This window comes from Oerskovia sp. 140933, from assembly GCF_059651515.1.
The window spans coordinates 1-56,928 of record NZ_JAMXIO010000030.1 but is presented as its reverse complement, the minus strand read 5'-3'; the positions used below and the strand labels follow the sequence as shown (position 1 = coordinate 56,928).

General features: G+C 73.0%; 51 protein-coding genes, 1 pseudogene and 1 riboswitch (1 of these 53 only partly in view). Of the genes and pseudogenes, 25 read left to right on the top strand and 27 right to left on the bottom strand.

Annotated elements, in window-relative coordinates:
- From purM to NHG27_RS15010, 4 genes are all read right to left on the bottom strand, one after another.
- Positions 1-792, bottom strand: the 5' portion of a protein-coding gene (gene purM, locus NHG27_RS15025; RefSeq protein WP_497016833.1) for a phosphoribosylformylglycinamidine cyclo-ligase. 324 nt of this gene lie to the left of the window's left edge; 792 of the gene's 1,116 nt are visible here — the first part of the coding sequence; the start codon lies at positions 790-792; the stop codon falls past the left edge of the window.
- Positions 793-846: 54 nt separating this feature from the next.
- Positions 847-2,394, bottom strand: a complete 1,548-nt coding sequence (gene purF / locus NHG27_RS15020) for an amidophosphoribosyltransferase (protein ID WP_193720409.1) — start codon at positions 2,392-2,394, stop codon at positions 847-849.
- A gap of 126 nt (positions 2,395-2,520) precedes the next feature.
- A complete protein-coding gene (locus NHG27_RS15015; RefSeq protein WP_497016832.1) occupies positions 2,521-2,925 on the bottom strand; it encodes a hypothetical protein in 405 nt (134 codons plus the stop codon).
- Between the two features lie 188 nt (positions 2,926-3,113).
- Positions 3,114-7,817 carry an ExeM/NucH family extracellular endonuclease gene (locus NHG27_RS15010; RefSeq protein WP_497016831.1) on the bottom strand — a complete coding sequence of 1,568 codons (4,704 nt, stop codon included), beginning with the start codon at positions 7,815-7,817 and terminating at the stop codon, positions 3,114-3,116.
- Positions 7,818-8,529: 712 nt separating this feature from the next.
- Between NHG27_RS15010 and NHG27_RS15005 the strand changes: the two genes are divergently transcribed.
- From NHG27_RS15005 to NHG27_RS14975, 7 genes are all read left to right on the top strand, one after another.
- Positions 8,530-9,603, top strand: a complete 1,074-nt coding sequence (locus NHG27_RS15005) for an NrtA/SsuA/CpmA family ABC transporter substrate-binding protein (RefSeq protein ID WP_497016830.1) — start codon at positions 8,530-8,532, stop codon at positions 9,601-9,603.
- On the top strand, positions 9,600-10,544 hold the full coding sequence (locus NHG27_RS15000) for an ABC transporter permease (RefSeq protein ID WP_497016829.1): 945 nt from the start codon (positions 9,600-9,602) through the stop codon (positions 10,542-10,544). The genes NHG27_RS15005 and NHG27_RS15000 overlap by 4 nt, the downstream gene beginning before the upstream one ends.
- Entirely contained in the window at positions 10,541-11,374 is an 834-nt protein-coding gene (locus tag NHG27_RS14995) for an ABC transporter ATP-binding protein (RefSeq protein ID WP_497016828.1), read from the top strand. The genes NHG27_RS15000 and NHG27_RS14995 overlap by 4 nt, the downstream gene beginning before the upstream one ends.
- Positions 11,371-12,450 carry an ABC transporter substrate-binding protein gene (locus NHG27_RS14990; RefSeq protein WP_497016827.1) on the top strand — a complete coding sequence of 360 codons (1,080 nt, stop codon included), beginning with the start codon at positions 11,371-11,373 and terminating at the stop codon, positions 12,448-12,450. The genes NHG27_RS14995 and NHG27_RS14990 overlap by 4 nt, the downstream gene beginning before the upstream one ends.
- Positions 12,447-13,430 carry an LLM class flavin-dependent oxidoreductase gene (locus tag NHG27_RS14985; RefSeq protein ID WP_497016826.1) on the top strand — a complete coding sequence of 328 codons (984 nt, stop codon included), beginning with the start codon at positions 12,447-12,449 and terminating at the stop codon, positions 13,428-13,430. Before NHG27_RS14990 ends, NHG27_RS14985 begins: the two co-directional genes overlap by 4 nt.
- Complete coding sequence (locus NHG27_RS14980; RefSeq protein ID WP_497016825.1) at positions 13,423-14,637, top strand: LLM class flavin-dependent oxidoreductase; 1,215 nt, start codon at positions 13,423-13,425, stop codon at positions 14,635-14,637. Before NHG27_RS14985 ends, NHG27_RS14980 begins: the two co-directional genes overlap by 8 nt.
- Before the next feature lie 68 nt (positions 14,638-14,705).
- Positions 14,706-15,719, top strand: a complete 1,014-nt coding sequence (locus NHG27_RS14975) for an ABC transporter substrate-binding protein (RefSeq protein ID WP_497016824.1) — start codon at positions 14,706-14,708, stop codon at positions 15,717-15,719.
- A 77-nt stretch (positions 15,720-15,796) separates the two neighbouring features.
- Here the strand turns inward: NHG27_RS14975 and NHG27_RS14970 are convergent, their stop codons facing one another.
- The 9 genes from NHG27_RS14970 to gdhA form a co-directional block, all read right to left on the bottom strand.
- Positions 15,797-16,174: a sterol carrier family protein gene (locus NHG27_RS14970; protein ID WP_193720412.1), complete on the bottom strand. Its 378-nt coding sequence runs from the start codon at positions 16,172-16,174 to the stop codon at positions 15,797-15,799.
- A gap of 78 nt (positions 16,175-16,252) precedes the next feature.
- A complete protein-coding gene (locus tag NHG27_RS14965) occupies positions 16,253-17,827 on the bottom strand; it encodes an RNB domain-containing ribonuclease (RefSeq protein WP_497016823.1) in 1,575 nt (524 codons plus the stop codon).
- Between the two features lie 159 nt (positions 17,828-17,986).
- Complete coding sequence (locus tag NHG27_RS14960; protein WP_193720414.1) at positions 17,987-18,874, bottom strand: ABC transporter ATP-binding protein; 888 nt, start codon at positions 18,872-18,874, stop codon at positions 17,987-17,989.
- Entirely contained in the window at positions 18,874-19,791 is a 918-nt protein-coding gene (locus NHG27_RS14955; RefSeq protein ID WP_497016822.1) for an ABC transporter ATP-binding protein, read from the bottom strand. The genes NHG27_RS14960 and NHG27_RS14955 overlap by 1 nt, the downstream gene beginning before the upstream one ends.
- Positions 19,788-20,930 carry an ABC transporter permease gene (locus NHG27_RS14950; RefSeq protein WP_497016821.1) on the bottom strand — a complete coding sequence of 381 codons (1,143 nt, stop codon included), beginning with the start codon at positions 20,928-20,930 and terminating at the stop codon, positions 19,788-19,790. Before NHG27_RS14950 ends, NHG27_RS14955 begins: the two co-directional genes overlap by 4 nt.
- Entirely contained in the window at positions 20,923-21,918 is a 996-nt protein-coding gene (locus NHG27_RS14945; protein WP_193720417.1) for an ABC transporter permease, read from the bottom strand. Before NHG27_RS14945 ends, NHG27_RS14950 begins: the two co-directional genes overlap by 8 nt.
- 46 nt (positions 21,919-21,964) lie before the next feature.
- Entirely contained in the window at positions 21,965-23,635 is a 1,671-nt protein-coding gene (locus NHG27_RS14940; RefSeq protein WP_497016820.1) for an ABC transporter substrate-binding protein, read from the bottom strand.
- A gap of 386 nt (positions 23,636-24,021) precedes the next feature.
- Positions 24,022-24,774: a copper homeostasis protein CutC gene (locus NHG27_RS14935; protein WP_497016819.1), complete on the bottom strand. Its 753-nt coding sequence runs from the start codon at positions 24,772-24,774 to the stop codon at positions 24,022-24,024.
- Between the two features lie 303 nt (positions 24,775-25,077).
- A complete protein-coding gene (gene gdhA, locus NHG27_RS14930) occupies positions 25,078-26,415 on the bottom strand; it encodes an NADP-specific glutamate dehydrogenase (protein ID WP_497016818.1) in 1,338 nt (445 codons plus the stop codon).
- Between the two features lie 269 nt (positions 26,416-26,684).
- Positions 26,685-26,796, top strand: a riboswitch (SAM riboswitch).
- A gap of 20 nt (positions 26,797-26,816) precedes the next feature.
- Between gdhA and NHG27_RS14925 the strand changes: the two genes are divergently transcribed.
- Both NHG27_RS14925 and NHG27_RS14920 read left to right on the top strand, forming a co-directional pair.
- Positions 26,817-27,440 carry an NADPH-dependent FMN reductase gene (locus NHG27_RS14925; RefSeq protein WP_497016817.1) on the top strand — a complete coding sequence of 208 codons (624 nt, stop codon included), beginning with the start codon at positions 26,817-26,819 and terminating at the stop codon, positions 27,438-27,440.
- Positions 27,437-27,988: a flavin reductase family protein gene (locus tag NHG27_RS14920; protein WP_497016816.1), complete on the top strand. Its 552-nt coding sequence runs from the start codon at positions 27,437-27,439 to the stop codon at positions 27,986-27,988. The genes NHG27_RS14925 and NHG27_RS14920 overlap by 4 nt, the downstream gene beginning before the upstream one ends.
- A 73-nt stretch (positions 27,989-28,061) precedes the next feature.
- Here NHG27_RS14920 and NHG27_RS14915 read toward each other — a convergent pair whose 3' ends face one another.
- The 4 genes and pseudogenes from NHG27_RS14915 to NHG27_RS14900 form a co-directional block, all read right to left on the bottom strand.
- Complete coding sequence (locus NHG27_RS14915) at positions 28,062-28,487, bottom strand: hypothetical protein (protein WP_497016815.1); 426 nt, start codon at positions 28,485-28,487, stop codon at positions 28,062-28,064.
- 122 nt (positions 28,488-28,609) lie between these two features.
- Positions 28,610-28,834: a hypothetical protein gene (locus tag NHG27_RS14910; RefSeq protein ID WP_497016814.1), complete on the bottom strand. Its 225-nt coding sequence runs from the start codon at positions 28,832-28,834 to the stop codon at positions 28,610-28,612.
- Between the two features lie 3 nt (positions 28,835-28,837).
- Positions 28,838-28,996, bottom strand: a pseudogene (locus NHG27_RS14905) (LLM class flavin-dependent oxidoreductase); the annotation flags it as partial.
- Between the two features lie 444 nt (positions 28,997-29,440).
- Positions 29,441-30,217: a 3-hydroxyacyl-CoA dehydrogenase gene (locus NHG27_RS14900; protein ID WP_497016813.1), complete on the bottom strand. Its 777-nt coding sequence runs from the start codon at positions 30,215-30,217 to the stop codon at positions 29,441-29,443.
- A 108-nt stretch (positions 30,218-30,325) separates the two neighbouring features.
- Between NHG27_RS14900 and NHG27_RS14895 the strand changes: the two genes are divergently transcribed.
- A complete protein-coding gene (locus NHG27_RS14895) occupies positions 30,326-31,936 on the top strand; it encodes an ATP-dependent DNA ligase (RefSeq protein WP_497016812.1) in 1,611 nt (536 codons plus the stop codon).
- 42 nt (positions 31,937-31,978) lie between these two features.
- Here the strand turns inward: NHG27_RS14895 and NHG27_RS14890 are convergent, their stop codons facing one another.
- Together NHG27_RS14890 and NHG27_RS14885 are read right to left on the bottom strand one after the other, a co-directional pair.
- Positions 31,979-32,335, bottom strand: a complete 357-nt coding sequence (locus NHG27_RS14890) for a hypothetical protein (protein ID WP_497016811.1) — start codon at positions 32,333-32,335, stop codon at positions 31,979-31,981.
- Between the two features lie 9 nt (positions 32,336-32,344).
- Positions 32,345-32,803, bottom strand: a complete 459-nt coding sequence (locus tag NHG27_RS14885; RefSeq protein WP_497016810.1) for a hypothetical protein — start codon at positions 32,801-32,803, stop codon at positions 32,345-32,347.
- Between the two features lie 539 nt (positions 32,804-33,342).
- On the opposite strand from NHG27_RS14885, the gene NHG27_RS14880 reads away from it, so the two are divergent.
- The 3 genes from NHG27_RS14880 to NHG27_RS14870 all read left to right on the top strand — a co-directional run bounded on the left by NHG27_RS14880 (position 33,343) and on the right by NHG27_RS14870 (position 36,270).
- The gene (locus NHG27_RS14880) at positions 33,343-34,443 is read left to right on the top strand and encodes an ABC transporter substrate-binding protein (protein WP_497016809.1); all 1,101 of its coding nucleotides are present in this window, start codon (positions 33,343-33,345) and stop codon (positions 34,441-34,443) included.
- A 77-nt stretch (positions 34,444-34,520) separates the two neighbouring features.
- Positions 34,521-35,351, top strand: coding sequence for an ABC transporter ATP-binding protein (locus NHG27_RS14875; RefSeq protein WP_497016835.1), 831 nt, complete (start codon positions 34,521-34,523; stop codon positions 35,349-35,351).
- A gap of 40 nt (positions 35,352-35,391) precedes the next feature.
- The gene (locus NHG27_RS14870) at positions 35,392-36,270 is read left to right on the top strand and encodes an ABC transporter permease (RefSeq protein WP_497016808.1); all 879 of its coding nucleotides are present in this window, start codon (positions 35,392-35,394) and stop codon (positions 36,268-36,270) included.
- A gap of 201 nt (positions 36,271-36,471) precedes the next feature.
- Here the strand turns inward: NHG27_RS14870 and NHG27_RS14865 are convergent, their stop codons facing one another.
- Positions 36,472-36,873 carry an NUDIX domain-containing protein gene (locus NHG27_RS14865; protein WP_497016807.1) on the bottom strand — a complete coding sequence of 134 codons (402 nt, stop codon included), beginning with the start codon at positions 36,871-36,873 and terminating at the stop codon, positions 36,472-36,474.
- 255 nt (positions 36,874-37,128) lie between these two features.
- Here NHG27_RS14865 and NHG27_RS14860 point away from each other — a divergent pair, with 255 nt between their 5' ends.
- The 4 genes from NHG27_RS14860 (at position 37,129) to NHG27_RS14845 (ending at position 39,785) form a co-directional block, all read left to right on the top strand.
- A complete protein-coding gene (locus tag NHG27_RS14860; RefSeq protein WP_497016834.1) occupies positions 37,129-37,560 on the top strand; it encodes an LLM class flavin-dependent oxidoreductase in 432 nt (143 codons plus the stop codon).
- A gap of 238 nt (positions 37,561-37,798) precedes the next feature.
- Positions 37,799-38,248 carry a hypothetical protein gene (locus NHG27_RS14855; RefSeq protein ID WP_497016806.1) on the top strand — a complete coding sequence of 150 codons (450 nt, stop codon included), beginning with the start codon at positions 37,799-37,801 and terminating at the stop codon, positions 38,246-38,248.
- Entirely contained in the window at positions 38,245-39,519 is a 1,275-nt protein-coding gene (locus tag NHG27_RS14850) for an MFS transporter (protein WP_497016805.1), read from the top strand. The genes NHG27_RS14855 and NHG27_RS14850 overlap by 4 nt, the downstream gene beginning before the upstream one ends.
- 47 nt (positions 39,520-39,566) lie before the next feature.
- Positions 39,567-39,785, top strand: coding sequence for a helix-hairpin-helix domain-containing protein (locus NHG27_RS14845; protein ID WP_193720445.1), 219 nt, complete (start codon positions 39,567-39,569; stop codon positions 39,783-39,785).
- A gap of 12 nt (positions 39,786-39,797) precedes the next feature.
- Here NHG27_RS14845 and NHG27_RS14840 read toward each other — a convergent pair whose 3' ends face one another.
- Both NHG27_RS14840 and NHG27_RS14835 read right to left on the bottom strand, forming a co-directional pair.
- A complete protein-coding gene (locus NHG27_RS14840) occupies positions 39,798-40,157 on the bottom strand; it encodes a hypothetical protein (protein WP_497016804.1) in 360 nt (119 codons plus the stop codon).
- A 9-nt stretch (positions 40,158-40,166) separates the two neighbouring features.
- Positions 40,167-41,195 carry an endonuclease/exonuclease/phosphatase family protein gene (locus NHG27_RS14835; protein ID WP_497016803.1) on the bottom strand — a complete coding sequence of 343 codons (1,029 nt, stop codon included), beginning with the start codon at positions 41,193-41,195 and terminating at the stop codon, positions 40,167-40,169.
- A 269-nt stretch (positions 41,196-41,464) separates the two neighbouring features.
- Here NHG27_RS14835 and NHG27_RS14830 point away from each other — a divergent pair, with 269 nt between their 5' ends.
- Positions 41,465-42,010 (top strand): hypothetical protein, encoded by a 546-nt coding sequence (locus NHG27_RS14830; protein WP_497016802.1) that lies wholly within the window; start codon positions 41,465-41,467, stop codon positions 42,008-42,010.
- Between the two features lie 252 nt (positions 42,011-42,262).
- Here NHG27_RS14830 and purL read toward each other — a convergent pair whose 3' ends face one another.
- Positions 42,263-44,635 carry a phosphoribosylformylglycinamidine synthase subunit PurL gene (gene purL, locus NHG27_RS14825; RefSeq protein ID WP_497016801.1) on the bottom strand — a complete coding sequence of 791 codons (2,373 nt, stop codon included), beginning with the start codon at positions 44,633-44,635 and terminating at the stop codon, positions 42,263-42,265.
- A gap of 180 nt (positions 44,636-44,815) precedes the next feature.
- Between purL and NHG27_RS14820 the strand changes: the two genes are divergently transcribed.
- On the top strand, positions 44,816-45,772 hold the full coding sequence (locus NHG27_RS14820) for a DUF2599 domain-containing protein (RefSeq protein WP_321575433.1): 957 nt from the start codon (positions 44,816-44,818) through the stop codon (positions 45,770-45,772).
- A 34-nt stretch (positions 45,773-45,806) separates the two neighbouring features.
- The gene (locus NHG27_RS14815; protein ID WP_497016800.1) at positions 45,807-46,673 is read left to right on the top strand and encodes a phosphotransferase; all 867 of its coding nucleotides are present in this window, start codon (positions 45,807-45,809) and stop codon (positions 46,671-46,673) included.
- 80 nt (positions 46,674-46,753) lie between these two features.
- Here NHG27_RS14815 and NHG27_RS14810 read toward each other — a convergent pair whose 3' ends face one another.
- From NHG27_RS14810 to NHG27_RS14800, 3 genes are all read right to left on the bottom strand, one after another.
- Positions 46,754-47,479 carry a GNAT family N-acetyltransferase gene (locus tag NHG27_RS14810; protein ID WP_497016799.1) on the bottom strand — a complete coding sequence of 242 codons (726 nt, stop codon included), beginning with the start codon at positions 47,477-47,479 and terminating at the stop codon, positions 46,754-46,756.
- A gap of 223 nt (positions 47,480-47,702) precedes the next feature.
- Positions 47,703-49,871, bottom strand: coding sequence for an acyl-CoA dehydrogenase family protein (locus NHG27_RS14805; protein ID WP_497016798.1), 2,169 nt, complete (start codon positions 49,869-49,871; stop codon positions 47,703-47,705).
- Between the two features lie 38 nt (positions 49,872-49,909).
- A complete protein-coding gene (locus tag NHG27_RS14800; protein WP_497016797.1) occupies positions 49,910-50,743 on the bottom strand; it encodes a TetR/AcrR family transcriptional regulator in 834 nt (277 codons plus the stop codon).
- A gap of 235 nt (positions 50,744-50,978) precedes the next feature.
- Between NHG27_RS14800 and NHG27_RS14795 the strand changes: the two genes are divergently transcribed.
- From NHG27_RS14795 to NHG27_RS14785, 3 genes are read left to right on the top strand one after another with little or no spacing between them, the layout of a single operon-like run.
- Positions 50,979-52,457, top strand: coding sequence for an acetyl-CoA C-acetyltransferase (locus NHG27_RS14795; RefSeq protein WP_497016796.1), 1,479 nt, complete (start codon positions 50,979-50,981; stop codon positions 52,455-52,457).
- Between the two features lie 11 nt (positions 52,458-52,468).
- Complete coding sequence (locus NHG27_RS14790; protein ID WP_497016795.1) at positions 52,469-53,821, top strand: 3-oxoacyl-ACP reductase; 1,353 nt, start codon at positions 52,469-52,471, stop codon at positions 53,819-53,821.
- On the top strand, positions 53,818-54,783 hold the full coding sequence (locus tag NHG27_RS14785; protein WP_497016794.1) for a MaoC/PaaZ C-terminal domain-containing protein: 966 nt from the start codon (positions 53,818-53,820) through the stop codon (positions 54,781-54,783). The genes NHG27_RS14790 and NHG27_RS14785 overlap by 4 nt, the downstream gene beginning before the upstream one ends.
- Before the next feature lie 85 nt (positions 54,784-54,868).
- Here NHG27_RS14785 and NHG27_RS14780 read toward each other — a convergent pair whose 3' ends face one another.
- Positions 54,869-55,498: a hypothetical protein gene (locus tag NHG27_RS14780; protein WP_497016793.1), complete on the bottom strand. Its 630-nt coding sequence runs from the start codon at positions 55,496-55,498 to the stop codon at positions 54,869-54,871.
- 56 nt (positions 55,499-55,554) lie between these two features.
- Between NHG27_RS14780 and NHG27_RS14775 the strand changes: the two genes are divergently transcribed.
- Positions 55,555-56,403 (top strand): hypothetical protein, encoded by an 849-nt coding sequence (locus NHG27_RS14775; protein WP_497016792.1) that lies wholly within the window; start codon positions 55,555-55,557, stop codon positions 56,401-56,403.
- A complete protein-coding gene (locus tag NHG27_RS14770; RefSeq protein ID WP_193720923.1) occupies positions 56,400-56,789 on the top strand; it encodes a GntR family transcriptional regulator in 390 nt (129 codons plus the stop codon). Before NHG27_RS14775 ends, NHG27_RS14770 begins: the two co-directional genes overlap by 4 nt.
- Positions 56,790-56,928: the final 139 nt, after the last annotated feature.

Below are 56,928 nucleotides of genomic sequence, written 5' to 3'. Positions count from 1 at the left end.
GAGCACCCTGGCCAGGTTCGCGGCGAGCCCGCCACCGGTGACGTGCGTGAAGGCGTGGACCTGGGCGGCGTCGTCGTGCGCCAGGGCGAGGCAGTCGCTCGCGTAGACGCGCGTGGGCTCGAGCAGCTCCTCGCCGAGCGTGCGGCCGAACTCCTCGACCTCGCGGTCGAGCTCCCAGCCCGCGTGCCGCACGACGGCGCGGACCAGCGAGTAACCGTTGGAGTGCAGGCCCGACGAGCCCAGGGCGATGAGGACGTCGCCCTCGCGCACGCGCTCGGGTCCCAGCAGGCGGTCGGCCTCGACCACACCGGTCGCGGCCCCCGCGACGTCGTACTCGTCCTCGCCCAGGAGGCCCGGGTGCTCGGCCGTCTCGCCGCCCACGAGGGCCGTGCCGGCGACCTCGCACGCCGCCGCGATCCCCCGGACGATGCCCGCGATGCGCTCGGGCACGACCTTGCCGCACGCGATGTAGTCCGTCATGAAGAGCGGCTTGGCCCCCACCACGACGATGTCGTCGACGACCATGCCCACCAGGTCGAACCCGATCGTGTCGTGCACGTCCATGGCCTGCGCGATCGCGACCTTGGTCCCCACGCCGTCGGTCGAGGTCGCCAGCAGGGGCTTGGTGTACGTCGCGACCTCGCTGAAGTCGTAGAGCCCGGCGAACCCACCCACTCCCCCGAGGACCTGCGGGCCGTGCGTACGGCGCACGGCGTCCTTCATCAGCTCGACGGCCTTGTCGCCCGCCTCGGTGTCGACACCGGCTGCGGCGTAGGTGAGACCTTCAGACACGAATGAACTCCTGGTGATCTGCGGCGCGCCCGAGAGGGCGTACGTCGTACGGGGTCAGGGGTGGTCGAGGGCGGTCCCGCCGCCGACCCCCACGGAGAGGCTGCGCAGCCCGTCCTCCGGGGCGCCCAGCGGCAGCTCGGCCTGCTCGAGCAGGTGCTTGCCGAGCTGGTCGTCCGGGGGCAGCTCGATGGGGTACTTCCCGGTGAAGCAGGCCGTGCAGAGCTGCGAGGCCGACTGCTCGGTCGCCGCGATCATGCCCTCCTCGGAGATGTACCCGAGCGTGTCGGCACCGAGCGAGGCGCCCACCTCCTCAGGTGACAGCCCGTTCGCGATGAGCTCGGCCCGCGAGGCGAAGTCGATGCCGTAGAAGCACGGCCACTTGACCGGCGGCGAGCTGATGCGGACGTGGACCTCGGCGGCCCCCGCCTCGCGGAGCATCCGGATCAGGGCGCGCTGCGTGTTGCCGCGCACGATCGAGTCGTCGACCACGACCAGCCGCTTGCCGCGGATCACGTCACGCAGCGGGTTGAGCTTGAGCCGGATGCCGAGCTGGCGCAGCGTGTCCGACGGCTGGATGAACGTGCGGCCGACGTACGCGTTCTTCGTCAGGCCCTGCCCGAACGGGATCCCGGACTCCTGGGCGTACCCCACGGCGGCGGGGGTCCCGGACTCGGGCACCGGGATCACGAGGTCCGCGTCGATACCGTGCTCACGCGCGAGCTGACGGCCCATCTCGACGCGCGCGGCGTGCACGGAGCGACCGTTGATCGACGTGTCGGGACGGGCGAGGTAGACGTACTCGAAGACGCAGCCCGCGCGCTCGACCGGTGCGAAGCGCTGCGAGCGCAGACCGTCGCCGTCGATCGCGATGAGCTCGCCCGGCTCGACCTCGCGGACGAACGAGGCGCCCACGATGTCCAGGGCAGGGGTCTCGCTCGCGACGACCCAGCCACGCTCGAGGCGCCCCAGCACGAGGGGCCGCACTCCCTGCGGGTCGCGCGCCGCGTAGAGCGTCTTCTCGTCCATGAACACGAGGCTGAACGCGCCGCGAAGACGCGGGAGGACCTCCATCGCGGTGTCCTCGAGCGAGTGGTCCGCGTCGCCCGCGAAGAGCGCCGTGATGAGCGCCGTGTCGGTCGTGTTGCCGCGCGCGAGCTCGCCGCGGCGCTGCGCGCCGTAGCGCTCGGCGACGAGGTTCACGAGCTCGGCGGAGTTCGTCAGGTTACCGTTGTGCCCCAGCGCCACCGTGCCCGACGACGTCGCGCCGAGCGTGGGCTGAGCGTTCTCCCAGGTCACCCCACCCGTCGTGGAGTACCGGCAGTGCCCGACGGCGATGTGGCCGGTCAGGGCGTTGAGCGCCGTCTCGTCGAAGACCTGGGAGACGAGTCCCATGTCCTTGTAGACGAGGATCTGCTCACCATTGCTGGTCGCGATCCCGGCAGACTCCTGACCGCGGTGCTGCAACGAGTACAGACCGAAGTAGGCGAGCTTGGCGACCTCTTCGCCGGGCGCCCAGACACCGAAGACGCCGCAAGCGTCCTGGGGGCCTTTCTCGCCGGGCATGAGGTCGTGGTTGAGAAGTCCATCTCCGCGGGGGGCCACGGCTCCAGTGTCCCATACGCTCGCGGGCTCACCGAAGTCGCGACCAGGGGGTGGACCCCGGGGCGCGACGACGGGACGTCCTGCCGAGCGCGCTCTCCCTCGGCCCGTGGCCGACGGGTCAGCGGGTCAGCGGCGCAGGCTCCGCTTGTCGGCCCAGATCGCCAGGGCCCCCGCGACGAGAGTCGTGAGCGTGGTCGTCCCGAGGACCACCACCGTGAGATAGACGCCAGGCTTCAGGACGCCGCTGGACGCCGGCGACCCGAGCCAGGTGATCCCGATGCACAGCCCCACGACGATCCCGACCAGCGCGCCGGTCGTGAAGAACGCCTTGTACCGGGGGGCGCGGCGGATCGTCGCCGGGTCGATCACCGACTCGATCTCGACCTCGTCGCCGCGGACGCCGTCGTTCGCCTCGCCGGGCGACGTGGCAGGGGTCCCAGGCGCAGCAGGTGCGTCGGGGGTCGGTGACTCGGCCGGGCCGGGGGTGCTCGGGGGCTCGTTCACGTCAGGGGTGGGGGTGCTGGGGCTCACGCGGCCGACACTACCCGGTGGGGCTGGGAATCCCCTGTGCCGCCCGACGGGCGCGACGAGGGCCAGCAGCGCCGTGCCGCCCCCTCGAGAGCTGCACCGGCGCAACCGGGCGCGAGACGCCGTCGGGCCTGCTCCCCCCGGGAGGGCAGCAGGCCCGACGACGACCAGGCGATCAGGCGATCAGTGCGTCAGCCGCACGTGACCGCCGGGTAGGCGACCTCGTAGGTCTCGGTCAGCTGACCGCCCTTCGAGGTCGAGGCCACGACCTCGACCGTGCCGGCCGGGATCGACGTCGCACGCGTGTTGAACGACTGCGCCGCGATCTTGCCGGCCTTCAGGTTCGGGAACGTCTTGCTCCCGTACGCGGTCGTGTAGGCCACGTCGATCGGGCCCGACTCGCCGTTCACACCCTTGACCGCCAGGTGCACCCGACCGCCCACGCACTGGCCCTTGGCCGAGAGGTCGGTCATGACGACGTCGGGCACGTCCACGCCCTCGACCGTGAGCGCCAGGCGCGTGACCGTCCCGCTCGGGGCCGCGACGACGTACAGGCCGTACTCGCCGCCCGCCGTCTCCGCCGGGACCGTCACCCCGAGGCTCGCGGCCCCGTTCGTGACCGTGCCCGTCGCCACGGCCGTGCCCGGGTTCGCCGGGTCGAACGCCGTGCCCGCCGGCACGAGGTACGCCGAGACCCCCGTGTTGGCCGGGCTGCCGAGAGACGTCAGGTTCAGGCGGGAGACCGTCGCCGTGACGGACTCGCCCGCGATGACCGTGCCCAGGCCGTCCGCGACCACGCCGCGACGGGCGAAGTCAGGGGCGAGGTCCGGGTGGGCCTGCAGGTAGGAGATCCACGCGTCACGGTCGATCAGACCCGAGTCGCGCGCGTCCGTGCCCTGCGAGAAGACCCGGAAGTTGTCACCACCCGTCGCGAGGAACGAGAACGTCGCGACCCGGTAGACCTTCGCCGGGTCGAGGGGCTCGCCGTTGACGAGGACCGACGTGATGTTGTCACCCGGGGTGGCGTTCACGTCCGCGGTCCTCGCGGTGTAGCTGACGTTGTCCGACAGACCCAGCGCCAGGTACGGGCGCGACGGGCGCGTGCCGTCCGCGTTGGTCTGCCACTGCTGCTCGAGCATCGTCTCGACCTGCGCGCCCGTGAGGGACACGGTCCACAGGTTGTTGACGAACGGCAGGACCGCGTTCGCCTCGGCGTACGTGATGACGCCGTCCGCACCGAAGTAGAGCTCGTTGCGGAGACCACCCGGGTTGACGACACCGATGTCGGCACCGCCACGGGCCGGGTCGGCCAGCGTGTCGCGCAGCGAGTTCGCGACGAGGTTGCCGAGCGTCGACTCCGACGCGCGGTCGTCACGCCCCGTGGACGGCAGCGGGCCGGAGCCCGTGTACTTCCCGTCCACGAACGAGCCGCCCAGGTAGGCGGTCGTGATGTCGGCCGTGACCGAGCCGACCGGCTGGGCGCCGATGACCTCGGCCTGCGCGAGCGCCGCGTCGACGATCGTCTTGACCTCCGCCACGCGGGGGTAGGTCGCGACGAGCTCGCCGGCAGGCGTCGTGGTGCGCTTGACGTTCTGCACCGAGTACTCGGTGACCAGGTCGGTCGCGGTGTCGAACGACAGGCTCACGTGCCCGATGTTCTCGCCGTAGCTGCCGGTCTGCAGGACAGGACGGGTCCGGTCGGTCCCGGGGATGGGTGCCTCCCACGCGTACTGCTTGTGGGTGTGGCCCGTGAAGATCGCCGAGACGCGGGCGTCCGTGTCGTTGACGATCTGCTCGAACGCGCCCTGGTGGGCGAGCTCCTGCTCGAGCGTGGAGCCGTCGGGCGTGCCCGCGCTCGCGCCCTCGTGGTAGAGCGCGACCAGGAGGTCGGCCTCACCGTTCGCGTCGTCGCCGTCGCGCAGCTGCGCGGCGACGCGGTTCACGGCCTCGACGGGGTCGCCGAAGTCGAGGTCCGCGACCCCGGACGGCGTCACGAGCGTCGGGGTCTCCTCGGTCACGGCGCCGATCACGCCGACCGTGACGCCGTCGACGTCGATCACCGCGTACTCCGGCAGGGCCGGGTTCGTGGTGCCCTTGGCGTAGACGTTGGCGCCCAGGTAGGACCAGTCGGCCGCGTCGCTGACGCGCCCGGTCAGGTCCGCGAAGCCCTTGTCGAACTCGTGGTTGCCCACCGCGGAGGCGGACAGGTCCAGGGCGTTGAGCACGTCGATCGTCGGCTGGTCGTCCTGCAGCGCCGACGCGAACAGCGACGCGCCGATGTTGTCGCCGACCGAGAGGAACGCGGTGCCCTCCGGGTTGGCGGCACGCAGCTGCTCGACGGTCCCGGCGAACGCGACCGTGTTCGCGTCGATCCGACCGTGGAAGTCGTTGATCGCGAGCAGGTCGATCTCCTTGACCCCACCCGGCTCCTCACCGCCCAGCTCGAGGCCGACGACGATCGGGTCGTGGTCGGACGAGCGGAACGCCGTGGTGTCGTACAGGTTCGACACGTTGTAGTTGTAGCGGCTGTACTCGTTCGCGATGGGCTCGACCGAGTTGATGTTCCAGATGTCGGTGTCCGTGACCGCAGCGGCGGCACCGGGCGAGGCCAGCACGTGGTCGAGCGAGCCGACGAGACCGTCGAACAGGTACGTCTCCTTGCCCGTCGTCGGGCCGAGGTCCACGTAGCCGGCGTCCGTGAGGACCTTGATCGGGTCCTCCTGGGCGTAGGCGTTGAAGTCGCCCGCGAGCAGCACCTTGTCCGTGCCCGCGGCCGTCGACACCTGGTCCGCGAACGCGGCGAGCGCCGTCGCCTGCTTGACGCGCGAGGCGTTCGAGGCGCCCTGCCCGTCGCCCTGGTCGGCGTCCGCCCCCGAGCCCGAGCCCTTGGACTTGAAGTGGTTCGCGATGACGACGAAGTCCGTCGAGGCGTCCGCGCCGGCGACCCGGAAGGTCTGGGCGAGCGGCTCACGGGCGTTGTCGAAGGCCGCGACGTCGTGGATGACCGAGGCCCCCACGGTCTCGACGGCCGCCGGACGGTAGATGAAGGCCGTCCGGATGACGTCCTCCGAGGCGGGCAGCGCGGCCGGGGAGGGCACGAACGCCCAGGTCCCGGCGCCGGCCGCGGCGTTGAGGCGGTCCGTGAGCGTCGAGAGCGCGGCGTCGCGGTTCTTGCCGAACACCTTCGAGTTCTCGATCTCCTGGATCGAGACCACGTCCGCGTCGAGAGCGTTGATCGCCGCGACGATCTTGGTCTCCTGGCGCTGCAGGTTCGCCGCGTTCGCGGCGCCGCGGGCGTCGCAGCCCGTGCGCACCGTGATCGGGTTGCCCTCGCGGTCCGTGTAGAACTGGCACCCGCTGAGCTGGTCGCCCGTCGTGGTGAAGTAGTTCAGGACGTTGAACGCGGCCACGGTCACGTCGCCACCCACGGCCTCCGGGGCTGCGGTGCGCGTGTCCGCGAACGTCGCGGGCTGGACCGCGGCCGCGTTGGCGGGGGTCAGCTCCGTGACGGGCTGGAAGTTCCAGCCGTCGAACCGGTAGTCGAGGACCACGGGCGAGGTGAACGTCGCGAGCGCCCCGACGCGCACCGGGGCGCCGCCGGTCAGGTACGGCAACGGCTTGGCCTTGTTGGCGGCGTTGTTGAAGTTCGTCGTCGCGCCGTCGTCGAGGTTGATCCGGCGGGCGTTCGCGTCGGCGACCGCGGCCGCGGCCTCCGCGCTGCCCGGGCGACCGACCGACGTCGGCTGGCGCAGCGGCTCGGTGCCGCTCGCCAGGACGACCGACCCGTAGTAGTTCGTGTCGTAGTTGTCGGCGACGACGTAGTCACCGGCGGGCTGGACCAGCATGCCCTCGAGCTTCTCGCGGTCCGCGGCGGTCGCGGGGTAGGCGACGTTCGCGGGCTTGGCGACCTCGGCCGGTTCCGTCAGGACCTTCCAGCCGGTCGCCGCAGGCGTGACCTGGGTCAGCCCGAAGTACTCCGAGACGACGCCCGTGACCTCGACGTGCTGGCCGACCTGCAGCGCGGACGCCGCGGCCTTCGAGTACACGAAGAGGCCGTCCGACGCGGTGTGCGTCGCGAGGTCCAGGTCTCCCCCCGACCCCGCGGTCTGGATGTAGAGGCCGTCGAAGCCGCCCGTGGGGTACGTGGCGGTCACGACGCCGCGCGTCGTGACGGTCTGGCCCACGAAGGGGCTCGCGTCGCCCGTGCCCTGGATCTCGGCGATGGTCCTGGCCGTGCCCGGCTCGGGGTCCGGGCCGGGACCCGAGCCGCCACCGCTGTTCTGGGGCGTGACCGTGGTGCTGACCGCGAAGTCCTTGGAGTTGTCGTCCGTGTCGCCGCCCGATGCGCGGTTGAGCGAGCTCGGCACGTTGTTGGCCGTGCCCGCAGGGGCCGCGGCGGTCTCGAACGTGTTGGACGTGCCGTAGCCCAGGAGGTCCACGACCTGCGGGTTCCCCACGACCGAGCCCGGCGTGAGCGTGATCGCCGAGGCAGACCTGACCAGCGCCAGCGTCCCGTTCTGCCCCTGCGGCGCGATGGTCCCCGTCGCGTCGGGCGTCGGGAGCGCGGCACCGTTGGCGCCGTTCGAGGCCCCCTGCACCAGGTAGTAGCCCCCGGCCTTGATGGTCCCCGTGAGCGGTACGACGCCGTTCGAGGCACCTGTGCCCGTCGCGGAGCGGTACTGGACGGACCAGCCCGTGAGGTCGATGTCGGTCGACGTCGGGTTGTACAGCTCGACGAACTTGTTGAGGTACGGGGCGTTGGCGCTGCCGCCGTTGAGGTAGGCCTCGTTGATGACGACGGACGACCCGTCGACCGCAGCAGATGCCGTCCCCGCGGCGACCGTGCTGAGCGCCGCCGTGGCGACGAGCGACGCCGACAGGGTGGCCGCGACCACGCCTCTCCTGCGTCGGGACTGATGGTGACTACCGATCACGCTGACTCCTTCGTGTCGTGGCCGGGTTCCCGGCGCGCCCGCCTCGGCGCGGGTGGCGCAGGTGCAGGCTCTGGAATCCAACAGCAGGCTGATGAACGCGTGGTGTCCGGCCGGTCTCCACCGGTCGAACGGCCACGTCCCCCCTGACGAACGGCTCCTGCGGCCGGGGTGCGCGACGTCGTCGTGCGCTGACCGGTCGGCGGGCACCGTCGCCCGTTCGCCTCGCACGCTATCTCACCCAGCGGACACCGCGAACTTTCCGGGGCGGCCCGGCCGGGCGAGGGTCCGGTCGACCCGCGGGTCGGCCGACCCGTTCACACGGCGTCACGATCGACCGGATCCTGAGAGGGGGATTGTCGCGCCCACGACGGCAGGGAAGCATGGCGGCCATGACCACTCGGAGCACGGCCCTCGGCAGGACGGCCGCGCGCGCCTGTCCCGCCCCGCACGCGGCCCGTGCCCGCGTGTGCTGTCGCCGCAGCTGTCGATAGCCCCACCCGCGCCCGACAGGTCGCCCGGCGCACCGCCCGGGCGCACCGCGACCCCGGCGCCGCTCCTCCCGCACGACCGTTCCCGTACGTCCCGCTGACGGCCCTCCGCCCGCGGTCCCTCGGTCGCGCCCGGCCACTCTCGCCGGGCCCCGCCACACCCCGCCACCTTCCTTGGAGTCCCCATGTCGACCTCCCGACGCCACCCCACGCTCCCCACCGCCGCCCGGCCGGCACTCCGCTCCGCCCAGGGGGCGCTCGGCGTCGCCCTCGCGGGAGCCCTCGCCCTGGCCCTGGCCGCGTGCTCGGCGACCGCCGACGCCGCGACCGACGACGCACCGTCGGCCGGGACGACGGTCCTGCGGCTCAAGGACCCGGGGAACAGCGGGGTCCTCGCGTACGCCAAGAAGAACGGCTCGTTGGACGACGCGCTCGCCGAGGTCGGGGCGAGCGTCGAGTGGGGCGGCTCGTACGCCTCGTTCACCGCGACGATCGACGCGCTCAACGCGGGCTCGGTGAACCTCCTCGAGGGGGCGGTCTCGCCCGCGGTCGGCTACCTGTCGACCAACGAGGGCCTGCGGATCTTCTCGGTCGTCGACACCGAGGACGCACCGCAGGCGCCGGTCGAGGACGGGCTGGTCGTCCCGCCGGGCAGCGACGTCACGTCGATCGAGCAGCTCGTCGGCAAGAAGGTCGCGGTCAACAAGGCGGGCCGCGGCGAGTACCTGCTGCTGCTCGCCCTGGAGCAGGCAGGACTGCCGGCGGACGCCGTCGAGCGGGTCTACCTCAACCCGCAGGACGCAGCGGCCGCGTTCTCGACGGGCAAGGTCGACGCCTGGTGGGCGATCGTCCGGGGGTACCCGGAGGCCGTGGCCGCCGGGGCCACGACGCTCGTCTCGTCCGAGGACGTGGGCGACCAGGACCTCGGGATCTGGGCTGCGAGCCAGGAGCTCGTCGACGAGAACCCCGAGGCCCTCGAGGCGTTCCTGGGCGTGGTCCAGGACCTGACCGAGCAGTCGCACGAGGATCCCGAGGAGTTCCAGAACGTCTTCCTCGACCAGGGACCGACCGCGGTCGACGGCGAGCGCCTCGAGCGTGACCTCCTGACGACGCGCTACGCGAACGTCCCTCGGGCGGTCGAGGAGTCGGACGTCGCGACGGTGCAGGCGGTCGCCGACTTCTTCCTCGAGCACGCGATCATCTCGCAGCCGGTCGTGGCCGAGGACGCGGTCCTCCTCCTGCCGGGGTCCGGCTCGTGACGAGCCAGGTCGTCGGGGGTGCGCGCGGTGCGCGGCAGGCCGCGTCGTCCGGACCGGTCGTGACCGCCCTCCGGCCCGACGACGTCGCGACCGCCGCGTCGACGGGTTCCCCCGGGCAGGGGCACGCGGAGCCCGCGAGGCTGGTCGCGCCACGGTTCCTCGGCGGCCGGCGGAACGGCCGGTGGCTCTCGGTCGCGGTGCGCCTCGGGGTCCCGCTGGCCCTGCTGGGCGCGTGGTCGTGGGGCTCGGCGTCGGGCGCCCTCGCGCCCGAGGTGCTCGCACCGCCCGCCTCCGTCCTGACCGCCCTCGAGGAGCTCGTCGCGACGGGGCAGCTCGGCGACTTCCTCGCGGCCTCGGCACGCCGTGCAGGGCTCGGTGTGCTGATCGGCGGCGGTCTGGGAGTCTTCTTCGGCTTCGTCTCGGGGCTGTCGCGCCTCGGGGAGGACCTCGTGGACCCGACCGCACAGATGCTCCGGGCCGTCCCGTTCCTGGCCCTGGTCCCGCTGTTCATCTCGTGGTTCGGGGTCGACGAGAGCTTCAAGGTCGCGCTCATCGCGGTGTCCGCTGCCGGTCCCATGTACGCGTACACGTACCTGGGGGTCCGTGGGGTCGACCGTCGGACGGTCGAGGCCGCCCGGTCGTTCGGGCTCTCGGGTCTTCGCCTGTCGGCGGGCGTGATCCTCCCCGAGGCCCTGCCCAACCTCCTCATGGCGCTGCGGATCACGCCCTCGGTCAGCCTCACGGGCCTCATCGCGGCCGAGCAGCTCGGCACGACCGAGGGCATCGGGTACCTCGTGACGCTCGCGCAGCAGTACTTCCGCCCCGACTACATGGTTCTGTGCATCGTGCTGTACGCGGTGCTCGGCGTGCTCATCGACCTCGCCGTCAGGATCCTGGAGCGCCTCGCGATGCCGTGGCGCTCCACGGTGGTGGCCCGGTGACCGCCGACGTGCGCGCACCCCTGGGAGCGGACGGCGAACTCGCCGCCCACGGCTCCGCGGTACGGATCCGCGGCCTGCGCAAGACCTTCGACCTCGGTTCGCCACGGGCCAAGACCGTGCTCGACGGCGTCGACCTGACGATCCGCAGCGGGGAGTTCGTGACCCTGCTCGGGCCGAGCGGCACGGGCAAGACGACCCTCCTGCGCATCCTCGCCGGGCTCGAACGACCCGACGCGGGGACCGTGCTCGCGCCCGAGAAGCGCACGACCGTGTACCAGGAGCCGCGCCTCGTCAGCGCGCGGCGGGTCCTGAGCAACGTCACGATCGGCCAACGCCCCGGCCGTGCCACGCGGGCGCTCGGCCTGCGCGCGCTCGACGAGGTCGGGCTCGCGGTCAAGGCACGCGCCTGGCCCGCGACGCTCTCGGGCGGCGAGGCCCAGCGGGTCGCCCTCGCCCGCGCCCTCGTCCGGGAGCCGGACCTCCTGCTGCTCGACGAGCCGTTCGCCGCGCTCGACGCGTTGACCCGTGTGCGCATGCAGGACCTCGTGGCGCGCCTCGTCGTGCGGCACCGCCCGGCGGTCCTGCTCGTCACGCACGACGTCGACGAGGCCATCCGCCTCTCCGACCGGGTGCTCCTGCTGCGCGAGGGACGCCTGGCCGTCGACGTCACGATCGACGTCCCCGGCGCCCGGGAGCGCGACGACCCGCGGATCCTCGCCCACCGGCGTCACCTGCTGCGCGAGCTGGGCCTCGACGAGCCCGTGCCGCATCCGGGGCCCGCCGCCCCCACCGTCTCCCCCGACCCGTCGTCCGAACAGGAACCCGCATGAGTACCGAGACCACCACCAGCCTCGCTGCCCCGGAGGCCGCCGCCGCGGCCCTCGACCGCATCTGGTACACCCGCTGCCCCGTCCCGACCGCGAGCGGGCTCGCCCACAACCTCGGGTGGCTCACCGAGGAGTTCGCGACCGACGGGCTCGACGTGGGCGTCCTCCAGGACGCCCCACCGGAGATCGCCCGGCACCACTTCGACCACGACCTCGTGGGCCTGTTCCGCGAGGGCGGCAACGTGCCCGCGATCGTGGCGCGATCGCAGGGCGCCCCGACCCGGCTGATCGGCCTCACCTGGATCGACGAGTGGCAGTCGATCCTCGTCCGGCCCGGCTCGGGGATCTCCTCCCCCGCGGACCTTGCCGGCAGACGGCTCGCCCTGCCGCGGTGGGCCCCGACGCGGGCAGAGAGCTTCCCGCGGGCCATGGCGCTGCACGGCTTCAAGAACGTCCTCGCCGCCGCGGACCTGACCCTCGACGACGTGACGCTCGTCGACGTCTCGACGCCCGACGGTTCGGTCGGCGCCCGCGAGCCCTCGGCGTCCCGCACCGGTTCCGCGGGCGCGTTCGCCGGTCTCGAACGGCTCGCGGCCGGTGACGTCGACGCGGTCTACGTCAAGGGCGCCCAGTCGGCCGAGCGGGCGACCGAGCTCGGCCTGACCGTCGGGATCGCGCTCGACGACCTGCCCGACGCCCGGCTGCGCGTGAACAACGGGACGCCTCGCCCGATCACGGTCCACGAGGACCTGCTGCGCGAGCGCCCCGACGTCGTGACCTGCTTCCTCGTGCGCACGCTGCGCGCCGCCGACTGGGCCGCGACCCACCTCGACGAGGTGCGCGAGATCCTCGGCCGGGAGACCCGGTCGGGCGCCGACGGGGTGCGCACCGCCTACCGCGAGGGGTTCCACACGTCCCTGCACCCGGACCTCGGACCCGCCCGGATCGACCTCCTCGACCGGCAGAAGACGTTCCTGCGGACCTACGGCTTCGCGGACGCGGACTTCGACGTCGAGGCGTGGGCTGCGCACGAACCCCTAGACCGGGCACGCCAGGTCGTCGAGGAGGAGCACGCATGAGCCGCCTCGAGCTCCACACGGTCCTGCCCGTGTCCACGAACGACCCGGACGGGTTCAGCCGCGGGTCCTGGGCACCGGTCGCGTCACCCGACGGCCCACGAGGCGCCCACCAGGTCCCCGGGTCCTCGCTGCACCGCGCCCAGCACGCCGCCCGGGCTGCCGAGGTCGCCGCGCTCGACGGCGTCGTCGTGCCCTTCGACCTGACCGGCGACGACGCCCTGGTCGTCGCGGCCGGGGCCCTGCGCGCGAGCCGCTGGCAACGGGTCGTCGCGGAGATCCACCCCGCGCAGGCGACCCCCGTCTACGCGGCCAAGGTCAGCGCGTCGCTGCAGCGCTTCTCCCACGAGAGGTTCGGGTGGTCGCTCGTGACCGAGACCGACGAGCCCACGGCCCGCGCCGTCGGCGACCGCGTCGAGCCCGGCGAACGACTCGACCGCGCCGACGAGTTCCTGACCGTCGCCCGCGGCGTCTGGGAGTCGGAGGACTACTCGTTCGAGGGCCGCTACTACGAGGTGCTGCACGGCGGCTTCTCCCGCCCGCTCGCGGGCCGAGGATTCCCCCTCGTCGTCCTGCGGGGGCGCACCGACAGCGCGCTCGCACTGTCCGCGAAGCACGCCGACGTCCACGTCGTCGACCTGAGCAGCACCCCGGTCGACGCCCACCAGGCCACCCTCGCCGACGTCGGCGAGCGCCTCGCCGGGCGCGCCGACGAGCACGGCAGACGTCCGCGGCTCGGGGTGCGCGTCCCCGTGGTCACCCGCGAGGACGTCGCCGAGGCGACCGAGGCGGCAGCGCGGTCGCTCGCCCCGGTGGGCGCCGTCGTCGGGAACCCCCACGCCGTCGCCGCCGCCCTCGCGGCCTACCGCGCCGGCGGGGTGAGCCACGTCGAGCTCGACCTGCGCCCCGCGGTCGAGGAGACCTACCGCTTCGGGGAGCGCGTCCTGCCCCACGTCCACGAGAGGGCCACGACCCATGCCTGAGACCACCTCCCCCGAGCCCGTCGACGTCTACTGGCGCATCTCCATGCACGGCGACCAGCCGAGCCTGCGCGCCTGGCAGGACACCCGCGGCGACTGGGTGCCCACGGCCCCCGGCAGCATCACGCCCGCGGTGCGCGACGGCGCCGACGACGGCTACACCTACCTCGACCACATGCTCGACGTCGCACGGGCAGCGGAGGCGTCCGGCTTCACGGGCGCCCTCCTGCCCAACTTCCCCAGCACCGACGACCCGTGGGCCACCGCCGCCGCGCTCGCGGCCGAGACCAGCACGTTCAAGTTCATGGTCGCGTTCCAGCCCGGGTTCCTGCACCCCGTCTCCGCGGCCCGGCTGTCCGCCAGCCTGCAGCGCGCCACGGGCGGACGCCTCGTGTACAACGTCATCACGGGCGGCGGAGGACCCGCACAGCTGTGGTGGGGCGACAAGGTCGAGCACGACGACCGGTACGCCAGGACCGCGGAGTTCCTCGACACCCTGCAGGGCCTGTGGTCGGCGAGCGCCGAAGGCCGGACCTACTCGGCCCACGGTCGCTTCTACGACGTCGAGGACGCGATCCTGCCACCCGCCCTCGCGGCGCAGCCCGTGCCGGAGATCTACTTCTCCGGGTCCTCGGCCGCCGCGATCGACGCGGCCGGGCGGCACGCCGACCACTACCTGTCGTGGCTCGAGCCGTTCGACGGGCTCCGGGAGAAGTTCGCGGCCGTCCGCGCGCACAGCGCCGCGTCGGGACGCACCCCGAGGTTCGCCGTCCGCGTCGACGTGGTCGCGCGGGAGACCGAGGCCGAGGCCTGGCGCGAGATCGAGGAGGGCTGGCGGAACGTCGACGTCGCGTCCGCGCTCGCCCGGTACGGGCCCGGCGACTCGGTGGGCGCCGCCCGCGGACAGGCGTACGTCGACGCCCTGCCCGGCGGGACCGGCACCTTCCGGGACCTCGAGGCCGAACCCAACGTCTGGGGCGGTTTCCACCTCCTGCGCGCCGGACCGGCGTTCGGCCTCGTGGGCAGCTACGACCAGGTCGCCGCGCGCCTCGACGACCTCCTCGACCTGGGGGTCGACTCGTTCGTCCTGGCTGCGCCGCCGCACCTCGAGGAGGCCTACCGCGTCGGCGAGAACGTCCTGCCCCGGCTCACGCGACGCACGCCGTCGGGGTTCCGTCGCCCGGCTCCTGCGGCCGCGGCCCGGCCCTGACCCTGCACGTCCGCCCGCTCCTGCTACCTCGTCCGCCCTCTCCCGCCTCACCCACGAAAGGCACGACCATGACCTCGAGCCCACGCATCGGCTTCTTCCCGCACAACAACTCGCTGTTCGTCCTGCGCCACCGCGGGATCGTCGAGCGCACCTACCCGGACGTCACGTGGGTCGACCTGCGCGACCTGCCCCAGGGGGAGCGCGTGGACGTCCACACCGCCCTGCCGACCGTCCACTCCGACCACCTCTTCACGCCCGAGGGCTACGACGTGATCGGCACGGGCTTCACGCCCCCCGTCACGGGCCTCGCGGCCGGGCACGACCTGGTGTACCTCGGCGTCTCCGGTCCCCGGGTCGAGAACGGTCGGCTCGTGGTCCGCGCCGACTCCGACATCCGGACGGTCGGCGACCTGCGGGGCAGGCGCGTCGGGATCGGCCACGGCTCGTGGCAGACGACGCTGCTGCTGCTCGCCCTCGACGCCGAGGGGCTGACCTGGGCCGACGTCGTCCCCGTGGACACCAACGGCGAGTCCGGGGCCCAGGGGCTCGCGGACGGGTCGCTCGACGCCTGGACCGGCTCCTACCCCGAGCTCGAGTCGGTCGAGGAGACCCCGGGCGTCCGCACGCTCGTCGAGACCGACGGGCTCTTCTCCCACCCGTCGCTGTGGTTCACGTCGCGGGCCTGGGCCGAGGCGAACCCGGAGGCGCTCGCGACGGTCGTCGAGGCTCTCCAGGAGTCCGACGCCTGGATCACCGCGAACCCCCGCGAGGCCGCGGCGATCTTCGTCGAGGACGCCGCACGTCGTGCCGGCACGGGCGAGACCTCTCCCGGGGCGCTCGACGCGTGGGAGCACGCACTGCGTGGGCGCCCCTTCGGCGTCGGTCCCGTGACCGAGGAGTTCCTCGACGAGCAGCAGAAGGCGGCCGACCTGCTGCACCGCAACGGCCTGCTGCCGCGCACCGTCGACGTGCGCGCAGCCGTGGTCCCTGAGATCACCGCGCTCGTGGCGGCGTCGGCCGCACGAGCCGGGGTGCGCGTCACGGGCACGGTCCCGGGGGTCGAGGCCCCGGCACGCGTCTGACACCCCCGCGGGGCGGCAGGCCGGTCGACGGCCGCCGCCCCGTGCGGCCCGGCCCCGGGCCGGGTGCCGCAGGGGGCCTACCGGTCGCGGCGGCGCGCGGCCTGCAACGGCAGCAGGTCCGAGATGTCGGACCGCTCGCCCGAGGCGCTGATGCGACCGTCGGCCACGGCCTCGGCCCAGTCGACCGCCCCCGTGACGAGGCCGAGCCACGTCTCCGGGTCCGTCTCGACGACGTTGGGCGGGGTACCGCGCGTGTGCCGAGGCCCCTCGACCGCCTGGACCGCGCCGAACGGGGGCACCCGGACCTCCACGGCGTGGCCCGGTGCGACCTCGGCCAGCTCCTCGAGCGTGAAACGGACGGCGGTCGTGACCTGGGGACGGTCGGCGGCACCGTCCTGCCAGGCGGCCAGGGCGGTGCGGCCCACGGCCGGGTCGGTGCGGCGGCGAGGAGGCATGGGGCCATCCTCCCGCGTCCGCCACCCGGTGCACGACGACGCCGCGGCCCTCCCGCGACGATGCCCCCGGCGAAGTGGTCAGGCGAGCTCGAACCCGACCCGACGACGCTCGATCGACGCCTCGCGCAGGCGCACCCGGACCGCCTCGCCCAACGGCAGCCCGACCCCCTCGACGCCCGCCCGGACCGCCGGGTCCGCGATCACGACCTGGCCGCGGACCACCTCCTGCACCTCCGGCCCCGGCAGGGCGCCCCCGGCGTCCTTCGCCGCGAGGCCCGCCTCCTTCGCCGCACGGTCGGCCTCCTTCGCCGCGCGCCGGCGGCGCTCCTCGTCGTTCTCGACGTCGACCACCACGCCGTCGAACACGTCCCCGACCCGGCCCGCGAGCAGCGCGGCCTCCACGACGTCGACGCTCGCCCGCTCGTACGACCCGGCGCGCTGACCCGTCCGCGCCATGGTCCGCGGCAGTCCGGGCAGGGCGTCACGCACCCAGGCGGGCACCTCGTCCCCCGCGCACAGGGCGAGGCAGATCTCGGTCCCGTAGCGGTCGACCAGGCGTCGCAGCGGTGCGGTCACGTGCGCGTACTCGGCGGCGATCGCGGCGTGCGCGACGTCGTCGGGCACGCCCGCCGGCTGCCCTGTGCCGCCGAACGGCGCGTACGACGCCCCCCGGAACAGCGACGTCGCCTCGTTGAGGAAGGCCGCGTGCCGCGAGGTCGCCGAGTCGAGCGTCGCGAGCAGCTCGCCGTACGACACGTCCTGCGGCCAGTCGATGCCGAGCGCGCCCGCCGTACGACGCAGGCGTGCCAGGTCGCGCGGGTCCGCGGCCGGCAGCGTGCGGAAGATCCCGACGCCGCCCGACCGCATGATCCGCGCCGCCGCGATCCCCGTGAGCAGGGACACCTGGGCGTTCCAGCCCTCGACCGGGAGGGTCGAGCGGAACTCGAGCCCGAACGAACCGTCCTCGTGCGCGACGACGTCCTGCTCGGGCACGTTCAGCGACACGCCGCCGCGGGCGCGCTCGCGCTCCTCCCGCAGCAGCCCGACCTCGCGCAGCAGGTCGAGCATCTCGCCCGCCTCCCCCGCGTCGAGCCGCGCCTGGACCTGCTCGTACGTCAGGCGGGCCGTGCTGCGCACGCGCGCACGGGCGACCCGGGCGCGGGTGATCTCACCGGTCTGGTCGAGGTCCACGTGCCAGACGGCGGCGGCCCGGTCCACGTCCGGCAGGAGGCTCGCGGCGGCCTCGGACAGCACCGCGGGATGCAGGGGCGTGCGCACGTCCGGGCCGTAGAGCGTCATGCCCCGCTCGTTGACCTCGGTGTCGAGCGCCCCGCCCGGTGCCACGAACTCCGCGAGGTCCGCGATCGCGTACCGCACGAGGTAGCCGCCGGCTGTGCGCTCCAGGTGGACCGCCTGGTCGAGGTCCATCGAACCAGGCGGGTCGATCGTCACGAACGGCAGGTCACGCAGGTCCTCGCGCCCGTCCGTGACGTCCCGCCGCGCGGCCTCCGCGGCCTCCTCGAGGACTGGCCGCGGGAACTCCGCGGGAATCTCCATCTCGTCCCGCAGCGCGGTGAGCGCGGTCAGGACGGGGTCGATCGCCGGGGCGACCGGGGCAACGGTGGGCGCGACGCGCAGGTTCCGGGTGGGCACGACCCGACTCTAGGGCGTGCCTGCGTCCGCCGGCGGCGTGGCGGCGTCCGGCCGCACACGTTCCCCTGGCGCACGAGTGACGGCCCCAGGTCGTGGACCCGGGGCCGTCACTCGTCCGTCGGTCGCCTGCTCGCGCCGACACCGCCTGGCGTGGCCGCCCTAGAGGCCGGCCGTGCCGAAGCGGTCACGCACCCCGACGGCCTCCCCCGAGGCGGCCGACGTGGATGCGAGCTCTGAGCGCACCTCGTCGCGCAGCTTGCCCTGGTTCCTGGGGTCAGGCGCGGCAGACAGGAGGAGCTTGGTGTACTCGTGCTGCGGGTTCAGGATGACGTCGTCCGCCGGTCCCCGCTCCACGATGTTGCCACGGAACATCACGATGATCTCGTCGGAGAAGTGACGCGCCGTCGCGAGGTCGTGCGTGATGTACAGGACCCCCAGGTTCTCCTCGCGCTGGAGACGCGCGAGCAGGTTGAGCACACCGAGCCGGATCGAGACGTCGAGCATCGAGACGGGCTCGTCCGCGATGAGGAAGCGGGCTCCCGGAGCGAGCGCACGGGCGATCGCGACCCGCTGCCGCTGACCCCCCGACATCTCGTGCGGTCGCTTCTCGGCGAAGATCGCCGCAGGCGTCAGGTTGACGCGTGTGAGGAGCTCCTCGACCGCCCGGTCGAGCTCCGCGTTGGTCTTCGCCCGCCCGTGGATCCGGAGCGGACGCTCCAGGTGGTGGCGGATCGAGTGGAACGGGTTGAGTGAGGCGAACGGGTCCTGGAAGACCATCTGGACGTTGTGCCGGTACTTCGCGAGCGCGCGGCCGCGGTGGGCGCTCGGGGTGCCGTCGATCAGGATCTCTCCCGACGAGGGCGTCTCGAGCTTGGCGATCATGCGCGCCACCGTGGACTTGCCGGACCCGGACTCGCCGACGATCGCGATCGTCTTGCCGGGCTCGAGCGTGAACGAGACGTCGTTCACGGCCCGGAGCCGCGACCTCTTGAGCCCGTTGCGGATCGTGAAGTCCTTGGTCACGTTGCGGACCTCGAGCGTGCCCATCAGGCCACCCCTCCCGTGTTGTCTCCCGAGTCCTCGCCGGACCGGACGAACGCCCCGCGTTCCCCCGTCAGGCTGGGGAACGATGCCAGGAGCTTGCGCGTGTACTCGTGCGCAGGTGCGCGGTAGATCTCCTCGGAGGTGTTCAGCTCGACGATCTCGCCCTGGAGCATCACCGCGATGCGGTCGCTGATCTCCAGGAGCATGGGCAGGTCGTGCGTGATGAAGACGACCGCGAAACCGAACTGCTCACGCAGGCGCATGATCTCGCGGAGGATCCCGCGCTGGACGACCACGTCGAGAGCGGTCGTGGGCTCGTCCATGATCATGACCTGCGGGTTCAGCGCGAGGGCCATGGCGATCATGACGCGCTGGCGCATGCCGCCCGAGAGCTCGTGGGCATAGCTGTTCAGACGGTTCGGGTCCACGCCGACCAGCTCGAGGAGTTCGCGGCTGCGGTCGAGCTTGTCCTTCTTGGACATCCCCGGACGGTGGGTGTCGAAGACGTCGAAGAGCTGGGACCTGATGCTGATGACCGGGTTCAGGGAGTTCATCGCCCCCTGGAAGACCATGGAGACCTTGTCCCAGCGGAACGCGCGGAGCGCGTCCCCCGACAGGGCTGCCACGTCGATGTCGTGACCGTCCTTGTCGTGCAGCACGATCTCGCCGCTCGTGCGGAGCGCGGGCGGCTTGAGGAGCTGGTTGAGGCCGTACGCCAGCGTCGTCTTGCCGCACCCCGACTCTCCGGCAAGACCGAGGATCTCGCCGCGGTGCAGCGTCAGGGAGACGTCCTTGACGGCCCGGACCACGGGGCTGACCTGGTACTCGATCGAGACGTTGCGTGCCGTCAGGACGGGGATCGCGTCGGGCGCTGCCCCTGCGTCCCCGGCGGGCTTCGCGGTCAGGGTCGGCGTGCTCATGCTTCCACCTTCTCGTCGTGGCGGGCCGAGACCTCGACCTGCGGGCGCTTCGCCGACGGGGCTGCCCCACCCTTCCCACGCTGCTTCTGTGCGCGCCGGACGTTCTTCACGGCCGCGGGGGCCGTCCGGAGCTTGGGGTTGATGATCTCGTCGATGCTGAAGTTGATGAGCGCGAGGCCGCAGCCGAACAGGGCGATCAGGAGGCCCGGCGGCACGAACCACCACCACCGTCCGTAGGCCATCGCGTTCTGGGTGCTGGCCTCGTTGAGGATCGTGCCCCACGTGACCGACCCCGAGGGGCCCAGGCCCAGGTAGGAGAGCCCGGCCTCGCTCAGGATCGCGAGGATCACCGCGCCGAGGAAGTTGGCCGCGAGCAGCGGGAGCAGGTTCGGCAGGATCTCGACGAGGATGATGCGGGGGGCCTTCTCGCCCGCGACCTTCGCTGCGTAGACGTAGTCACGGCTGCGCAGCGACCGAGCCTGCGCGCGGAGCACGATCGCTGCGCCGGCCCACCCCGTGATTCCGAGGATCAGGGCGATGAGCAGGAGCGAGCGGGACTCGAGGTAGGCCGAGATCACGATGATCAGCGGCAGGCCCGGGATCACCAGCATGATGTTCGTGATGAACGAGAGGATCTCGTTGGTCCAGCCGCCCACGTAGCCGGCGATGATGCCGAACGCCAGGGACAGGACCATCGCGATGACGCCGGCGAGGAGGCCGACGGTCAGCGACCCCATGCCACCGTGCGCGACCTGGGCGAAGATGTCCGCGCCGATGTTGTTGGTGCCGAGCCAGTGCTCGGAGCTCGGCGGGAGGTACTGCACGTTCTTGGTCGAGGTCGGGCTCTGGCTGAAGAGCGGTGCCACGACCGAGAAGAGGATGATGCCGAGCGTCAGGACGAGCCCGACGACCAGCTTGCCGGAGCGACGAGGGAGCATGGCCCGCAGGCCGCGCTTGGGCGCTGCGCTCGTCTGGACGGGCTCACCGGCGACGACCGACTCGGGCGAGGCGATCGGGACGTCCGGCACGAGCCCACGCGTGTCGTTCTGAGGAGGCAGGCCGTCGACCACGACCGATGAGGCCGGGGCGGCGTCCGCTGCCGGGGTGACGGTCTCGGCGTCACGGATGTCGTCAGCCATTGTTGCGCGTCCTCGGGTCGATGATGCCGTTGATCAGGTCCATCAGGAAGTTCGCGGCGAGCACCACGACGGTGATCACCAGGAACGCTCCCTGCATGAGGGCGTAGTCCTTGGCCTGGACCGCCGTGAAGAGGAGCTTGCCGATCCCTGGGTAGCTGAACGCCTGCTCCATGACCACGGACCCTGCGACGACGAAGCCCAGCGCGATACCGAAACCGGTGACCGAGGGCAGGACCGCGTTGCGGGTCGCGTACGTGGTGGCGACGCGCAGGGGGCGCAGCCCCTTGGCCTCGGCCGTGGTGACGTAGTCCTCGGCGAGGGTGGACACCATCATGTTGCGCATCCCGAGGAGCCAGCCGCCCATCGCGGACAGGACGATCGTGATGGCGGGCAGCGTGCCGTGGTAGATCACGCTGCCGATGAACTCCCACGACCACTCGGGGCCGTTGTCGAACATGAAGATGTCGTAGCCGCCGACGATCGGGAACCAGCCCAGCGACACCGAGAACACCGAGATGAGGACCAGGGCGAGCCAGAAGTAGGGCACCGCCTGGAGGAAGGTCGACGCGGGGATGATGTGGTCGACCCAGGTCCCGCGCTTCCAGCCGACCCAGGCGCCGCCTCCGACGCCCAGGAGGAAGGCGATGATCGTCGCCAGCCCGACGAGGCCCACCGTCCAGGGGAGGGCCTCGCCGAGCAGCTGGTCGACGGTGGCCGGGAAGTAGACCACCGAGGTACCGAAGTCACCCTTGAAGAGGTTCCCCCAGTAGGCGAGGTACTGGTCCCAGAGCGACGCGTCGTCACTGCCGAAGAGGAGATCGATGCTGTTGAGCATCCCAGGGGTCAGTTCGCCATTCCTCCGCAGAAGCGTATCGATGTAGATCTGCTTCGGGTCGCCGGGTATGGCCCGGGGAAGAATGAAGTTGAGTGAGACGGCGGCCCAGAGGGTGACCACGTAGAACGTGATCCGCCGTGCGAAATACCTCATGCGATTGACTCCTCGTTGCTCCGAGCTCCTCTTCGGCAGTCCGACATCAGCTGTTGGACTCGAGCTGCGAGAGGATGACGCCGTTGCTGATGGTGGCCCACGACGGCGGGAACGCGTACATGTCACCCTCGGCAGGCCAACCCGTGTAGTCCTTCGTGTTGACGAACGACATGGTGGGGTTCACGACCAGCGCGATGTAGGGGAGGTCGCGGACGATCTCCTTCTGGACCGTGGCGTACGCCTCCTTCTTGGTCTCCTCGTCGTTCGTCGCAGCGGCCGCGGCGACCGCGTCGTCGACGAGCGGGTTGGAGTAGCGCGGGAAGTTGAAGCGACCGGCCTCGATCGTCTCGCCCACCGGCGTCGTGTACTCGGTCGTGAGCCACTGGCGGTAGATCGCGAACGGGTCGTCGAGCGAGGTGCCCGTGATACCGCTGATCATCATCTGGTAGTTGCCGGCCGTACGGGCGTCGGACATCTCCTGCTGCGTGATCTTCACGTGGTTGATCTGGATGCCCGCGTCGATGCCCTGCTGGGCGATCAGGTCGCCGGCTGCGTTGTGGTCGCTCCAGCCCTCGACGGAGATGAGCTCGATGACGAGCTTCTGGCCGCCCTTCTCGTAGATGCCGTCCGCACCCTTGGCGTAGCCGGCGGCCGTGAGGACCTTGTCGGCCTCCGCGACGTTGGCCTCCTGCGGGCTCTCCTTCTCGATCTCGTCCGAGATCCAGCGGTCGTCACGACCGAGGAGCGCGAGCGAGGGCGATGCCACGGCCGCGTGGCCGGAGAACGCCTTCTCGTTGATCTCACCGCGGTCGAGGAGCAGGTTGACCGCCTCGCGGACCGCGAGGTCCGTCTGGGGTCCCACGCAGCCGAGCGCGGCGTTCATGCAGGACATGATCGTCGTGGGGTCCTGCGGGTTGTTGAGGAGGGAGAGCTGGCCCTTGTCCGTGATGGGACCGGGGTCGGCGACGAACATCGTCGTCCAGTCGATCTTGCCCGTGGCGAGGAGGTCCTGGGCGCTCTGGTTCTTGTCGAGAGCCAGGTAGCGGACCTTCTTGAGCTTGGGCGCGCCGCCCCAGTAGTCCTCGTTGGCCACGACGGTGTAGGTCGCGTTCGAGATGGTGTCGAGGACGTAGGGTCCGGTGCCGACCGGCTCGTCGTTGGTGAACGTGATCTTGTCGGCGACGTCCTTGTAGATGTGCTCGGGCACCATGAGCGTCGTGCCGAGGATCTGCACCGCGGTCGTGAACTGCGCGCCGTTGAACGTCAGCTTGACCGTGGACTCGTCGACCTTCTCGGCCGTGTTGAGGTAGTCACGCTTGGCGGTCTCGTTGGTGAACGAGAAGATGACGTCCTCGACCGTGAAGGGCTCGCCGTCGGTCCACTTGACGCCCTCGCGGATCTTGATCGTGAGCTCGGTGCCGTCCTCGGACCACTCGGAGGACTCGCCCAGGCGGGGCGACGGGTCGCCGGCCTCTGCCCGGTTGTAGAAGAAGAGCGGCTCGTAGATCGCACCGTTGGTCACGTGCAGCGGGTTCGGCGCGTAGGGGTTGAAGTTCGCGACCATGGGGGTCTGCGTCCCGGCCCACACGTTGAGGACGCGGCTGCTCTCGCCACCGCCGCCCTCGTTCTTCTCGCCACCGGAGCTGGAGCAGCCGGCTGCGAACATCGTCACACCGGTCGCCAGGGCGACCACCGTGAGCAGGCGCTTGCGCGCCATGCTTCGAATCATCTTTGGTCCTCTCGAGTCGTCAACGCGTCGTCACGCTGATCAGCCGCTCGCCACCGTGCGAGCTCGTGGCAGGAACACTAACGAATCCCACCGAGCCTGCCGACCAATACGACAGGAAAGTTACCTAAATGAAATCTCGACGAGGCCGGACCTTCTGATAACCGCAGGATCCCGCCGATTTCGCCTGACCGCGCGGCGGGTCGTCGGTGCGCAGTGCACAACGCCGGGCGACCCTCGACGGCCGGTCGTGGGCCGACCGTGGCCTCACACGGCCGGCCGTCGAGGGCACCTCGCACCGGCAGGCGGACGGGTGGTCACGTCAGGACGCGTCCCCTCGCGGGGCGCCGCCGGCACGCGCAGGAGGCGCGGCCCGGTCAGCCGACGGCGCCCGCCGCGTCGACCGCGGCCCGCGCCGCACGGGCGACCTCCGGGTCCGTGACCTCGTAGCCGGCCCCTCCCCCGCCGCCGGGGCCGCCGTCGTCGGACAGCGTGCGCTTGGCCGAGAGGTGGACCGCGTCGACACCGGCAGCGACGAGGGCCTCGACGTCCTGCGGTCGCACACCGCCGCCCGCCTGGATCTGCACCCGACCGGCGGCGTGGGTCGCCATCGCGCGCAGGCGGTCGACGCCGTCGATGCTGCTCGGGGCACCGCCCGACGTGAGCACCCGGGTCACCCCCAGCGCCGCGAGCAGGTCGAGCGCTCCCGTGACGTCCTCGACGACGTCGATCGCGCGGTGGAACGTGACGTCGCGCCCGCCGGCGGCGGCGACGAGCGCACGCACCGCCTCCGCGTCCACCTGCCCGTCCGGGGTGAGCGCACCGATCACGACCCCGGCGGCGCCGGCCGCGACCACGGCCCGGACGTCCCGGACCTGCACGTCGATCTCGGCGGCGCTGAACACGAACCCGCCCGGTCGCGGCCGGATCAGGGGGTGGACCTCGAGCGATGCCGTGCCCACCTCGGCAGCCGCGCGCACCGCGGCCTCGACGAGCCCGATGCTCGGCGTCAGCCCACCCGTCGCCCCGAGCGCCGCGCACAGCTCGACCCGCTGGGCGCCGACCTCCGCCGCGACCCGCACGCCGTCGGTGTCCTGGACTGCGATCTCGAGCGCGACCTCGCGTGCCATGTGCTGCTGCTCCTTGCGTCGGGGGACGGCGCGCGCGTCACGCGCCCGCGGTCAGCGTAGACCCAGCGGTCCGGACGGAGGCCCCTCGCCACCCGGCGCCTCGCCACCGCGGCCCGACGGCGCCACGTGCGCGCCGTCGTCGGGCCACCGTCGAGCGCGCCGCGCGGGCGCCTGCCGGGTGCCCGTCCAGGCCGGGGGCCGTGCCGCCGCGGGGACGACGACGGGAGCGGCCCCTCCTCGCACCGTGAGGCCCGAGGAGGGGCCGCTCCCGTCGTTCCGCGGGGTCCGGCCCAGCGGGGTGGGTCAGATGACGCCCAGCGAGATCATGGCGTCGGCGACCTTGGTGAAGCCCGCGATGTTCGCGCCCAGGACGTAGTTGCCCGGCGTCCCGTACTCGTCGGCGGTCTCCTCGCAGCGCGCGTGGATGCCGGCCATGATGTGCGCGAGGCGCTCCTCGGTGTACTCGAACGTCCAGGCGTCGCGCGAGGCGTTCTGCTGCATCTCGAGGGCCGAGGTCGCGACGCCGCCGGCGTTCGCGGCCTTGCCGGGCGCGAACAGCACGCCGGCCTCCTGGAGGAGCGCGACGGCGCCCGGCGTCGTGGGCATGTTGGCGCCCTCCGCGACCGCGACGACGCCGTTGGCGACGAGCTGCTTGGCGTCCTGCTCGGTCAGCTCGTTCTGCGTGGCGCAGGGCAGGGCGACCGTCGCGGGGACGTCCCAGATGCTGCCTCCGGTCACGAGGCGTGCGCCGGGGCGGCGCGCGACGTAGTCGGCGACGCGCCCGCGCTCGACCTCCTTGACCTGGCGGAGCAGCTCGACGTCCACGCCGGCCTCGTCGACCACGTAGCCCGACGAGTCGGAGAACGACACGACGTTCGCACCGAGCTGCTGGGCCTTCTGGATCGCGTAGGTCGCGACGTTCCCGGAGCCGGACACGACGACGCGCTGGCCGTCGAAGCTCTGGCCCTTGGTGCGCAGCATGTGGTCGGCGAAGAAGACCGTGCCGTAGCCCGTGGCCTCGGTACGCACGAGCGACCCGCCCCAGCTGATGCCCTTGCCCGTGAGGACGCCGGACTCGTAGCGGTTCGTGATGCGCTTGTACTGGCCGAACAGGTAGCCGATCTCGCGGCCCCCGACCCCGATGTCGCCGGCCGGGACGTCCGTGTACTCGCCGATGTGGCGGTACAGCTCGGTCATGAACGACTGGCAGAAGCGCATGACCTCGCCGTCGGACCTGCCGCGCGGGTCGAAGTCCGAGCCGCCCTTGCCGCCGCCGATGGGCATGCCGGTGAGCGAGTTCTTGAAGATCTGCTCGAACCCGAGGAACTTGACGATCCCCAGGTACACCGAGGGGTGGAAACGGAGCCCGCCCTTGAAGGGGCCGAGGGCCGAGTTGAACTCGACGCGGAACCCACGGTTGATCTGCACGTGGTTGCGGTCGTCGACCCACGGGACGCGGAAGATGATCTGGCGCTCGGGCTCGCAGATGCGCTCGAGCACGGCGGCGTCGACGTACTGGGGGTTCTTCTTGAGCACCGGGCCGAGCGAGTCGAAGACCTCGCGCACGGCCTGGTGGAACTCGACCTCACCAGGGTTGCGAGCGAGGACCTCGTCGAAGACGGACTGCAGACGACTATCCATGGAGTGCTCCTCGGCAGGGCGGGTTCGTAACCGCACCAGGTTACGTAGGCGTAAACCCGGCCGTACTCCCGTCCCACTCTGGGAGACGCCAGGGTCACGACCTGGGACGTTGCGCTTGCCCGGGGCGACGGTCGCGAGGCCTCGACACGTGGCCCGCGACGCACGGGAACGGCCGACCGTGCAACACGCCCCGAAACCTTCGTCCACGTCCCGAGATTCTCGACCGATCCGGTGCAGAAGGCGTCGTGCAGGGCTATACCCGTCCCAGAGGTCACGAGCACCAGCGCCAAGCCCCGGCTCGCTGGTCAGCAACCCCTCCCACGACGGGGTGCTCCGGGAGATGACCCGGCCACGCCGGCACCGGCGCAGCAAGCGTTCCGCACGACGACAGCGAGGACACCATGACCCAGCACACCGCCCCGCCCCCTGTCGGGGCCGCCGACTCCCCCGCCCCGGGCCCCGCCCGCCCCGCGGTCGTCACCCTGGTCGGCAACCCCCGCCCGGCCTCCCGGACCCTGGCCGCGGCGCAGGCCGTCGCGGCTCGCGTGGCGGACGACCTCGGCCTGGCCCCGCGCGCCACGATCGACCTCGCGGACCTCGCGGCCGAGCTGCTCGCCCCGGCCCACCCCCGCGCCGACACCGCCCGCACCGTCGCCGCGAGCGCCTCCGTCCTGGTCGTCGCGACCCCCGTCTACAAGGGCTCGTACACGGGGCTGCTCAAGGCGTTCCTCGACCTCTACGGCCCCGACGGCCTGGCGGGGGTGGTCGCGGTCCCGGTCGTGGTGTCGGGCAACCCGGCGCACGCCCTGGCCGGCGAGGTCCACCTGCGTCCCCTCCTCGTCGAGCTCGGCGCCACCGTCCCCGCCCGGACCCTGACCCTGGTCGACTCCCGGTTGGGCGAGCCCGACCTCACGGACGCCCTCGACACCTGGCTCGGCCACGCCGGAGGGCTCCTGCGCCGAGCGGTGGGCGGCACCGTCTTCCAGGACGCGACCGCGCCCCGGCTCGCCGGAGCCTCCCGGTGACCGCGACCACGCGCTCCGAGCTCGCCGGGCTCGAAGCCCTCCTGCACGAGCAGGACGAGCCACAGCTCAGCGCGGACGACTACAAGGCCGTGTTCCGCCGGCACCCGGCGGGGGTCGCGGTCGTCGCGCTCGAGCACGAGGGACGGCCCGTGGGCTTCACGGCGACGTCCGTCATCTCGGTCTCGGCCTCGCCGCCGCTGCTCGCGTTCTCCCTCGCGTCGACGTCGTCGTCGTGGCCGGCGATCTGCGCGGCCCGCACGCTCACGGTCAGCTTCCTGGCCGACGACCAGGACGACGTGTCCGCACGGTTCGCGACGAGCGGCATCGACCGGTCCGCGGGCGGCGGCTGGTCGCGTCTCGCGTCCGGGGAGCCCGTGATCGACGGCGCGCTGTCCTGGGTGCGGGGTCGGGTCGTGCAGCGCACGCCCGTGGGCGACAGCTACCTGGTCTCGTTGCGCGCCCTGTCCTCGGGGACGCGGGGGGATGCGGCACCGCTCGTCTACCACGACCGGGCGTACCACCGGATCGGCGACCACTCGGCTCTCTGACGCGCGGGCGCGGGGCGAGGGGCCCGACGGCGGTGCGCCGCCGTCGGGCCCCTCGCCCTTCGCCGTGCGCGGGCTACCAGGTCCAGCCGCGCGCGCTGAGCTCGAGCTCCTCCCGCAGCCGCTCGTCCTCGTCGCTGCGCAGGCCCGCATGCAGGGGGTCGGCGGCGACGTCGAGCCCGCTCAGCCGGCAGGCCTCGCGCAGCAGGGCGTCGTACGCGCCCTGCGCGGCCAGGTAGTGGTGGGCGCGGGCGTAGACGTCGGGGTCGCGCTCGACCGCGCGCAGCTCGTCGGCGAGGCGGCCGAGGCGGACCTGGACGGCGAGGGTGACGAGGGGGTCGGGTGCCCGACGGCGGCGCTCACGCCGGGTGAGCCTGCGCGGCGCCCGGGGTGGGGCGCTCGCGCGGAGGCCGCCCGAGGCCTGGTCGAGGCGCACCGCGCACCACGCGACGGTGGCGACGACCGCCGCACCCACCACGCCGGAGACCACGAGGAGCCACATCGCCGGACCCTTCCTCGGTACCTGTCGGGGCCTGTCGACGGCCCGCCGATACCCTTCCAGCCTAGGTCGCGCGAGGGGGACCCGCCAGGGTCCGGCCCGGCCCGCCCGGCGCGAGGCGTGCCCTACCGCGCCGTGAACCCCTTGGCCCGGCGCGCGTCCGCCGGGCCCCAGAGGTCGGTCTCGACCTCGGCCCGGACGAGCGGCACGACCTCCTCCGCGAACCGGCGCAGCACGTCGTCCTGTCGGGCGGGCTCCAGGAGGTGGTTGATCGAGACAGACTGCAGGTCGTGCCCGTAGCTCTGGTGGTAGTCGAGGATCTTCTCGGCGACCCGCTCGGGCGAGCCCACGAGGGCCGGGCCGCGCTCGACGGCCTCCTCGATGGTCCGGAAGCTCGTGACCTTGCCGACCGCGGCCGGGTCGTGCTTCCGCAGGTCCGCGCGCGCGACCGCGCCCTCGTAGATGGGCCGGAACTCCTCGATCGCCTGCTCGGTCGTGTCCGCGAGGAACAGCCCGCCCGAGCCGGACCCGACGAACCCGTACGCCGGGTCGTGCCCCGCTGCCAGCCCGAGGTGTCGGTCTGCCGCGGCGGCCGCGTCACGGGCGGGGCGGTCCAGGGGTGAGCCGGGGCGGCTCGGGAGGCGTCAGGAGGAGCGCAGGCTCAGCAACAGACGCGGCCCGGGACGACGGGGCGCCCGGTCGGACAACACGCTCGACGCGCGGTGCCGGACGACGGGTCCAGGAGGGCGAGCGAACGGCTGGTGTCCATGGGCCCTCCTCCGGTCGTCCGAGCTGCGGTGCGGCGGACGGGGCGTCTGCCGATGGCCCGGAATGTATGCCTGGGCACGGGGGGCGTCAACAGGTCACCCCGACCGTCCCGCATTCTGGACCGAATCAGTAGAGATTGGCACGGGAGCTGGTCGAGACGGGCACCGAGGGTCGCTGAGAGCGAAGGGCTAGCGCGGCGCCATCCGGATGCCGCCGTCGAGGCGGATCACCTCGCCGTTCAGCATGGGGTTCTCGACGATGGCGCGGACCAGGCGGGCGAACTCCTCCGGGCGGCCGAGTCGGCGGGGGTGCGGCACCTGGGCCGCGAGCGACTCCTGGGCCTCGGACGGCAACGACGCCATCATGGGCGTGCTGAAGATGCCGGGCGCGATGGTCATGACACGGATGCGCAGGTCCGCGAGGTCGCGCGCGAGCGGCAGCGTCATGGCCGCGACCCCACCCTTCGACGCCGCGTACGCCGCCTGGCCCACCTGACCGTCGAACGCCGCGACCGACGCGGTGTTGACGATGACCCCGCGCTCCTCGGGGACGTCTCCGTCCGCGGGACCGCCCGGCGTGACCATGCGTTCGGCCGCGAGCCGCGCGACGTTGAACGTCCCGACGAGGTTCACGGTCACGACCTGCTGGAACGACGCGAGGTCGTGCACCCCGTTCCTGCCGAGCACGCGCCGCGCGAGCACGATCCCCGCGCAGCTCACCGCGACGTGCAGCCCGCCCAGGTCGGTGGCGGCATCGAGGGCCCTGGACACGTCGTCCTCGCTCGTGACGTCGGTCGGCACGAACCGCACCGCATCCCCCAGGGAGTCCGCGAGCGCCTGGCCGGGCGAACCCGCCAGGTCCGCGACCACGACCCGCGCCCCGGCGCCGACCAGCTCCTCGACGGTCGCCCGCCCCAGGCCCGAGGCCCCTCCGGTCACCAGCGCGACCTTGCCCGCGATCTCCACGTCCCACTCCTTCGTCGACGGTCGTGGGCAGCGTAGCGCCGGGGCCGCCGCAGCGCCCGGTCGCGTGGCTGCCCGTGCGGGCCGGGGACCGCGGCGCGAGGATGAGGCATGCTGCTCGCCGAGGTCGCCGCCACGTCCGACGCCGTCGCCGCGACCCGCTCGCGCCTCGCCAAGCGCGCGGCGCTGGCCGACCTGCTGCGTCGTGCCGCGACGGGGGACGGGGAGGCGGGCGAGCCGGGCGACGACGTCGAGATCGTCGTGTCCTACCTCGCGGGCGAGCTGCGGCAGCGGCGCACGGGGCTCGGGTGGGCGTCGTTGCGCTCGCTCCCGCCGCCTGCCGCGTCCGCGACGCTCACGGTCCGGGCGGTCGACGCGACCTTCGAGGAGATGGCCGCGCTCTCCGGCCCGGGCTCGGACACGGCGCGGTCCGCTGCGGCCAGGGCGCTGTTCGCGGCGGCGACCGAGCGCGAGCAGTCGTTCCTGCGCGGCCTGGTCGCGGGCGACCTGCGGCAGGGGGCGCTCGACGCCTTGGTCGTGGACGCGGTCGCCGAGGCGGCGGGGGTCCCGGTCGACGCGGTGCGCCGCGCGGTCATGCTGCGCGGGGCATCGGGTCCGGTCGCGCGCGCAGCGCTCGAAGCCCCCGGCCCGACGGCGGCGCTCACCGCCCTGGCCGGGTTCGGGCTCGAGGTGGGTCGCCCCGTGCGCCCCATGCTCGCGCAGTCGGCCCCCGACGTGGCGGCGGCGTTCGACAAGCTCGGTGTGCCGCCCGGTGCGGACGACCCGCGACATCGCGTGTCGGTCGACGTGAAGCTCGACGGGATCCGCATCCAGGTCCACCGTGACGGCGACGACGTGCGCGTGTTCACGCGCTCGCTCGACGACATCACCTCGCGCGTCCCCGAGATCGTGGCGAACGCCCGCTCCCTGGCCTCGGACCGGTTCGTGCTGGACGGGGAGGCCCTCGTCGTCGGGCCGGACGGGGTGGCCAGGCCGTTCCAGGAGACGGCCGCCCGCTCGGCCACGCGCGACGCGCCCGGCGCGAGCGGCGAGGCGAGCGAGGCCGCTCTCGCGGGGGCGCTCGCGCTGCGCCCGTACTTCTTCGACGTGCTGCACGCCGAGGGCCGGGACCTCATCGACGCCCCGCTGCGCGAACGGCTCGCCGTGCTCGACCGCGTCGCGGACTCCTTCACGGTGCACCGCCTCACGACGTCCTCCCCCGGGGCCGCGCAGGAGTACTTCGCCGAGGCGGTGCGCGAGGGGCAGGAGGGCGTGGTCGTGAAGTCGCTCGACGCGCCCTACGCGGCCGGGCGCCGCGGCGCCGGGTGGATCAAGGTCAAGCCGCGGCACACGCTCGACCTCGTGGTGCTCGCGGTCGAACGCGGGTCGGGGCGCAGGACGGGACTGCTGTCCAACATCCACCTGGGCGCGCGCGATCCCGAGACGGGCGGGTTCGTGATGCTCGGCAAGACGTTCAAGGGCATGACCGACGAGATGCTGCGCTGGCAGACCGAGCGCTTCCGCGAGCTCGAGGTCTCCGACGACGGCTGGACCGTGACGCTGCGGCCCGAGCAGGTCGTCGAGATCGCGTTCGACGGGCTCCAGCGCTCCACGCGCTACCCGGGCGGGCTCGCGCTGCGCTTCGCGCGCGTGCTGCGCTACCGCGACGACAAGACGGCTGACGAGGCGGACACCATCGAGGCGGTCCGGTCGCTGACCTGAGCTCGCAGCGCACGGCCGCGGGCGCGAAGTCCCTGCGCCTCCTCAGATGTCGCTCAGCGTGATGCCCAGCTCCGGCCAGCGGCTCTCTCCGTCGGGCAGCCACTCGGCGGTGTGCTCGCCGCGGTGCGGCCCCTTCTCGTCCCAGGTGAACGTGCCGTTCAGGACCTCCGTGACCACCGTCCACGGCGGGTAGTCCTCGAACGAGTCCTCCACGACTCCGTCAGCCCACACGACCTTGAACCAGACCCACTGCTGCCAGGTCAGAGGACGGGACGGGGACCAGAACGTTCCGAGGGTCGTGCCCACGTGACCGGTGACCTCGCCGTCACGCCGCAGGACCAGGCAGCCCTTGTCGAAGACGTCGAGGGCCGGGTCGTGCTCCCGTCTCAGCATCGGCATGACGAGGAGTCACTCGCCCTTGCGGTACGGCACGGCGTCGGACCAACTCCACCGGGGCCGCCACGGCACCGCGACCAGGCTGGCCCACCACCGTTCCGTCTCCTCCGCCAGGACGTCGCCGTCGCCCAGGTCCACCTCGTAGCGGGTCGTCGCCCACGAGGTTCCGACCCGCACCCTGCCGTCGACCGCGGCACGGACCGCGCGCTCGATCCGCTCGACCGACTCGACCGTGCGGGGAAGCGTCCACACGAACGAGTCGCCGACGCTGAGGTCGATGTCCTCGGGGCACTGGACCCAGATGACGCGCAGCGTGTCAGCACGTCGTGGTCGAAGATCGAAGGCCTCGAAGTCGCCGTCACGGGTGCCGGTGAGGTCGGCGACACCGGAGAGCTCGGCAGCCAGGGCGCCGTGGAACGTGGCCAGTCGGCGTGTGACCACGTCGTCGGTCAAGGGCGATGCGAACTCCATGGGGCTCCGTTGCTCGTCGGTCCGGTCCGCAGAGACTAGCGCTCCGCGGACACACGAGACACGTGCCCTCGGCGACCGGCCACCCACCCGACCACGACCACCGCCTCGCGGCCCCGCACCCAACGCGCGCGACGCCGTCGGGCAGCGTTTACCGGGAGAAACCGGGCGAAACATCGTCTCGGAGACCGGATGGGGGCTTGTGCCGGGCCTGCGCGGGCCGACAGGATCACCGCCATGCGCTTCGACGTCAGGGCCCACGAGCACCCCGGGACACCGGTGCGCCTCGTGGTGCGCCGCGCCGTCGACCTGCGCCTCGTCGCGGGCTGTCTCTGTCGGTAGCCCTGCCCCGGCCCGGCCGCAGCTCGCGCTGACGGCCGGTTGATCCGCGCACCTCGCACCCTCACCATCCCGCTCACGCCGTACCGCCGCCGGAATCTCGCGCCCGCAGGCGGTCTCACGCACCGAGCGCCTCCCTTCCCTCCCTGCCGCCGGCGTACCCACGACCGGTCGGCCCCCGTACCCGAAGACCTGGAGCTCCCATGCCCCGCACCCTCAGACCCCATGCCCGCCGACTGGCTCGCACCGCACTGCGGGCCGCCGTGACCGTGGGCCTCGCCGCGGCGCTCGTGGCCTGCTCGGCCGCGAGCGCCGAGGAGGCCGTCGTCGGCGAGTCCGGCAAGGCCGTCCTGCGCTACGACGGCTCGGTCGGGCAGGTGACGTTCCCCGAGCTCGCGGCGGACCTCGGCTACTACGAGCGCGTCGAGCTCGAGTGGGTCGGCGACTCGACGGGCGGCCCGCAGAGCATCCAGGCCGCGGCGACGGGCTCGACCGACTTCGGTGGTGCGTTCAACGGGGCGATCGTCAAGCTCAAGGCGTCCGGCTCGCCCATCACGTCCGTCGTCTCCTACTACGGCTCGGACGAGCTGTCCTACGGCGGCTTCTACACGGTCGAGGGCAGCCCCATCACCGAGCCCCGCGACCTCGTCGGGAAGTCGATCGGGGTCAACACGCTGGGTGCGCAGAGCGAGTTCCTCATCCGCGAGTGGCTCTCGCGCGGCGGGCTGACCGCGGAGGAGATCGACCAGGTCGAGCTCGTCGTCGTCCCGCCCGTCAACGCCGAGCAGGTGCTGCGCGAGGGGCAGGTCGACGTCGTGGGGCTCTCGCGCGTCTTCCAGGACAAGGCCCTGGAGCGCGGCGGGATCACGCAGCTCTTCAGCGAGACGTCGCTGTACGGGAACTTCTCCTACGGGACGTACATCTTCCGTGACGAGTACATCGAGAAGAACCCCGAGGTCGTGGAGGACTTCGTGCAGGGCACGGCGCGCGCGATCCGGTGGGCGCAGGTCACCCCGGTCGAGGAGGTGCGCGCCCGGTACACGAAGATCATCGAGGGACGTGGGCGCGGCGAGAACACAGACCTGGTGCCCTACTGGAAGTCGGCGAGCATCACGGCCCCGGGCGGTGTGATCGCCGAGGAGGAGATCGCGACGTGGATCGACTGGCTCGTCCGCGAGGGCGAGCTGGAGAAGGGCCGGTTCTCCCCCGACGACATCTACACCAACGAGCACAACCCGTACGCGAACGGGACCTACGAGCCCGACGCCGGTCCTGACGGCGAGCCCGTCGAGGAGTCGCCGTGAGCGGCGCGGTGCGGGCCCCGGCCCACGGCGGAGCGCCGTCCCATGCCGGGACGCCGGCCCGGGCCGCCCCGCGCGCCGTGCCCGTCGTCCCCAAGCTGCGCCTGGAGCACGTGCGCAAGGAGTTCATCGTGCGCGACGCGACGGCCGGCCGCGGGGCGCGCAAGCGGTTCACGGCCGTCGAGGACTTCACGCTCGACGTCCGGGCGGGCGAGTTCCTGACGGTCGTCGGCCCCTCGGGCTGCGGCAAGTCGACCCTGCTGGACCTGCTCGGCGGACTCACCGAGCCGACGTCGGGCCGCATCCTGCTCGACGGCGAGCCCGTCACGGGCCCGGGCCTGGACCGGGGCGTCGTCTTCCAGCAGTACGCGCTGCTCCCCTGGCGCTCGGCCCGCGCGAACGTCGAGTTCGGGCTCGAGGCGAAGGGCGTCCCGCGGGCCGCTCGCGCCCGGGTCGCGGACGAGTACCTCGACCTCGTAGGCCTCACGGCCTTCGCGGACCGGTACCCGCACGAGCTGTCGGGCGGCATGAAGCAACGGGTCGCGATCGCGCGCAGCCTCGCGTTCGACCCCGAGGTACTCCTCATGGACGAGCCCTTCGCGGCCCTCGACGCCCAGACGCGCGAGTCCCTCCAGGACGAGCTCCTGCGGATCTGGCGCGCGACGGGCAAGACGATCGTCTTCATCACGCACGGCATCGAGGAGTCGGTCTACCTGGGGCAGCGCGTCGCCGTCATGACGCCCCGCCCGGGCCGGTTGCAGACCGTGATCGACGTGGACCTCGCAGGGGCCGCAGACCCTGGCAGCGACGACGGCGAGCACGACGACGTCCGTTCGTCGCCGCGCTTCGGCCGGTACCGGCACGAGGTGTGGAGCGCGCTCCACGCACAGACGGAGGACGCCCATGTCTAGCTCCGCGGCCCCGCACGCCCCCGGGCGCGAGGTACGTCCCGTGACCACCACGCCCCCGACGCCGTCGGCCGTGGACACCGTCGCGTTCGCCGACCCGCCCACGCTCGGTCGCCGTCAGGTGCTCACGGCCGACGACCCGACACCATCGTTCGGCGCCCGCCTGCGCGGGGCCGGGGTCCGTGTCCTGCGCGCCTCGGCCGCGATCGTGCTCTTCCTGGTGATCTGGGAGGTCGCGCCGCGCGTCGGGCTGGTCGACCAGGTCTTCCTGCCGCCGCTCAGCGCGGTGCTCGAGTCGTTCTGGGAGCTGCTCGTGAGCGGCGAGCTGGGCAAGCACGTGGGGACGAGCCTGACCCGCGCCGGCACGGGCTTCACGATCGCGGTCCTGCTCGCGATCCCGCTGGGGATCGCGATCGGGTGGTGGGCGGGGGTCGCCCAGTTCCTCGGCCCGTTCCTCGAGCTGTTCCGCAACACCGCGGCCCTGGCCCTCCTGCCCGTCTTCATCCTGATCCTGGGGATCGGCGAGACGTCGAAGATCACGCTCGTCGTCTACGCGTGCTTCTTCCCGATCCTGCTCAACACGATCGCGGGGGTCCGGACGGTCGACCCGCTCCTCGTGAAGTCGGCCCGCTCCCTCGGGCTGCCTCCCGTGCGGCTGTTCCAGAAGGTCGTCCTGCCGGCCGCGGTCCCCACGATCTTCACGGGGATCCGCATGGCCGGGACGAGCTCGATCCTGGTGCTCATCGCCGCCGAGATGGTCGGGGCCAAGGCCGGCCTCGGGTACCTCATCACCTACGCGCAGTTCAACTTCCAGATCACGAACATGTACGCCGGGATCATCGCGATCTCGCTCGTCGGCGTCTCGATCAACGCCGTGCTCGTGAGCCTCGAACGGCACTTCTCGCGCTGGCGCACGACCTGACCCGCACGCCCACCCGGCGCAGGACCACCCGAGCACGACCACCCGCACCCACGACCAGAGGACGCACCATGACCCAGCTGTGGACGTGCAGCGCAGATTGCACGGACACGCCGCTGTACTTTGCGTGATCCCGAGAGTTTCGCCGAGGTAGTGAAGGGTAGGACATCTACTCGCGACGACTGACCGGAGGCATGCGCCACGTCACCGCTGCGCCGCGATGAGGTCCGTCAGAAGACGCGGGTACAGCGGGTGAGCGAATCGGAGCCGTGGGAACTCCTGGACGCGGACGAATCGCAGGTCGTCGTGTTCGTCGGGCGCACAGTTGGTGATGTGGCCGGCCCACTCGGTGACGAGGTGAGAGTCGAGCGCCATGTCGTCCGACTCGATCCGGAACAGCACCGTCGGCTCGATGAGGGCCTCGATACCGAGTTCCTCGCGCAACTCGCGAGCCAGAGCAACCACCGTGCTTTCGCCTGATTCGACGTGACCACCCGGAAGATCCCACACGCCCGGGTACCAGCGGCGCGACGCGGACCGAAGCCCCAGCAATACAGACCCGCCCCGGTAGACCACGCCTGCGACAACCCGGTGTTCGTAGCCCACGTGCGCATGCTAGCCCTCTCGCCCGGCGCTCTGGTTCAGCTGTGCTGAACGAGGCCGGTGCAGACGCACAGCATCCGAGCCGTTCCTGGCGTCGACTTCAGTAGGGCTTCTCGACACAGGTGGTGACGATCGTCGGCGCGGCCCGTCACGGGTGGCCCACCGCCCGCGGTTGAGGACGTCATCGCCTAGGAAACGTATCTGGAGGATTACGAAAACTAGGCTGCACGTCGACACCAGCAGCCCCGCCAGCTCAGCCTGAACCTCTTCATCCACCCGGCCGGCCACCACGAGGCGGCCTGGCGCCACCCGGACACCCAGCCCGAGCGCATCTTCACGGCCGACTTCTACACCGAGCTCGCCCGCCGGGCGGAGGCCGCGACGTTCGACGCGGTGTTCTTCGCCGACGGCCCCGTCCTGCACGACGGCGTCGAGTTCAACAGCGTGGGTCGCCTCGAACCGATCCTGACGCTCGCGTCGATCGCGACCGCGTCGACCACGTTCTACGACCCGTACAACCTGGCGCGGCTCTTCTCGACGCTCGACCACCTGAGCGACGGGCGAGCGGGGTGGAACATCGTCACGACCGCGAGCGAGGACGCGGCCCGCAACTTCGGGCTGGACTCGCACCCCGACCACGTCGAGCGGTACGCGCGGGCGGCTGTCGGACGCGCAGGCCTTCTACGCTGACGTCAAGGCCGGGGCCGAGGCCCTGGGCCGCTCGCGCGACGCGGTCAAGATCCTGCCGGGCATCAGCCCGTTCATCGCGTCGACCGAGGACGAGGCCCGCGCCCTGGAGCGCGAGTTCAACGAGCTCACGGTCCCCGAGTACGGGCTGCGCCAGCTCGAGAAGCTCACGGGCGTCCGGCTCGACCACGCGCAGCTCGACGGCCCCGTCCCGACCGAGCTGTTCGCCGACGCGGGCGACGTGACCGACAACTCGCGCAGCCGCCTCCAGGTCGTCGCGGGCATCGTCGAGCGCGAGCAGCCCACGGTCCGCGGGCTGCTCCACCGCCTCGCGGGGGCGCGCGGGCACCGGGTCGTCGCGGGGACGCCCGAGCAGGTCGCGGACACGATCGAGGAGTGGTTCACGCAGGGCGCTGCCGACGGCTTCAACGTCATGCCGCCGTACCTCCCGGGCGGCCTGGACGCGTTCGCGGACCACGTCGTCCCGATCCTGCGCGAGCGCGGCCTGTTCCGGACGGAGTACGAGGGCACGACGCTGCGCGACCACCTCGGCCTCGAGCGCCCCGCGAGCCGGTACGCCTCGACCGCCGATGCCCCGCACGAGGCGAGCGCGCAGGCGAGCGCACAGGACGAGGCGAGCGACGCCGTCGGGCAGGAGGGGGCCCGGACCACGGAGCCGGCCCTCGCGTGAGCACGCGCCCGAGCGTCCCGCCGGTCAGGTTGGCGTGGACCGTCCACGTGCCCGCCGCCGTCTGGGGCGTCGCGCAGGGCGCGGCCGCGCCGGTCGTCGCGCTCGCGGCACGCGAGCACGGCGCGTCCCTGGGCGTCGCGGGACTGGTCGTCGCGCTCGCCGGTCTCGGCCAGCTCGTCGGCGACCTGCCCGCGGGGCGCGTCGTCTCGCGCTTCGGCGAGCGGCGCTCGATCGTCGGGGCGGGGGTCCTCGCGGTGCTCGGCGTGGCGCTCTGCCTGGTCTCGTGGTCGGTGGTCGCGCTCGCGGTCGGCGTGTTCCTCGCGGGACTGTCCCAGGCCGTGTGGGGTCTCGCGCGCCAGACGTACCTCGCCGAGGCCGTGCCCTTCGCGCGCCGGGCCCGCGTCATGTCGAGCGTCGCGGCCATGATGCGGGTCGGGTTCCTCGCAGGGCCGATCCTGGGTGCGGCCGCGATCCTCGCCGTCGGGACGCGGGGCGGGTTCGCGGTCCAGCTCGTGGCCGTGTGCGTCGCGGCGGTCCTCATGGGCCGCGTGCCCGACGTCGGACGCTCGCCCCGCACGCCCGGCACACCGGGGGACCCGCTCGCCCGGGAGGCGGGGCTGTGGCGCGTTCTCGTCGAGCACCGCCGGCTCCTGCGCACGCTCGGGCTCGGGGCCGCGCTCATGGGGTTGTCGCGCACGGCCCGCACCGTGGTCCTGCCGCTGTGGGCCGACCTCCTGGGGGTCGACGCCGCGACCACGAGCCTGGTGTTCGGGGCCAGCGCCGCGCTCGACGTCCTCGTGTCGATCCCGGCGGGGTACCTCATGGACCGGTTCGGGCGACGCGCGCTCGCCGTCCCGTCGCTCGCCGTCCTGGCCGCGGGGTACCTCGCGCTGCCCCTCGCCGGGGGTGTCGCGTCCCTGACCGTGGTGGCCCTGGTGCTGGGCCTCGGGAACGGGCTGAGCAACGGCGTCATCATGACCCTGGGGGCCGACGTCGCACCGCCCGGGCAGCGCGCCGAGTTCTTCGGGGCGTGGCGGCTCCTGCACGACGCGGGCGCCTTCGCGGGTCCGCTCGTCGTCGCGGGCACCGCCCTCGTGGCGCCGCTGGGGGCCGCGGCGCTCGTGGTCGGGGCGGCGTCGGCCGCGGGCGGGGCGGTGTTCTGGCGGTACGTGCCGGTGTGGGCGCCGTGGCCGCGCCCTGCCTCCGTGGCGCCGGCCGTGCCGGGACCGGATGCGGTCACCGGGGTCGCGGGCACGGCGGGTACTCGGTGATGCTGGACGTCCCCGCCCGTCGGCGGGCCGACCGAGAGGACCACGCCATGACCGACGATCGCGCCGCCGTCCCGCCCAGCGACCTCACGCCGCGCATCGGCAAGGTCGCGACGCGTGAGCTCGCCCATCACGGGTACACCCGCTACGAGGACCTCACGCGCGCGACCACCCAGGAGCTGCTCGCGATCCACGGGGTCGGGCCCCGGGCGATCCGGATCCTGGGCGAAGAGCTCGCCGAGCGAGGGGCAGGGTTCCGGGAGGCGTGATGCAGGGCTGCGTCAGGCCGTGATCACGTCGATGACCTCGGTGTCGTCGTGCCGCCGCGCCAGGGCCGTCACGACGGGCGGCTTGGGGACGGGCGGCTGCGCCTTGACCCCCGTGCTCTTGCTGCGGCGCGGCCGGGTGGGCACGGGGACGCCCAGGGACTTGAAGACCTTGCGCAGCTCGGCCTCTGTCCACCCCGCCGCGAGAGCGTCGGAGAACGCGAGCGCATAGTCGCGCTCGGCGCCCTCGAGCTGCGCCTTGGCGGCGGCGACCTGCTCGGCGCGCTCGGACAGGACGCGGCCCGACTCCATGCGGTGCTCGAGGAGGTCGCGCAGCCGCGACTCGTACGTGGTGGCGGTCTCGTCGTCGCTCATGCGACCAACCTAGGGCCTGACCTGGACGGTCGCCAGGATCGCCAGGTGGTCCGTCCCGGGGATCTCGACCTGCCCGACGTCGCCGACGCGCATCCCCTCGTCGACCACCACGTGGTCCAGGTCGACGAGGGGCGGGTGGCTGCGGCCTGCGGGCCACGAGAGGTTGAGGCCGTCGCCCGCGAGCCGCGTCGCGTCGGCGAAGCGGCCGCCGAGCAGGTCGCGGAACGCCGAGTGGTCGTAGGTCGCGTTGAAGTCGCCGAGCAGGATCTGCGGCGTCGGGTCGGCGTGCGCCTCCTCGCGCAGCAGCGCGAGGTCCTCCGCCCACAGGTCGACCGCTCCGGGGGTCGGCGGGTGCGGGTGGGCGGCCGTGACGCGCACGTCCGTCCCGTCCAGCCCGACGACGGCGCTCGGCTGGTGGAAGCGGCTCGCCACCCCGTCCCGCTCGTCGGACAGCGGGGTCGCGCTCCACAGCCCGCTGCCCGCGGCGTCCTCGGTCGGGTGGAGCCGCGTCCACGAGTACGGCAGCAGGTCCTCGATCCCGGCGGCCACGAGCTCTGCCTCGAACTCCGCGCTCAGCTCGACCACGCTCAGCAGCTCGACCTCCTCCGCCCGGACCGCGTCGACCACGGCCAGCGCGTCGGCCCGCCCGTAGAGGACGTTCGTCGCCATGACGCGCAGCGTCCCGTCCGCACCGGGAGCGGTGCCCGGCCCCGGCACGAAGAACGGCACGAGCCACACCGCGTGCGCGACGACGAGCACCCCCGCGATCGTGCTGAGCACCCACCGCCGCCGGCTCAACGAGAGCAGCAGCACCACGAGCGCGGCGAGGGCCATCCACGGCGTGGCGGAGACGAGCTGCGCGAGGGGCGTCACGCCGTCGAGCCCCAGGGCGCGCGCGAGCGTGAGCGCACCCACCCCGACGAGGCACAGCGCCAGCACGACCGTCCACACGATCCCGCCGACGCGACGCGCACCGGACGGACCGCGCTCCTCGGTCACGACGGATCCGCTCACGGGGGCACCTGCACCGTGTGTCATGCAGCGACCCTATCGACCGGTTCGCACGGTTCTGGGCTGGTCACCCCCGGACGTCGGGCAGACCCGGTGCAGCCCGCGGTGCGATCGTGTGAAGAACGCCTCGGCCCGGTCGGTGCCCCCGTGCGCGAGATGGGAGAAGTGTCTGCGAATCCGCGCCAGAACCGGACACTTCCACCATCTCACGGCCGGGAGGTCGCTGCCGGGACGGGACGGACCAGAACCTCGAATCCCCTCGCTCACCCAGCGCCAGGCTCCCTAGGCTCGGCGGTATGACGGACGACGCGCGGAACACCTTCCTCGAAGCCCTCGCCCAGTGGGCGTGGCAAGGCCACCGCCACGGGCAGGACGTCGTCGACGCGGCGTGCGACGCGCTCGTCGCGGGCCTCGACTCACCCGCGCTGCGCGACCTCGCAGGGCTCTACCGGGACGCGCCGCGCGAGGTCGTCCAGCTCACGGTCGCCGACGTCGTCGCGGAGCTGGGGCTCGACCTCCCGGTCGGGCGCGACGCACTGAGCCGCCACCTCCTTGGCAGCCAGGCAGAGGCGGTGCTCGCGGGCCGCCTCTCACCCAGGACGTTCGCGACCTGGGCTCTCCGGCACTTCGGGTACGACGTGTCGGGTGACCTGCAAGGGCTCGTCCTCGCGGCCGACGAGTACGAGTCGCACACGTGGCACCACATCGGCGACTTTCCGAACGCCAGCCTGGCCGTCCTCGACGACGACGTCCGACGCATCGCACATGCCCTCCTCGCAGAACCGTCCTGGCCTGCCCGCGCCCTCACCGCCGGGAGTGCCCACGGGTCCCACCCGGCGTGATGCGGTGGGTCATGCCGACGGACGCCCGTCGAGATGCGGCCAACTGGGGTTCGAGGCCGTCGCGCACCCCAGTTGGCCGCATCTCGCGCGAGAAGGGTGGGGCGCGCGTCACCGTGGGCGACCGAGCGACGACGACTCTCGCGCCGCTGTGGCGGACGCTGGCGGAGTCTGGCGGAGTCTGGCGCGAACGCCGAGGGGCGGGGCGCGGAGACCAGGTCTCGCACCCCGCCCCTCGGACGGCTCAGCAGCGGGTCAGCCGAAGATCCCCGGCAGCGTCGCACGGAAGACCTGGTCGGCCTCGCTCAGCGGGATCGTGAAGATGCCCTCGATCTCGAGCGACTCCCCGGTCTCGGTGACCTCGGCGGGCTCGGTGCCGGTCTCGCCGATCTTGAGGACGGGCACGCCGCGCGCGACGCACGCGTCGACCAGCTTGGTCTCCTCGCCGCGCGGCACGGCGACGAGCGCGCGGGCCGTCGACTCCGAGAACAGGGCCTCGAACGGGGTCACGCCGTCGCGCGCGGCAAGGGCGTCGATCGAGACCTTGGCACCGGTCCCGAAGCGCAGCGACGCCTCGAGGAGGCCCTGGATCAGGCCGCCCTCGGAGAGGTCGTGCGCGGCGGAGACCAGGTCGTCGCGGCTCGCGTTGACGAGGACCTCGGCCAGCGCACGCTCGGCGGCGAGGTCGACCTGCGGGGGCACGCCGCCCAGGTGCTGGTGGACGACGTCGGCCCAGGCGGAGCCGTCGAGCTCGGGGCGGGTCGTGCCGAGGAGGTAGACGGACTCCCCGGCCTCGCGCCAGCCGGACCCGGTCGCGTGCGCGACGTCGTCGAGCACGCCCAGGACGCCGACGACGGGCGTCGGGTGGATCGACGAGTCGATCTGCCCGGGCTCGCCCGTGCCGTTGTAGAGCGAGACGTTGCCGCCCGTGACGGGGACGCCGAGGGTCTGGCACGCGTCGGCCAGGCCTTCGATGGCCTCGACGAGCTGCCACATGGAGTCGGGGTCCTCGGGCGAGCCGAAGTTGAGGCAGTCCGTGATCGCGAGGGGGCGGGCGCCCGTCGTGGCGACGTTGCGGTACGCCTCGGCGAGCGCGAGCTGGGCGCCCGTGCGCGGGTCGAGCTTGGCGTAGCGGCCGTTGGCGTCGGTCGCGAGCGCGACCCCGAGGCCCGTGGTCTCGTCGACGCGGATCACGCCGCCGTCGTCGGGCTGGGCGAGGGCCGTGTTGCCCTGGACGAACCGGTCGTACTGGTTGGTGACCCACTCCTTCGAGGCGAGGTTGGGCGAGCCGAGCAGGCGCAGCGCGGTCGCGCGGAGCTCGTCGGCGGTCTGCGGCCGGGCGAGCCCGGCAGCCACGACGGTGTCCGCGTTGAGGCCGTCCATCCACGTGGGGCGCGCGTAGGGGCGGTGGTAGGTGGGGCCCTCGTGGGCGACCGACTTGGGGTCCACGTCGACGATGCGCTCGCCCTGGTGGTCGATCGTGAGGCGACCGGTGCCGGTGACCTCGCCGATGACCGACGTCTCGACGTCCCACTTGGACGTGATCGCGAGGAACTCGTCGAGCTTGTCGGGCGCGACGACCGCCATCATGCGCTCCTGCGACTCCGACATGAGGATCTCGCCCGCGTTGAGCGACGGGTCGCGCAGCAGGACCGAGTCGAGCTCGACGTGCATGCCGCCGTCACCGTTGGACGCGAGCTCCGAGGTGGCGCACGAGATGCCGGCCGCGCCGAGGTCCTGGATGCCCTCGACGACGCGTGCCGCGTAGAGCTCGAGGCAGCACTCGATGAGGACCTTCTCCATGAAGGGGTCGCCCACCTGGACCGAGGGGCGCTTGGCGGGCACGCCGTCCTCGAACGTCTCGGACGCGAGGATCGAGGCGCCACCGATGCCGTCGCCGCCCGTGCGGGCACCGAACAGGACGACCTTGTTGCCCACGCCCGAGGCGTTGGCGAGGTGGATGTCCTCGTGGCGCAGCACGCCGACGCACAGCGCGTTGACGAGCGGGTTGCCCTGGTACGAGGAGTCGAACACGAGCTCGCCGCCGATGTTCGGCAGGCCGAGGGAGTTGCCGTAGCCGCCGACGCCCGACACGACGCCGTGCACGACGCGCGCCGTGTCCGGGTGGTCGACCGCGCCGAAGCGGAGCTGGTCCATGACGGCCACGGGGCGCGCACCCATCGAGATGATGTCGCGGACGATCCCGCCGACGCCCGTCGCCGCGCCCTGGTAGGGCTCGACGAAGCTCGGGTGGTTGTGGGACTCGACCTTGAACGTCACGGCCCAGCCGTCACCGATGTCGACGACGCCCGCGTTCTCGCCGATGCCGACGAGGAGGTGCTTCTTCATCTCGTCGGTCGTCTTCTTGCCGAACGTGCTCAGGTGCACCTTGGACGACTTGTACGAGCAGTGCTCCGACCACATGACGGAGTACATCGCGAGCTCGGCGGCCGTGGGGCGTCGCCCGAGGATGTCGCGGATGCGCTGGTACTCGTCCGGCTTGAGGCCGAGCTCCGCGAAGGGCTGCGCCTCGTCGGGGGTGGCGGCTGCGCGCTCGACCGTGTCGAGGTGCGGCCGGTGCTCGGAGGTCGCTGCGGCGGGCGTCGGGGCGTTGCTGGGGGCGGTCATCGAATCCCTCGGGGTGGCGTGCCAGCCGGCGCGTTCGACGAGCGTGTCATCGGGGAGGCGACCGGCACGGGGCTGCACAGGTGCGGCCAGTTTACGTGCGGTTCGGGGCTGCGGGGGAAGGCGTCCACGAACGGGACCGCCGGGGCAGGTCCGGGACGTCGGCGACGATAACCTCGCACGGTGACTCCTGCCGTCCGTCCTCGTCTCCGGCCGCGCCTCGCCCTCGGGGTGAGCGGCGCGCTCGCGGCCGTCCTCCTGGGAGGGTGCTCCCTGCCCGACGGCGCCGCTCCCGCCCCGTCGTCGTCCTCGCCCGCCGAGGGGGTCGCGTCGGGGACGCCCGCTCCCGAACCCGAGGTGTCGACGCAGACTCTCGCGGCCGACGGGATCGAGATGCTGCTGTCGGTGCCGCTCACCGAGACCGACGAGACCGACGAGGGCGACGAATCCGGCGGGGCCACCGACGCCCCGGTCACGGTCACGCCCGACGAGGACGGGTCCAGCAGGGTCGCGTTCGTCCTCGCCCTGCCGGCGGCGAGCGCCGGCGACGCCGACGCGACCAGCGGCCCGGTCGCCGCGCCCCCCGCGACGCTCGACCTGGTCTCCCCCGCCGACGGCTCCCTGGTCCGCAACAGCGACGGCAGCCTCAGCGTGCTCGACGCCGCGGGCACGACGCTCGGCGGGTTCTCCGCGCCGGAGGCGACGGAAGCGTCCGGTCCTGCGGCCCGTGCAGGAGTCGTGGTCGTGGAGCCGACCCGCGCGGAGGTGCACGTGCAGGCCGAGGGGGCTGCGGCGTCGGGCGCCCCGGGCGAGACCTCGCCGACACCGCAGAGCGTGACCGTCACGACGTGGCTCGGCGCGCAGGGTGTGCGCAGCGCGACCTGGGGCGAGCGCGAGGGCGGGCGATCGCTCGCCGTGGACCCGACGCCGTGGGCGAGGCTGTCCGGCATGGTGGGCGAGGCGACCGCGTGGGCGCAGCTCGTCGCGAGCGAGCCCGAGGCCGGCTCGCGGACCATGCGCGACCAGTTCGACTGCCACGCCCTGGGCGCGACCGACAAGGCGACGTGGAACCTGGAGCCGTGGCGGCCCGACGTCGGGTTCCTCGCGACGGCCGCGGCACGCTGCAACCCGACGGGCTGACCCCTTTCACGGCCGAGAGCCCTAGCATCGTCGGATGCCCACCGACCTCCCGCCGTCCTCCGTCCTGCTCGACGCGGCCGCGACCTGGGCCGCCTCCGTCGGGAGCGGCCCCGAGGTCGCCCTCGTCGAGGAATGGGTCTGGCCCCACGGTCAGTCCCGGGTGGCGCGCGTACGGACGGGCTCGGGCGACGTCGTCGTGAAGTGGGAGCGCTCGGCGCGCAACGTGGAGCGCGAGGTCGAGGCGCTGCGCCGGTGGGTGCCCGCGCTCGGCGACGACGCGGGCCAGCTGCTCACGGCCGACGTCGCCGCGCACGTGCTGGTGCTGACGCACGTGCCCGGGGCGCTCGCCGCGGGCGGCGCGGCCCACGACCCCGGCGTCCACCGGCAGGCCGGCGCCCTCCTGGCCCGGCTGCACGAGAGCGCCCCGGCCGTGCTCGACGAGGGGTACGGCGAGCGCCTCCTCGCGGACCTCGACGACAGGGCGCGGACGCTGGCCCCTCTCGTCGACGCGGCGGACCTGGTGCGCCTGCGCGAGGTCGCGGCGCCCGTGGCCGACGTGCGGTCGGTGCGGCTCGGCCCGGCGCACCGCGACTACGGTCCGCGCAACTGGCTGGTCGACGCGGACGGCCGCGTGCGCGTGATCGACTTCGCGCACGCGGAACCGTCACCGTGGGCCGTGGACCTGCAGAAGCTCACGATGCGCGAGTGGCGGGGTCGCCCCGACCTCGAGGCGGCGTTCCTCGAGGGCTACGGCCGCGTGCCCGACGACGAGGATCGCCTCGTGCTGCGCGCGTACGTCGCGCTCTCGACGCTCGCGATCATCGCGTGGTCGGTCGCGCACGACGACCCGGGGTTCGAGGCCGAGGCGCGCTCGGTCCTCGCGGGGCTGGTCGCTCGCTGACACGCCGGGCGGCCGACGCCGTCCCGGGCCTTCCCGCGTGCCGGGACCGGGACGTCGCCCACCGCGAGCCCCGCCGCCGCTCAGTCGAGGCCCAGCATCTCCCGGACCGGCCCGACGCCGTGGAGCGTCACCTCGGGCCGCAGCGCCTCCGCGCGGGCGTCCCAGTCCTCGCGGTCGAGGCGGAACCGGACGTCGCCCGCGGGCTCGCCCTCGCGCGCGAGCGTCGTCGTGCCGTTGGGGCGGTACCCGATCTTGCGCGTGACCGCGATCGACGGGCCGTTGTCCGCCCACGCCGACGTCGTGGCCGTCCGGGCGCCGAACCCCTCGAAGAGCAGGTCGAGGACCATGAGCCGCGCGAGCGTGCCGACACCGCGCCCCTGGTGGCGGCGTCCCAGCCACGAGCCCGACTCCGCGGTCCGCGTCACCGGGAAGTCCGACGCCGTGAGGCTCTGCACCCCCAGCACCTCGCCGCCGCGGACCACCGCGAGCTCGATCGCCCAGGACTCCGGGGTGATGCGCGAGGCCGCGCCCCACTGGTAGGCCAGGATCCGGCGGCCGACCTCGACCGCCGAACCGCGCGACCACGGGAACGTGAAGGGCATGAAGTCCTCGTCGTGGATGCCCTCGCCGCCGAGCGCCGCGAGCTGGAACAGGAGGTCCTCGTCGAGGTGGCGCAGCTCCAGGTCACCCGAGACGACGCGCAGCCCGGACGGCGGCCAGAGCTCGGCACGCGTCGGGGCGCCGGTACCGGGGAGGTTCGGGTGGGGGGTGTCGGTCGAGGGAGCCGCAGAGGGATCGGGAGCCATCGGTGCAGCCTGACGGACTCCCCGAGGCCGGGTCAAAAGGAATGGCGGGTCCCGGGTTCCCTCGGTGGCGGTACCGCTCCGCCGTCGGTCCGAGGTCGTTCGTGCGGCTCCCTGTGCCGATCGAGCACGGGGTTCCGTGCGGTCGAGCACGGGACTGAGGTCGTAGCAGGTGGGATGACGACCTCAACCCCGTGCTCGGCAGCCGGACGAGGACCGCAGGGCGTCAGCGCCTCGGCGTGGACGCCGCCTTGGCCGCGGCCTTCTCGCGGGCCTTGATCGCCTTCTCGCTCACGGGCTCGTCCCCGCTGGCCCGCAGCTGCCGGTAGTACTCGCGGGCCTCGTCCTGACGCTCCTGCTCGGCGCCCGACGCGATCTTCACGCGCAGGTGCTCGGGGCCGTAGCCGAAGGCGTCGACGAGGTCCTGGGCGTGCGGGCGCAGGCGGGCGACGAGACGGTCGACGTACCCGGTCACGGTGCGTGCGCGCTGCGCCGACAGGCGCCCGTTGATCAGGTACCAGGCGAGGTTGCGCTCGATGGTCGTGAGCCCGAACAGGTCGCGCACCCACGTGAGGACCTGCCGCGTGCCCGCGTCCTCGATCGTGTCGAGGGCCTGGGTGAACGCCTCCCAGTGCAGCAGGTCGGCGTGCGCCTTCGCCATCTCGATGAGCTCGTGCTGGTGCTGGTTGAACAGCTCGGCAGCCTTCTCGGGCGTGGCCTTCTGGGCCGGGCGCAGGGCCGAGGCGACCTCGGCGACCATGGTCTCGACGCGGTCGGTCAGCAGGTCGCGCTGGTTCCCGACGTCCTTGAGGTGCCCGACGGCGCGGCGCGGGTCGCCCACGTCGGCGATGGTCTGCGCGGCGCGCTTGAGAGGCGTGCGGTGCAGTGCGGCGTCGGCGGCCTGCTCGACCACGAACCGGGCCATCTGCCCCGGCGTGATGCCCTTGAACTCCTTGCCGTAGTCGGCCAGGAGCCGCTTGGCGACGAGCTGGAGCAGGACCGTGTTGTCGCCCTCGAACGTCACGTAGACGTCGAGGTCGGCGCGCAGGCTCGTGAGCCGGTTCTCGGTGAGGAACCCGGCGCCGCCGCACGCCTCCCGAGCCTCCTGGAGGGTGTCGAGCGCGAACCAGGTGCTCATGGGCTTGAGCGAGGCCGCCATGGTCTCGAGGTCCTCGCGCGACGCGGGGGTGTCGTTCGCGCCCGAGAACACCGAGTCGAACAGGTCGAGCAGCCGGTCGTGCGCGAAGTGCATGGCGTACGTCTGCGCGATGCGGGGGATGAGGCGGCGCTGGTGCGTGCCGTAGTCGAGGATCACGACCTCGTCGACCGCCGAGGCGCCGTTGAACTGGCGCCGCTGGTTGCCGTAGGTCACCGCGGCCGCGAGCCCCAGCTTGGACGCCGTGATCGCGGCGCCGTCGAGCGAGACGCGGCCCTGGACCAGGGAGCCGAGCATGGTGAAGAAGCGGCGTCCGGGGCTGTCGATGGGCGAGGTGTACGTGCCGTCCTCCGCGACCTGGCCGTAGCGGGCCAGGAGGTTCTCGCGCGGGACGCGGACGTCCGTGAAGTGGAGGCGACCGTTGTCGATCCCGTTGAGCCCGCCCTTGAGCCCGTCGTCCTCCCCGCCGACGCCGGGGAGGAAGGCCCCCGCGGCGCCGTCGGGCGTGGTCTCGCGGATGGGCGTGTAGAACGCGTGGACGCCGTGTTTGACGCCGTTGGTCACGAGCTGCGCGAACACGACCGCGGCCGTGCCGTTGACGGCCGCGTTGCCGAGGTAGTCCTTCCACGCCCCGCGGAACGGGGTGTGGATCACGAACTCCTGCGTCGCGGCGTCGTAGGTCGCGGTCGTCGCGATCGAGGCGACGTCCGAGCCGTGGCCAGTCTCCGTCATGGCGAACGCGCCGGGCACCGAGGCGTCCATGGCGCCCGGGAGCAGGCGGTCCTGCTGCTCGGGCGTGCCGAGGTGCAGGATCGCGGACGCGAACAGGCCCCACTGGACCCCGGCCTTGATCTGGAGCGAGGGGTCGGCGGCGACGAGCTCCTCGAACCCGGCGAGGTTGCCGCCGGCGTCGTCCTGCCCCCCGAGGCGCGTGGGGAACCCGCGCCACACCTGCCCGATGTCCACGAGCTGCTTGACCTGGTCCATGACCCGCTCGCGGTGCTCGGTGAGCGAGAGCCCCTCGATGCGGTGGAAGCGCTCCTCGCCCGCGGTCGCGCGCGCCTTGGCGCGCAGGTCCGCCCACCGGCCCAGGAGCTGGTGCGAGAGGTCGGCCACGTCGATCCGGACCTCGCCCGCGGGCATCGAGGGTGTGACGCCTGCGGCGGGGATCGAGGTGGAGGTGGCTGCGCCGTCGCCCCGGGTGGGGGTGGCGGCGGTACGGTCAGAGGTGGTGGTCATCGGGACTCCTGTGTGCCGGTGGTAGCCATGAGAGAGGTTCAGAGGTCGTCGGGAGGCGGGGCGGTCGCACCGGCCGGGTCGCCTGGGGCGGCCGGGTCGCCTGGGGCGGCCGAGGGCGCGGTGTCGGCCGCCCCGGGTGCGCGGGTGCGGGCCATGACGCCGACCGGGCCGCCCCACAGCCAGGCGGCGACCCGCTCGGTGAGCTCGTCGCGGTCGGGGGCGTCGGGGGCGTCGTGGTTCCCGAGCCACCACTCGCCGGCCCCGCGCACGAACCCGACGGCGCCCGCGGCCCACGCGGCGGCGTCGGCGGGGCTCACGTCGGTCGCGCGCGTGAAGGGCTGGGCGACGAGCTCGGTCACGGAGTCGAGGAACGCGGCGAGCGGTGCGGAGGCGGTGCGGGACGTGCCGTCGGTCCCGGCGATCGCCCCCGTCCGGGTCACGAAGTAGTAGACGTTGGGCGAGCTCGCGATCATCTCGAGGTAGACGCCGACCATGGCGCGCAGCGCCCGGCGGGGGGTCTCCGCGGACTCGGCGGCCTGGGTCAGGGCGTCGTGCATCTGTCCGACGACCGAGGCACCGATCGCGATCTGCAGCCCGGTCTTGTCCTCGAAGTAGCGGTAGATGATCGACTTCGACGTGCCCGACGCGGCCGCGATCTCGTCCATGGACACCCCCGGGCCGCCCTTGTGGACGGCCTTGCGGGCCGCGTGCACGAGCTCGGCGCGGCGGATCGCGCGGTGGTCGTCCCAGCGCGTGGAGCGGCCGTCGGTCACGGGCGGGGGCGGTGCGGTGCGCGGGGTGCGTGCGGTGTCGCGCGGGAGCACGGTGGTGCGGGGTCGTCCGGGTCGTCCGGTCGTGTCGCCGTTGATCACACAGTCCTCCAGTGGTGCCCGACGTCGGTGTCGTCCCTCGGTCTTCCGTCCGGCGGGCCGCGAGTGGCCCGGCGGGCGGCGCCCTCCCGTGGCGGGAACCGTCGGGCGCAGCGAGGTGAGGCATGTGACCCACCTCACGGTACCGAGAGTATCAGGTACTGTGGGTCTTGGACACCGCGCGGATCGCGCCCGCGGTCCCCCACCCTCAGCAACGAAGCGAGAGAGAGCAGGCGAAGTGGCCATCCCCAAGGCACCCCAGACCACCACTCCCACGGCCGACGAGCAGCCCGTCACGCGACCGGAGCGCACGCCGACGAGCTCTCCCGCCCCCCGTGACGCCTACGTCCTGGGCGGCAACCGCATCCCGTTCGCCCGCGCGGGCGGCAAGTACACGGGGGCCAGCAACCAGGACATGTTCACGGCCGCCCTCGAGGGGCTCGTCGCACGCTACGGCCTCCAGGGCGAACGCCTCGGCGAGGTCGTCGGCGGCGCGGTGCTCAAGCACTCGCGCGACTTCAACCTGGTCCGCGAGTCCGTCCTGGGCTCGTCGCTCTCGCCGCAGACCCCAGCGTTCGACCTCCAGCAGGCGTGCGCCACGGGCCTCGAGGCCGTCGTGACGGTGTCCAACAAGATCCGCCTCGGGCAGATCGAGTCGGGGGTCGCGGGCGGATCCGACACCGTCTCGGACGCTCCCATCGCCGTGAGCGAAGGGCTGCGCAAGGCGCTGCTCAAGGCGAGCCACGCCAAGAGCCTGGGTGCACGGCTCAAGGCCCTCGCGTCGATCCGCCCCGGCGACCTGGCCCCGTCCACCCCGAGCACGGGCGAGCCGCGCACGGGCCTGTCGATGGGTGAGCACCAGGCCATCACGACCGCCGAGTGGGGTGTCGGCCGCGAGGCGCAGGACGAGGTCGCCCTGAACAGCCACCTCAACCTGTCCGCCGCCTGGAAGGCCGGGTTCTTCGACGACCTGGTCACGCCGTTCCGCGGCCTCACGCAGGACCAGAACATGCGCGCCGACTCCTCGGCCGAGAAGCTCGCGTCCCTCAAGCCCGTGTTTGGCACGCACCTCACGCCCAGCGCACCCGTGCACGGGGCGGCCGCGGGCAGCGGGGCCCCGGGCCCCACCATGACCGCCGGCAACTCGACCCCCCTGACCGACGGCGCCTCCGTGGTCCTGCTCGGGTCGCGCGAGTGGGCCGCCGAGCACGACCTGCCCGTCCTCGCCCGCGTGGTCGACGCCGAGTCCGCCGCGGTCGACTTCGTGCACGGCCACGAGGGCCTGCTCATGGCCCCGGCCCACGCGGTCCCCCGCCTGCTGGCCCGCAACGGCCTGACGCTCGAGGACTTCGACTTCTACGAGATCCACGAGGCCTTCGCGTCGACCGTCCTGACGACGCTCGCCGCGTGGGAGGACGACGACTACTGCCGCACCGAGCTCGGCCTGGACGGCGCGTTCGGCTCGATCGACCGCTCGCGCCTCAACGTCAACGGCTCGTCGCTCGCCGCAGGGCACCCGTTCGCCGCGACGGGAGGGCGCATCGTCGCCACGGCCGCGAAGCTCGTCGCGCAGAGGGCTTCCGAGACCGGTCGCCCTGCCCGGGCGCTCATCTCGATCTGCGCGGCCGGCGGCCTGGGCCTCGCCGCGATCCTCGAGAGCGCAGACGTACCGACCGTACCGTCGGCGACGACCGCCGCGACCACCACCGAGAGCTGAGGGAGCCCACCATGACCGACAAGTACCTGTCCGCCGTGAACTCCGGCTTCACCAAGACGCTGGCCAAGAAGCTCGGCCTGCCCCGGCCCGCGGTCCTGCGCCGCTACCGCCCGGGCGACCCGCTCGTCCCCGGCCCGGTCCTCGTGATCGGCGAGCCCGGCTCCGCCGCCGACACGAACGCCGTCGCGCAGGCCCTGCTGGGGTGGGACCTCGACGTGCGGCAGAACGCCGACGCCGGGGAGACCCGCTGGGGGGCCGTCGTCGTGGTCCTGACCGGCGCCACGAGCCCGGCGGACTTCTCGGCCCCCGTGCTCGAGCTCGGCGCGAACCTGCGCCGCCTCGCGCCGGGTGGACGCGTCGTGACCGTCTCGCGTGCGCCGGCCGACGACGACACGCCCCTGCTCGCGGCGACCCGTCAGGGGGTCGACGGGTTCCTGCGCTCGCTCGCGAAGGAACTGCGCGCGGGTGCCACGGCCAACGGCATCCAGCTCACGGACGGTGCGGCGCCCGACTCGACCTCGGCCCTGGCGACGCTCCGGTTCTTCCTGTCGGGCAGCTCGGCGTTCGTCGACGGACAGCTCCTGCACGTGGGCCCGACCAGCAACGACGTCACGCCCGACTGGGACCGCCCCCTCGCGGGCCGGGTCGCGGTCGTGACGGGCGCGGCCCGCGGGATCGGGGCGGCCATCGCCCGGACCCTGGCGCGCGACGGCGCGACGGTCGTCGTGGTCGACGTCCCCGCGGCGGGCGAGTCCCTCGCGAAGGTCGCGAACGAGATCAAGGGCACGGCCCTGCAGCTCGACGTGACCGCCGAGGACGCGGGCGCCCGCATCCTCGAGCACGCACGAACCCGCCACGGCGGCCTGCACGTCCTGGTCCACAACGCCGGGATCCTGCGCGACAAGCTGCTCGCCAACATGTCGCCCGACAAGTGGGACGCCGTCATCGCGGTCAACCTGCTCTCGCAGCTGCGGATCAACGAGTACCTGCTGGGTGCGAACGGATTCTCCGAGGCCCCGCACATCGTCTCGCTCGCCTCCACGAGCGGCATCGCGGGAAACCGCGGACAGACGAACTACGGCGCCTCCAAGGCCGGGGTGATCGGCCACACGCGCGCGACGGCACGCCTCCTGGCCCCGCTCGGCGGCTCGGCCAACGCGGTAGCGCCCGGGTTCATCGAGACCGACATGACGGCCTCGATCCCGCTCGTCCAGCGCGAGATGGCGCGGCGCGTGTCCTCGCTCCAGCAGGGCGGGCTGCCGATCGACGTCGCGGAGGCCATCGCGTTCCTCGCGTCCCCGGCCGCGTCGGGCGTCAACGGTCAGGTGCTGCGCGTGTGCGGCCAGAGCCTGGTGGGCGCGTGACGGCCACCTCGCACGCCTCCCGCAACCCCCGCCTCGTCACGCTGCCCTCGCTGCCGGGACTCGGCGGCCTGTACGCGAAGGGCGTGGCGTCGTCGGGCCGGATCGCCGTGACGCGCTCCCCCGTGGGGCGCGTCCTGCCCGGGCCGCGCGACCTCGTCCTGCCCGACGTCGTCTACCGCGTCGACGACGTCCCGACGTCGGGCGTGACCGAGCACCTGACCGCGTACCAGCGGCTGATCGGCGAGCGCGTGTGCGACACGCTGCCCGCCGGGTACCTGCACGTCCTCGCGTTCCCGCTCGCGACCGCGGTCATGGTGCGCGGCGACTTCCCGCTGCCCCTGCTGGGGCTGGTGCACGTGTCGAACGCGGTCTCGGTGCACCGGCCCGTGGGGGTGGGCGACGTGCTCGAGGTGCGGGCGTCCGCCGAGCACCTGCGCGCGCACCGGCGCGGGGTCCAGGTGGACCTCGTGACCGAGGTGAGCACGGGCGGCGAGCTCGCGTACCGCGGCGTCTCGACGTACCTGGCCAAGGGGTTCGGGCTGCCGCCGGACGAGCCGCCCTCTCGGCGGATCGAGGAGGCGCCGCGCGAGGAGTTCGTGCCGCCGCTCCCGACGGCGCGCTGGGAGCTCGGCAGCGGGACCGGGCGCGCGTACGGCGCGATCTCGGGCGACCGGAACCCCATCCACACCTCGGTCCTGGGAGCCAAGGCGTTCGGCTTCCCGCGGACCATCGCGCACGGCATGTACACGGCCGCCCGCGCGCTGGCCGAGGTCGGTGCCGCGCGCGGCGACGCCTACGACTGGACGGTCGAGTTCGAGAAGCCCGTGCTGCTGCCGGGCACGGTCCAGGTCGCCATCACGCGTGTGCCCGACGGCGCAGCCCACCCGGGCGGGTTCGCGTACGTGGGGTGGCACGGACGTTCCGGGAAGCGTCACTTCAGCGGCGCCGTGACGCCGCGCTGAGCGGTCACGTCCGGGTGTCGAACCCGACGTCGGTCAGGCGACTCACCCGGGTTGCCAGACCGACGTCGGGTTCGGCACCTCTCCGTCACCCCTCGGGGGGTGGGCAGATGCCGTCCGCCAGCGAGCCCGTCCCCACGTCCAGCGCCGGTCCGGTGAACTCCGGGAACGGCCGCTCGAAGCTCATGCCGAGGACGTTCGTCACCGTCATCGACGGTTCGGCCCACTCGTCGAGCGCTCCGCAGTCCGTGATCTTCCACAGCACGACGACCTGCACCGGGCCGCTCGTGATCCGTTGCGGGAGCGCGGCGCCGTCGAGCACGCCGGGGGCGTAGGCGTCGGCGAGGACCTCGTCGACGGACTGCTGCGCGAGGGTCTCCGTGCGCAGCGCCGGCATCTCGACCGGTGGCTGGAAGAGCCATGCGTCCAGGACCGTCGCCCCCGGGACGTCACCGATCCCGACCACCGTCCCCCCGACCGGCGCGACGACCGAGAAGTCGACGATCCTCAGGACGGCCTCGCCCTGCGGGACGACTGCCACCGTCCCTCCGGAGCCCGCCCCGAGGTCCGGACCGGGTCGCAGCAGGCTGGAGGAGAACCAGGCCCCGACCAGGAGGACGGCGGCGACGACCACCAGGAGCAGGCTGCGTCCGCGGGTGGGGCGCGGGGTGAGGGCCGTGAGCGACGGGTCGCTCGTCAGGAGGCTTGTGGACGACATTGGCACAATGTACTGTGCCAATGGGCCAATAGGCCAGAGCCAGAAAGGTAGTGCTCGTGCGACTCGTCCCTCCCCTCCTTCTCGCCGGCCTCGTGGTGCTGCTCCTCGTGGCCCTCAACGCGAACCGCCGCGTCAGCGCGGGCGACGTCCGATGGATCGCAGGGACCCCCGACGTCCCCGCCGCCCAGGCCGACGTCTACCGCCGCTATCTCACCCGGCACCGCCAGCACCGGATGGTCGGCGGGCTGCTCGGGACGACGCTCGGCATCCTCCTCGGGCTCCGCTGGAACATGGAGGTCTCGCTCGCGACCGTGCTCTTCTGCGGCCTGACCGGCGTCCTCGTGGGGTCCCTGTCGGCCGAGACGTACCGGCTCGCGCGCCCACGCGCCACGGACGGCGAACCCTCGCTCCGCACCGCCTCGCTCGCCCCGCGCCCGTCGCTCGAGCGCGGACGGACCGTCGTCGTCGCTCGCGCACTCCTCGCCGGGTCGCTGCTCCTCGGCGCGGTCGCCGCAGGGGCCGGGCACATCGCCCCGCTGCTCGTCGCGCTCACCGGGATCGCCGTCGCCGCGGTCGCCGAGTGGACCCAGTCGGTCGTCCGGTCGCGGCGGCGGCCCGTCCTGTCCCCCGAGGCCGCGACCGTCGACCACCGCATCCGGTCCTTCGCCGCCAGGTCGCTCGCGTGGCTCGAGGCAGGGGTCGCGACGCTCACGGTCAGCCAGGCGATCGCCTCGGTCCCGGCGTCCTCGCCACCCCTCGCGCTCGCCCAGACGCTCTGCTCGCTCGCCCTGCTCGTCGCGTCGTTCGTGCTGGTGCACCGGGCGTCACCCCAGCGGCCCTGGTCCGTGAACCTCCGCCCGGCCAGGGCGGTCCCGTCGGGCACGGGGGCCGGCGGCGCTCGATGATCGTCCAGGTCGACCCCCGGTCCCCCGTCCCGGTCTTCGAGCAGATCCGCGCCCAGGTGAGCCGGCTCATCGCGTCGGGGCAGCTCCGTCCGGGCACGCGCCTCCCCACGATCCGTGATCTCGCGACCGACCTCGACCTGGCCCGCGGGACGGTCAACAAGGCCTACGACGCGCTCGCGCGCGACGGCCTCGTCGAGACCCTGGGCCGGCACGGCACGATCGTCCTGGGTCCCGAGCGCGCCGTCGTCGGACCCGACGACGTCACGTCCGCGGCCGACGCCCTCGCCCTGGTCGCGCAGCAGACGGGGCTCGACGGCGCAGCCACCCGTGCGGCCCTCGACGCAGCCCTCGAACGGCTCCGCGCCCGTTCGTCGGCCGAGGAGTGAGCCGGCGCCCGTCCGACGGACCGGGAGCGCCTGCGGCACGTCGGGACGGGGATCCGCCTCGCCATCGGGGTGCCGAACCCGAGGCCACCGGGGTGCCGAACCCGAGGTCGGTCAGGCACGTCTTCCGGGTTGCCTGACC

What these genes read in the sequence shown, in the direction of transcription:
- NHG27_RS14955 (WP_497016822.1), bottom strand. Translation starts at nt 19,791, where the DNA reads ATGAGCACGCCGACCCTGACCGCGAAGCCCGCCGGGGACGCAGGGGCA.
- NHG27_RS14935 (WP_497016819.1), bottom strand. Translation starts at nt 24,774, where the DNA reads ATGGCACGCGAGGTCGCGCTCGAGATCGCAGTCCAGGACACCGACGGC.
- NHG27_RS14895 (WP_497016812.1), top strand. Translation starts at nt 30,326, where the DNA reads ATGCTGCTCGCCGAGGTCGCCGCCACGTCCGACGCCGTCGCCGCGACC.
- NHG27_RS14845 (WP_193720445.1), top strand. Translation starts at nt 39,567, where the DNA reads ATGACCGACGATCGCGCCGCCGTCCCGCCCAGCGACCTCACGCCGCGC.
- NHG27_RS14975 (WP_497016824.1), top strand. Translation starts at nt 14,706, where the DNA reads ATGACCTCGAGCCCACGCATCGGCTTCTTCCCGCACAACAACTCGCTG.
- NHG27_RS15005 (WP_497016830.1), top strand. Translation starts at nt 8,530, where the DNA reads ATGTCGACCTCCCGACGCCACCCCACGCTCCCCACCGCCGCCCGGCCG.
- NHG27_RS14780 (WP_497016793.1), bottom strand. Translation starts at nt 55,498, where the DNA reads ATGTCGTCCACAAGCCTCCTGACGAGCGACCCGTCGCTCACGGCCCTC.
- NHG27_RS14945 (WP_193720417.1), bottom strand. Translation starts at nt 21,918, where the DNA reads ATGAGGTATTTCGCACGGCGGATCACGTTCTACGTGGTCACCCTCTGG.
- NHG27_RS14810 (WP_497016799.1), bottom strand. Translation starts at nt 47,479, where the DNA reads ATGGCTCCCGATCCCTCTGCGGCTCCCTCGACCGACACCCCCCACCCG.
- NHG27_RS14990 (WP_497016827.1), top strand. Translation starts at nt 11,371, where the DNA reads ATGAGTACCGAGACCACCACCAGCCTCGCTGCCCCGGAGGCCGCCGCC.
- purL (WP_497016801.1), bottom strand. Translation starts at nt 44,635, where the DNA reads ATGACCGCCCCCAGCAACGCCCCGACGCCCGCCGCAGCGACCTCCGAG.
- NHG27_RS14985 (WP_497016826.1), top strand. Translation starts at nt 12,447, where the DNA reads ATGAGCCGCCTCGAGCTCCACACGGTCCTGCCCGTGTCCACGAACGAC.
- NHG27_RS14915 (WP_497016815.1), bottom strand. Translation starts at nt 28,487, where the DNA reads ATGTGGCTCCTCGTGGTCTCCGGCGTGGTGGGTGCGGCGGTCGTCGCC.
- NHG27_RS14790 (WP_497016795.1), top strand. Translation starts at nt 52,469, where the DNA reads ATGACCGACAAGTACCTGTCCGCCGTGAACTCCGGCTTCACCAAGACG.
- NHG27_RS14960 (WP_193720414.1), bottom strand. Translation starts at nt 18,874, where the DNA reads ATGGGCACGCTCGAGGTCCGCAACGTGACCAAGGACTTCACGATCCGC.
- gdhA (WP_497016818.1), bottom strand. Translation starts at nt 26,415, where the DNA reads ATGGATAGTCGTCTGCAGTCCGTCTTCGACGAGGTCCTCGCTCGCAAC.
- NHG27_RS14940 (WP_497016820.1), bottom strand. Translation starts at nt 23,635, where the DNA reads ATGGCGCGCAAGCGCCTGCTCACGGTGGTCGCCCTGGCGACCGGTGTG.
- NHG27_RS14770 (WP_193720923.1), top strand. Translation starts at nt 56,400, where the DNA reads ATGATCGTCCAGGTCGACCCCCGGTCCCCCGTCCCGGTCTTCGAGCAG.
- NHG27_RS14970 (WP_193720412.1), bottom strand. Translation starts at nt 16,174, where the DNA reads ATGCCTCCTCGCCGCCGCACCGACCCGGCCGTGGGCCGCACCGCCCTG.
- NHG27_RS14835 (WP_497016803.1), bottom strand. Translation starts at nt 41,195, where the DNA reads ATGACACACGGTGCAGGTGCCCCCGTGAGCGGATCCGTCGTGACCGAG.
- NHG27_RS14925 (WP_497016817.1), top strand. Translation starts at nt 26,817, where the DNA reads ATGACCCAGCACACCGCCCCGCCCCCTGTCGGGGCCGCCGACTCCCCC.
- NHG27_RS14805 (WP_497016798.1), bottom strand. Translation starts at nt 49,871, where the DNA reads ATGACCACCACCTCTGACCGTACCGCCGCCACCCCCACCCGGGGCGAC.
- NHG27_RS14885 (WP_497016810.1), bottom strand. Translation starts at nt 32,803, where the DNA reads ATGGAGTTCGCATCGCCCTTGACCGACGACGTGGTCACACGCCGACTG.
- NHG27_RS14815 (WP_497016800.1), top strand. Translation starts at nt 45,807, where the DNA reads ATGCCCACCGACCTCCCGCCGTCCTCCGTCCTGCTCGACGCGGCCGCG.
- NHG27_RS14830 (WP_497016802.1), top strand. Translation starts at nt 41,465, where the DNA reads ATGACGGACGACGCGCGGAACACCTTCCTCGAAGCCCTCGCCCAGTGG.
- NHG27_RS14880 (WP_497016809.1), top strand. Translation starts at nt 33,343, where the DNA reads ATGCCCCGCACCCTCAGACCCCATGCCCGCCGACTGGCTCGCACCGCA.
- NHG27_RS14890 (WP_497016811.1), bottom strand. Translation starts at nt 32,335, where the DNA reads ATGCCGATGCTGAGACGGGAGCACGACCCGGCCCTCGACGTCTTCGAC.
- NHG27_RS14980 (WP_497016825.1), top strand. Translation starts at nt 13,423, where the DNA reads ATGCCTGAGACCACCTCCCCCGAGCCCGTCGACGTCTACTGGCGCATC.
- NHG27_RS14950 (WP_497016821.1), bottom strand. Translation starts at nt 20,930, where the DNA reads ATGGCTGACGACATCCGTGACGCCGAGACCGTCACCCCGGCAGCGGAC.
- NHG27_RS14840 (WP_497016804.1), bottom strand. Translation starts at nt 40,157, where the DNA reads ATGAGCGACGACGAGACCGCCACCACGTACGAGTCGCGGCTGCGCGAC.